The organism is Gottfriedia acidiceleris, assembly GCF_036421055.1.
Classification (GTDB): Bacteria; Bacillota; Bacilli; order Bacillales; family Bacillaceae_G; genus Gottfriedia; species Gottfriedia acidiceleris_C.
Genome location: NZ_JAZGQS010000001.1, coordinates 115,344 through 173,014 on the forward strand (window position 1 = coordinate 115,344; position 57,671 = coordinate 173,014).

Sequence of the window (57,671 nt, forward strand, 5' to 3'; positions counted from 1 at the left end):
TCATCATGGAGATGCTGCGCCGACTTCAATCATTGCGGTTCTTGTAGCTGCTGCAGATGCATTATCTGCTGCTAGACCAGGAGCACGTAGCGAAACATTAGAAAACTATATTCGTCGTTTAGAAAAGCTTGAAGAGATTTCTGAATCATACGAAGGTGTAGAAAAATCATTCGCTATTCAAGCAGGCCGTGAAGTACGTATCATGGTAAAACCTGATACAATTGATGATTTACAAGCTCATAGATTAGCGAGAGATATTAGAAAACGGATTGAAGATGAACTGGATTATCCAGGCCATATAAAAGTTACGGTTATTCGTGAAACTCGAGCTGTCGAGTATGCAAAATAAAGTGGTATATGCCACTTTATTTTCTTTTTTGTAACAAAATAAAGTAATTTTAAAAATAGAGCTCCAACTAATACATATCTGAAGTTAATCTTAGTTGAATGGCATAGATGAAAGATTCAGATTGTGCTAGTATGGGGCTTTTCGTATTTTTGGGTAATCTAAAAGTAAAATCAATGCTGTGAATTAACAGTGGCAAGTTGGAAGGATGTAACGAAATGAGAATAATGTTTATAGGCGATGTAGTGGGTTCAAATGGTAGGGCAATGGTAAAGGCTAATATCCAAGCTTTAAAAAGGAAATATAATCCTTCAGTAACGATTATAAATGGTGAAAATGCTGCACATGGTAAAGGAATAACGGAAAAAATTTACCGCGAATTTTTAGAATTAGGTGCTCAAGCAGTAACACTTGGTAACCATGCATGGGATAAAAAGGATATTTTTGAATTTATTGATCAAGCAAAGTACTTAGTTAGACCAGCTAATTTTCCAGAAGGTACACCTGGTAATGGATTAGTATTTTTAAATTTTAATGATGTTGAAATAGCCGTTATAAATCTACAAGGTAGAACATTTTTACCACCACTTGATTGTCCTTTTAAAAAAGCTGATGAACTAATAAAAATCGCTAAAAAACGAACGAACATCATTTTTGTTGATTTTCATGCTGAAGCAACAAGTGAAAAAATTGCAATGGGCTGGTATTTGGATGGAAGAGTAACAGCGGTTGTTGGTACACATACACATGTTCAAACGGCTGATGAGCGAGTTTTACCTGCGGGTACAGCGTTTATTACGGATGTTGGAATGACTGGTCCATATGATGGGATTCTAGGCGTTACGAAAGAAGCTGTTATTAAAAAATTCCTAACAAACTTACCAGTTAGATTCGAAGTAGACGAAGGTAGAGGTCAGTTAAGTGGTGTGATTATCGAATTAGACAAACAAACTGGGCTAGCAAAATCTATAAAAAGAATACAAATAAATGATGATCATCAGGAGCTTTAAGACTAATTAAAAGAATTGTGAAAATTTTTAAAAAACTTTTAAATATTTGCAGGAATAACTTCTTGTTACCGAGAATAGTTTTTATTGTACACAATAATAGCTTTGTAAGTACAAGGAGGATCAGGAATGGAAATATTAAAAGTTTCAGCAAAGTCAAACCCTAATTCTGTAGCAGGAGCACTTGCAGGTGTATTGAGAGAGCGTGGATCAGCAGAAATTCAAGCAATTGGTGCTGGCGCGTTAAACCAAGCTGTAAAAGCAGTTGCAATTGCAAGAGGATTCGTTGCACCAAGTGGAGTAGACCTTATTTGTATCCCTGCATTTACAGATATTCAAATCGATGGGGAAGAGCGTACAGCGATAAAATTAATCGTAGAGCCTCGTTAATAATAACAACCTGTTAGCCTAAAGCGACAGGTTGTTTTATTTTTAATTCAAAAAAAGCTTAAGTAGAAGCGAGTAAGATTACGAAATATGTAATTAAAAAGTGGAGCTAAAACTTTATCTCTGACTTAAAGCTCGTCAGTCGACGAGTTTTTTTGCGTATAATTATAACTTTTAATATTGGATTTATTAATATGTTACACTAGTTTCAATAGTCAAAAAAATGGGAGGGTATTAATTTATGAAAGTTTTTGATGCTCATTGTGATGTATTAATGAAATTACTAGAAAAGCCTTCGATCAATTTTGAAAATGATGATTCACTACAAGTTTCAGTTAATCGATTAAAACAGGGGAATAGTAAAATACAATGTTATGCGATTTATATTCCCGAAAATGTACATAAACTAATCAAATTCGATGCAGCTCTTCAATGTGTTACACTTTTTTATGAAAAAGTAGCAACAGAGAATAATAATATAAAAGTAATTCGAACAAAAGAAGATGAAGTTGGATTAAAAAGTCACGAAATGGGTGCTATTTTGACGCTAGAGGGCTGTGATGCACTTTTAGGTGATATTAATCGCCTAAAGATATTACATCGTCTAGGAGTACGTAGTGTCGGTTTAGTATGGAATTATGCAAATGAAGCAGCAGATGGAATTCTTGAAGAAAGAAATGGGGGATTAACCAATTTTGGAAGAAGTGTAGTTCATTACTTAAATGAGCATAATATGTGGTGTGATCTTTCTCATTGTACTGAAGCCGCGTTTTGGGATGCATTTGAACAAGCAAAATATCCAACTGCGACTCATTCAAATGCTAAGGCAATTTGTAAACATCCAAGAAATTTAAACGATGATCAGCTAAAGGCTATGTTTAAAAGAGGTGCAATTGTAGGAATTAATTTCTATCCTACTTTTTTAGTAGATGAAGGTATCGCAAATATTTCAGATATTCTTAAACATATCGATTATATGTGCTCTCTAGGTGGAGAAAAATTTATTGCGATGGGATCAGATTTTGATGGAATCGATACGCATCCAACCAATTTACATCACGTAGGACTTTATCAAAATTTAACAAATGAATTGCTTAAACACTATACAGAACAACAGGTTAAAGGCTTTATGTATGAGAATTATTCATCATATATACATTACAAATAACACGTTACTTGTTCAGAATAATAAAAATATAAAAATTAAAGGAATAATTTCTTTCAAAATCATTGATTTTTTTGGTTAATAGGTCTAGAATTGAAAGCGAATTAACTCATATCAAAAGATATGTTTTAAATCGCTTTCATTCTTTTATAATAAAATGAATGATATGCAAAAAAATTATCCATTTATAATTTAATTTATTACGAATGAGGGCATTCAAAGGGGTGTAGGAAATGATTGAACAACTTTCGTGGAAAGTTGGAGGACAACAGGGTGAAGGTATCGAAAGTACAGGTGAGATTTTTGCAATTGCGTTAAACCGTTTAGGTTACTATTTATACGGATATCGTCATTTCTCTTCTCGTATTAAAGGTGGTCACACTAATAACAAAATTCGTGTAAGTACAACTGAAGTTCGTGCAATTTCAGATGACTTAGATATTTTAGTAGCATTTGACCAAGAAACAATCGATGTAAACTTTTATGAATTACGCAAAGGCGGTATCGTAATTGCTGATGCTAAATTTAATCCGACAATTCCAGATTCAACTGACGTAACACTTTATTCAATTCCATTTACAGAACTAGCTACTGAACTAGGTACTTCATTAATGAAGAACATGGTTGCAGTTGGAGCTTCAAGTGCGATTTTAGGTCTATCAATTGAAGTTTTCAGAGAAGTTGTAGATGAAATTTTTGGTAAAAAAGGTCAACAAATTGTTGAGAAAAACATAGAAGCAATCGCACGTGGAGCAGAAGAAATGAGAGAAATGCTTGGCGTGAATGTAAATAAAATGCAATTATCAGAAGCTGATGGTAAAAAACGTATGTTCCTAATCGGTAACGATGCAATCGCAATGGGTGCATTAGCTGGTGGTTCTCGTTTTATGGCAGCGTATCCAATTACGCCAGCATCTGAAATTATGGAATACTTAATCAAAAAATTACCTCAGTATGGTGGAGCAGTTATTCAAACTGAAGACGAAATCGCTGCATGTACAATGGCAATCGGTGCTAACTATGCTGGTGTTCGTACATTAACATCATCTGCAGGTCCTGGTCTTTCATTAATGATGGAAGCAATCGGTCTTTCTGGTATGACTGAGGTTCCTTTAGTAATCGTTGATACTCAACGTGGTGGTCCAAGTACTGGTCTTCCAACTAAACAAGAGCAATCAGACTTAATGGCTATGATCTACGGAACTCACGGTGAAATTCCGAAAGTAGTAATCGCTCCAAGTACAGTAGAAGAAGGATTCTACGATATGGTGGAAGCGTTTAACGTAGCTGAAGAATTCCAAGTACCTGTAATCGTAATTACTGACTTACAACTTTCTTTAGGTAAACAAACTGTTGAGCCACTTCAATTTGAAAAAGTACAAATTCGCCGTGGTAAGTTTGATTACAAACAAGAATTACCTGTATCTGAAAACAAAGAGTACTTCAAACGTTATGAAGTGACTGAAGATGGCGTTTCTCCTCGTGTAGTACCAGGTATGAAAGGTGGAATTCACCACGTAACTGGTGTTGAGCATGATGAAATGGGTAAACCATCAGAATCACCAATTAACCGTAATCAACAAATGGATAAACGTATGCGCAAGTTAAATAACCTAAAATTCCCTAACCCAGTGTTAGTGAACTCTAAACACGACGATGCTGATGTATTACTAGTTGGTTTCAACTCAACTCGTGGTGCAATTGAAGAAGCAATGGTTCGTTTAGAGCAAGATGGTATCAAAGTTAACCATGCTCATATCCGTCTAATTCACCCATTCCCAACAAACGAATTAATGCCTGAGCTTAAAAAAGCTAAACGTGTAATCGTTGTTGAAAATAATGCTACTGGTCAATTAGCAAGCATTATTAAAATGAATTGTGGTCATGCAGAAAAGATTTCAAGCTTACTAAAATATGATGGAAATCCTTTCTTACCAAAAGAAATTTACAATACTTGCAAGGAAGGAGTTGTTCTAAATGGCAACATTTAAAGAATTTCGTAATAATATTAAACCAAACTGGTGCCCAGGATGTGGAGACTTCTCTGTACAAGCATCTATTCAACGTGCAGCAGCAAATGTTGGTTTAGAACCTGATAATCTTGCAGTAATTTCTGGTATTGGATGTTCTGGTCGTATTTCTGGATATATTAACTCTTACGGTTTACATGGTATCCATGGTCGTTCTCTTCCAATTGCACAAGGCGTAAAAATGGCTAACCGTGATCTAACTGTTATCGCTTCTGGTGGTGACGGTGATGGTTTCGCAATCGGTTTAGGTCATACAATCCATGCAATTCGTCGTAACATCGACATTACGTATATCGTAATGGATAACCAAATTTATGGTCTTACAAAAGGTCAAACATCACCTCGTAGTGATGTAGGATTCAAAACTAAGAGTACGCCACAAGGTTCTGTTGAATCTGCACTTTCAGTAATGGAAATGGCATTAACAGCTGGTGGAACATTCGTAGCTCAAAGTTTCTCAAGTGATTTAAAAGAATTAACTTCATTAATTGAGCAAGGTATTAACCACAAAGGTTTCTCTTTAATTAACGTATTCAGCCCATGTGTAACTTACAATAAAGTAAACACTTATGACTGGTTTAAAGAAAATCTTGTTAAACTTTCTGATATTGAAGGATATGATCCATCAAACAAAGAAATGGCTATGCAAACATTAATGCAAAATAAAGGTTTAGTAACTGGTCTTATCTACCAAAACAAAGAGCAAAAATCATACCAACAATTGATTTCTGGTTACAGCGAAGCACCATTAGTTGAATCAGAACTTCAATTAGAAAAAGCACAATTCGAAAAATTAGTTGCTGAATTCATGTAATAATTAGAAAAACTCCTCATTTTGAGGAGTTTTTTTATTTTATATCTTAAATATAGACGAGCAAAACAATATATATGAAGGATACTGCCATTTGACGTTGAAGTAATTTATAGTTAGGAGGGTTTAGAGGATGAATATTAAAATCAGGAGACCGAGAATAGAGGATATGAAAGAGTTAAATCATTTTTTTAAAATAGTGATTACTGACACTTTTACAAAAGAAGGTATTAGTAATCAGGTGGAAAGTTTGAATGAAGAAATCGAAACAAAAAGTAAATATTTAGAAAATGATTTTGAAAGTAAAGGAGAGGAACGATATTTTTTAATTGCTCTAGATAACAAAAAGATTATAGGTTCAATTGAATATGGTCCAGCTAGTAATCTTATTTTAAATTGTACAAATTATGCATTAAAAGGGCTGCCTGAGATCGGTACTGTATTTGTACATCCGGATTATCAAAAAAATGGAATCGGAAATTTATTATTAAAGAATATGTACGCCACTTTACAGAATAAAGGGATAGAAGAATTTTGTTTAGATAGTGGCTATCGTAATGCCCAAAAAATATGGAAAAAGAAATTTGGAGCACCCGATTATTTATTAAAGGACTATTGGGAAGAGGGATCTGATCATATGATTTGGAAAATTAAAGTAAGCGATCTATTAATATAGTAATATTAATAGATTTTTACATTTTATAAAGTACTTAACGATGGCATATACGGAGTGAACCCTTTATTTGCGATTCCAATAGTCTATTTGCAACCTAAAAAATTATTTATCACTTTTCAGATATTCTAAAGAATATTCCCCATGTCACAGAAGTTTTCTATTTTGGACACCCTCCTTTTTAATGACAAAGAACTACTTAAATTAATTCATAAATTAAAAAATAAGCAAATAAAGGAAATCGCTTCATCGTATCGAATTTCTTAATTAAAAATAATTGAAAGGAGAAAAAATTTGTTATCCTCACTCGTACCTGCTTTCATTACTTTTATTTTAGTAAGTATCCTTTCCCCTTTTTTAATTGCTACGTTAAGAAGATTGAAGTTGACTCAACCGATAAGAGCGGAATTACCAGCTGAACACCATAATAAAAAGGGCACTCCTTTAATGCTTGGAAGTATATTTTTAATTGGTACTTTAGTAGCTTTCCTTAATTATTCAAGTTCCCTCATGCTTTTTTTAGTTGGAACTTTTATTTTATTCAGTGTTGTTGGTTTTCTTGATGACTTTTGGAAAGCATCAAAACAGGATCCTGGAGGCATTTCAGCTAAAACAAAATTAGTTTTTCAATTTTCTTTTACTATTTTTTTACTTATTGTATTAATTAACTTTTTTGAAGTAGACACAACCTTTCGGATTTCAGATTCTATCAAAATCTTTTTACCATTATGGGTTTATTTGGCCCTAATCACTTTATTTATTGTAGGAACGGCTAATGCTATTAACTTTACTGATGGGATGGACGGTCTGCTTGGTATGGTATCAATCCCTACCTTTTTTTTCTTTTTTCTGATTTCAGATCATATTGAAGTGAAAATTTTTAGTCTCATAATGATTGCTAGTCTAGCTGGTTTTTTAATTTATAACTTATATCCAGCTAAGGCCTTTATGGGCGATACAGGTTCAATGGCAATTGGTGGTTCTTTATCTTTTTTAGCGATTATTGAAAAAGTAGAAATCTTGATACCAATGTTGTTTTTTATTTATTTAGCTGAACAGTTTTCCGTTATTTTTCAAGTTTTCTACTTTAAAAGAACAAGAAAAAGATTATTTCTTATGGCTCCTATCCATTTTCACTATGGAATGAAATATGGCTGGTCAGAAAATATAATCGTCATGAATTTTACGATTGTTTCCTGGACAGGTTGTTTCTTGAGCTACATCTATTTTTATTTTTTTATGTAACTTATAAACACAAGTTACCATACTGAGAATGATTTAAGAGGATCCTTTGATGGATTCTCTTTTTATGTTGAAAAGGGGGCTTTTAAGACTTGGAGGCATAGTCCACGGTTCCAAGAGTGAGTACAATTGATTTGAAATGAAAATACTTCTATTAATAATTTAAGCGCTTTATTATATTAAGAATTGTTTTTTTTATAATAAATAAAATTATTCAAATATACTACTATTATCGGCTTTCTTTTTTGCGTAACGCACATTGTATATTGTAGAATAACGTTATATACTTAAGTAATGTGTGGACGCTCGAGAAGAAAGGAGATTGTTTCATGAATGAACAACAACGCCTTCAAGGCACTAATATAAATAATTCAAAAGATAAAAACGATAAAGATTATAGTAAATATTTTGAAAAAGTTTACCAAGCTCCATCTTTAGCTGATGCAAAGCGTCGAGGTAAAGAAGAAGTTACGTATGATCGTGGTTTCGAAATTCCTGAAGAAATGAGAAATTCAGGTGCAGGTAAGAAATTCTTAATCCGTACTTATGGCTGCCAAATGAATGAACATGACACAGAAGTTATGGCAGGGATTTTAACGACGATGGGTTATGAAGTAGCTACATCAGTTGAAGATGCTGATATTATTCTATTAAACACATGTGCAATTCGAGAAAATGCTGAAAATAAAGTGTTTGGTGAAATTGGTCACTTAAAACCGTTAAAACTTCAAAGACCAGATTTATTAATTGGTATTTGTGGTTGTATGTCACAAGAAGAAGCAGTTGTTAATCGAATTTTACAAAAACATTCATTTATAGATATGGTATTTGGTACACATAATATTCATAGATTACCATTTATTATTCAAGAAGCGATGTTTAGTAAAGAAATGGTTATTGAAGTATGGTCAAAAGAAGGGGATGTAATCGAGAACCTTCCAAAAGTGCGTCGTGGAGAAATTAAAGCTTGGGTTAATATTATGTATGGCTGTGATAAATTCTGTACGTACTGTATTGTTCCTTACACACGTGGTAAAGAACGTAGTCGTCAACCAGAGGATATCATCAATGAAGTACGTGAATTAGCTAGACTGGGCTATAAAGAAGTTACCTTATTAGGTCAAAATGTCAATGCTTATGGTAAAGACTTAGGTGATGGTAAATATGGATTAGGTCATTTAATGGATGAAATCCGTAAAATTGGTATCCCACGTGTTCGCTTTACAACAAGTCATCCACGTGATTTTGATGATCATTTAATAGAAGTTTTAGCAAAAGGTGGCAATTTAATGCCACATATTCATTTACCAGTTCAATCTGGTAGCTCGGAAGTTCTAAAACTAATGTCACGTAAATATGATCGTGAACAATACCTAGAACTTGTAAGAAAATTAAAAACAGCAATGCCACATATTTCATTTACAACAGATATCATTGTTGGATTCCCAAATGAAACTGATGAGCAATTTGAAGAAACGATGACATTATATGAAGAAGTTGGTTTTGATTTAGCATTTACATTTATTTATTCACCACGTGAAGGTACACCGGCTGCAAAAATGGTAGATAATGTACCAGAGAGTGTGAAAAAGGAAAGATTACAACGTCTTAACAAACTTGTAAATGAAAAATCTAATGAATTTAATAAACGTTTTGAAGGTCAAATACTTGAAGTATTAGTAGAAGGAGAAAGTAAGAAAAACCCTGATGTACTTGCTGGGTATACTCCTTATAATAAACTTGTTAACTTTAGAGGTCCTAAATCAATCGTTGGTCAAATTGTAAAAGTAAAAGTTACAAAAGCAAAAACTTGGTCATTAGATGGAGAATTAGTAGAAGAAACAGTAGAGGTGCTATAATGGGAAAATATACAAAAACTGATATCGTTGAACGTGCAAAAGAATTAGCAGTAATGATTTCTGAAACAGAAGAAGTAGACTTTTTTAAACGTGCTGAAGCACAAATTAACGAGAGTGAAACTGTAAGAGCTTATATTGAAGAAATTAAGTCATTACAAAAACAAGCAGTTAATTTAGAGCACTGGGGTAAGAAAGAAGCACTTAAAAAGGTTGAACAAGAGCTTGATGAATTAAATGAAAAATTAGAAACAATTCCAGTTGTACAAGAATTTCAATCTTCTCAAGTAGAAGTTAACGATTTACTTCAATTAATCGCTCACACGATCTCTAATGGTGTGACAGACGAAATCATTAAATCAACAGGTGGCAACTTATTAAGTGGTGAGACAGGTTCAAAAGTAGCACATGGACCTGATGCTTGCAAAACAGATAGCTGTAGCCATTAATAAAAAAGACTCAAGGAAGCAATTAATTTTGCTGCTTGGGTCTTTTTTTTATGTAGAGCTAATAAAGTAATTACTAAATAGCCTAAATATCATACTTTTCATGTTTATTTTTTAATTTCTTCAATTTAGAGTCAACTTTATTAGGCTGTCGTCATACAATTTATCATCACATGTTTTTTTAACTTGTATAAAAGAATTTTCATGTCATTAACACATTCCGCATATGTCACGCATAGAATGAAATGAAAATGGAACGAGGAGGGTCACACCTATGTCTGAACGCGAACATAGAGAGATTATAACGAAGGCAGTCGTAGGAAGAGGCAAGAAATATAACAAAGTCACACATACAATTACACCAAATCATACTCCATCAAGTATTTTAGGCTGCTGGGTTATAAACCATGTATATGATGCAAAAAAATGTAAAGATGGAGTAGAAGTATCCGGTAAATATGATATTAATATTTGGTACTCCTACGGTGATAATACGAAAACAGAAGTAGTTCCAGAGGCTGTTAAGTATCATGAAGTAGTAAAATTAAGACACAGGGATGAAAATTTTACTGGCGAAGATTGTGAAGTTATTGCTAGATCATTAAAACATCCAAATTGTTTAGATGCAATTATTTCTCCAAATGGTAATCGATTTATTGTAACAGTAGAGAAAGAAGTATTAGTTGAAGTTGTAGGTGAAACGAAAGTAGTCGTACTTGTTGCACCACATGGTATACACGACGACGATGACGATTTCTTTGATGTAGATGATGAGTTTGAAGATTTAGATCCAGATTTTGTTTTAGAGGGCGAAGAAGAGTAAGTTAGGCTAGGGAGGTGATACTTCCTAGCTTTTTTATTTTGCCATTCATAAACCAATCGAAAGTTTTCTTTTTCTTAACTTTCGAACTTTCTAAGCCTTTTCGCAAAATGTGATATAATATGCGAAGAATGTTTTTTGATGGAGAGGATACAAATGGCAACTTATACGCCAATGATCGAGCAATATTTAAATATAAAGAAAAATTACCAAGATGCATTTTTGTTTTTTAGACTTGGTGATTTTTATGAAATGTTTTTTGAGGATGCAATTAAGGCATCTCAAGTTTTAGAAATAACTTTAACCGGACGAGCAGGAGGAACTGATGAACGTATTCCAATGTGTGGAGTACCATTCCATTCTGCTGCTGGATATATAGAACAATTAGTTGAAAAAGGATATAAAGTAGCTATCTGTGAACAAGTCGAAGATCCAACGGTTGCAAAAGGAGTAGTTCGAAGAGAGGTTGTTCAGTTGATTACTCCAGGGACTCAAATGGAGGGGAGATCGATTGATGAAAAGCAAAATCATTATATCTCAACGTTATCAGAAGTAACACCAAGTTCATATGCTTTAGCTTGGATTGATTTGACGACTGGTGAGGGCAATGCGTTACTACTTAGTGGTTCAATTGAAGAAGCAGTTTTAAAAATTGCAGCAACTGGTACAAAAGAAGTTGTTGTAAATGAAGATTTTTCATCTAAAGCGATTCAAACATTAGAAAAAAGTTTTTCAATTACCGTTTCATTCGAGGAGAACGATCGATTATCAGAGGAGTTTACTAGTGTTGTAAAATCAATTGATAAAACTAGTTTAAAAACCACTGCCGCAAGATTATTAAATTATTTATCGAGAACGCAAAAACGAACGCTTTCTCATCTTCAAGAAATTGTCGTTATTCATCAACATGATTTCTTAAACATGGACATGTATTCGATGAGAAATCTTGAATTAGTTGAAACACAACGTTCAAAAAACAAGCAAGGTTCTTTAAATTGGTTATTAGATGAAACGAAAACAGCGATGGGTGGAAGATTACTAAAAAAATGGATCCAACGTCCACTAGTAAGTACTAAACAAATCGAGCAACGTTTGACGATTGTGGAATTACTAATGGAAAACTATTTTATACGTGAAGACCTGAAGGAACTATTAAAAGATGTATATGACCTAGAGCGCTTAGCTGGTAAAGTCTCATTTGGTAATGTAAATGCAAGAGATTTATTACAATTAAAACGTTCACTTCAAACAGTACCTTCAATTATTCATGCTTTAAAATCAATTCATCATGAAACGATCGATGAACTAATTCATCAAATCGATCCATGTGAAGAGCTTCAAATGCTTTTAGAGAATGCAATTATTGAAGATGCGCCATTATCGATTAAAGAAGGAAACATTATTAAAGATGGCTTCCATAAAACATTAGATGAATATCGATTTGTTAGTAAGAACGGTAAAAATTGGCTGATGGAATTAGAACAAAGAGAAAGAGAAATTACGGGGATTAAGTCCTTAAAAATTGGATACAATCGAATCTTCGGCTACTTTATCGAAGTAACTAGATCAAATATTAGTCAAATACCAGATGGTCGTTACGAACGTAAACAAACGCTAGCAAATGCAGAACGCTTTATAACTGAAGAGCTAAAAGAAAAAGAAACAATGATTCTTGAAGCGGAAGAAAAAATGATTGGATTGGAATATGAGTTATTTATTTCAATTCGAGAACAAGTAAAACAATACTTATCTAGACTTCAAACTTTAGGACAAGTAATTAGCCAAATTGATGTTTTACAAAGTTTTTCTGTTGTTAGTGAAAAAAATGGATACGTAAGACCAGTATTCACCGAGAAAAGAGAATATGTCGTGAAGAACGGTAGACATCCGGTAGTTGAAAAGGTACTTCTAGGTTCAGAATATATTCCTAATGATACAAATTTAGATGTTGATACTCATCAATTTTTAATTACAGGACCTAATATGGCTGGTAAAAGTACGTATATGAAACAAGTTGCATTAATAAGTATATTGGCTCAGATTGGATGCTATGTACCTGCTGAATATGCGAAATTACCTATTTTTGACCAAATTTTTACTAGAATTGGTGCTGCAGATGATTTGATTTCTGGACAGAGTACATTTATGGTCGAAATGTTAGAAGCTAATTATGCAATTACGAATGCAACAGAAAAAAGTTTAATTTTATTTGATGAAATTGGTAGAGGTACATCAACATATGATGGAATGGCTTTAGCACAAGCGATGATCGAATATATACATGATCATATCGGAGCAAAAACGCTTTTTTCCACTCACTATCATGAATTGACGGTACTGGCTAATCAACTAAAGTTTTTAAAAAATATTCACGTAGCAGCAAAAGAGCAAGATGGAAAAGTATTATTCCTTCATAAAATCTTTGAAGGTGCAGCGGATCAAAGCTACGGTATCCACGTTGCTGAGCTAGCAAATCTTCCGAAAGATGTAATTACTCGAGCAAAGGAATTATTAAATGATTTAGAATCAACTAATCATTCCTATGTTAAAGAGGAAATTGAAAATATAGAAAATGAGATTGTAACCATTCAAGTACCGAAAAAAGAAATTGTTCTTAAAAACGATAAAGAGGATGCTGAATCTCAGTTAAGCTTATTTGACGATCATCAACCGGTGGTTAAAGAAGTTGTTAAAAACCATCCAGTCATTGATCAATTAAAAGGAATAAATATACTAGAATTAAATCCTATGGAAGCATTTAATTTATTATATGAACTTCAAAAGCAAGTTAAAAAATAAAAGAAGGCCAATTGGCCTTTCTTTTTAATTAATAGTTAAAATTATGATAATAGCTAAATGTACTATACCTTTTTTTAATGATTAGAGCATTTATTTAGAGAGGAGGATCACTAATGTCGAAAATACAGAAGTTAGATGAGATTTTAGCCAATCAAATAGCAGCAGGAGAAGTTGTAGAACGTCCTGCATCAGTCGTTAAGGAATTACTTGAGAATGCAATTGATGCAATTAGTACACGTATTACAGTTGAAATTAACGACGGTGGACTCTCACGAATTTTTGTAAGTGATAATGGTGAAGGGATGACAAAGGAAGATAGTATCCTTGCATTTGAGCGCCATGCAACTAGTAAAATAAAAGATGAAAACGACTTATTTCGAATACGTACATTAGGCTTTCGAGGTGAAGCATTACCGAGTATTGCATCTGTTAGTTATGTTACAGTAAAAACATCAACTGAAGACGGACCTGGAATCGAAACAATTTTAAAAGGTGGCGTATTGCAATCCCAAAAAGAAATTGCGAAATCTAAAGGGACAAGTATTGAAGTTTCAAATTTATTTTTTAATACACCAGCTAGATTAAAATACATGAGAACAGTCCAAACAGAATTAAGTAATGTGACAGACGTTGTCTATCGTTTAGCATTAGCAAATCCACAAATCGCTTTTGATTTAAAACATAATGATAAATTAATGTTCCGTAGTAATGGAATTGGCGATGCAAGACAAATTCTTGCATCATTATACGGGCTTCAAATTGCTAAAAATATGGTTCATTTTAAAGGCGAGTCATTAGACTTTCAAATTGAAGGCTATTTATCAATGCCTGAATATACCAGAGCAACTAGAAATTATATTTCACTATATGTAAATGGAAGATATGTAAAACACTATGGCGTAAACAAATCAATTAGCGAAGGCTATCATACTTTGCTACCAATTGGCCGTTTTCCAATCGTTTCGTTATTTATTAAAATGGACCCTCAATTAGTCGATGTAAATGTTCATCCAACTAAACAAGAAGTTCGTTTTAGTAAAGAGGATCAATTATTTACATTAATTACTGAAAGTATAAAAAAAGTTTTTAGAGGTCGTTCTCTTATTCCTGAAATAACCCGAACAGCTCCAAAGGAAAAAGTATTTAGTGAACAATCTACATTTTCGTTTGAACATTCTTCTATAAAAGAAGATGTAGAAAAGAAATTACCTTTCTCGCTTCAAGAACGTTATAATTCGAATTATTCAGAAGAAACTAATGAAACAATTAGTGTAGAAAGTTCTATTGAATTCAATGATTCTACTCAAAATAACACATCAATTCCAACCGATTATGAGAGTCTTTATTTTGAAAAACATGAATCTAATAAAGACGCAGGTTATTCAAATTTAGTAAATGAGGACGACCAATCAAATATAGAAGAAACAGTCATTGTGAACGAAGAAGTATATGATGAGCAAAATATAGACCAACTTCCTCCTTTATACCCAATCGGTCAAATGCATGGAACTTATATTATTGCTCAGAATGAAAAAGGATTGTACTTAATTGACCAACATGCCGCACAGGAACGTGTTTACTATGAATATTTTAAGGAAAAAATAGGTGAAGTTGCATCGGAACTACAGACGTTATTAATTCCAATTACTTTTGATGTTTCACCGGAGCAAGCTATTTTGCTAGACCAATACCAAGATGAACTCCAAGAAGTCGGGCTATTTATCGAGAAGTTCGGATCGAATAGTTATGTCATTCGTGAACATCCAAGTTGGTTTCCAGAAGGGCAAGAGGATACATTAATTGATGAAATGATTCAAGAACTATTAAAACGCGGAACAATTAATATAAAAAAACTGCGTGAAGAAAAAGCCATCATGATGAGCTGTAAAGCATCGATAAAAGCAAATCAATATATAACAAACGATGAAATTTTTAATCTATTAGAATCGTTGAGAAAATCAAGCAATCCATTTACATGTCCTCACGGTCGACCAATTGTTATTCATTTTAGTTCATATGAGTTAGAGAAAATGTTTAAGCGTGTTATGTAATATCTGAATTTTAAAGTGCTGTTACCCCATTAATCAGGTTAACTGAATTTAGGGAAACAGCACGTTTTTAATATGCTAAATTCAACTAATTGATGGGGGGCTGATCTATGCATTTTGAGTCGGTTCTTTTATAAATTTTAGTTGAGGTTTATCTGTTTTTAATATTTATTCATACTGCTTATGGGCAAAATAAATTTATTCTTTTTTGAAAACTTATAAAAACTTGTTCAGGAATTTTCCTTATCTTGATATCTTCACCTAAATACAGTAGCCAATTTGTAAACTCGGTTAATTCGTCAGAACTTTTAACATTTATATAAGTTCTTAGAATGGCTGTGGATTGGTAAGGATTTGTATAGGAAATTGAGACTTTTAATGGATGGTACTTTTTAAACTGTGCAATTGCCATTGGACCAAGTTCAACGATAAGATTCATTTCATCTTCTTGCTTACTTAGTTTTTCTAGAATTCTTTTTTTACTTAATCTTTTTTTTGTATGGTGTGGTATGACATCAATAAGATTATCAACAGGGAAAATTTTTTTCTTTTCATCCACCAAGTCAAAACCTTCAATTAGCCAATAACCTTTGTCATGATATAAGTGCAAAAGATAGATAGGATAAGAAATGGATTCACACTCTTCTTTGATGGTAATTAATAAACAAGTATCCATTAGAAGGACTTGGATGAGTTTTTCTAACATTGGATGAGGTAAGTCTGATAGATCAAGTAAGTCAGGATTTTTCGGATTTGTCCCTTCAAAGAGTAATATTTGATTTAAATGGACAAGTTCATCTTGTTGGTTTTCTGAGATTAGACCAAGTAATTTTTCAGTTAAAGATTGACGACTCTTTAGGTAAGGGAGTTGTTTATTTCTTGTTGCCATAAATGCAATAAATAGTGCCTTTATTTCATTATCTGTAAAGCGAACAGTTGGGAGGACAGAGTTGTTCAGAACAAAATAACCCCCATCTCTTCCAACTTCGGCGACAAGAGGCATCCCCATCGCTTCAATTTCTTTGATATCTCTTAAAGCAGTTGAACGAGAGATGTTAAATTCTTGCATGATTTCTGAAATTGTAAATTTAGCACGATTGTTTATATATCGCATGATGATATTAATGCGTTCAACTTTTTTCATCGGTATCTCCTAAACAGTATCATTTTTTGACATGATTTAAGTTTATTATAAACATATCAGCTGATGAAATAAATTGCTTGATAAATTTAGAAAAGGAAGGTTTTGAATATGACAAATTATAAATTAGAAGAAAAAGACAGTTTTAGAGTTTTAGGTATTGGAATTGAACTTAAAAGCGATTATACAGATTATGTAGGGATAAACAAAGAAAAGGAAAACTTCTGGGGGACTATTAAAGAAGATGGTAGATTGGATGCTTTAAAAGCCATAGCTAAAAATGACTATATTTTTTCTGTGAACGAAGCTGTGAATAACAAGATGATGCATTATGCTGGAGTCATGACTGAGGCAACAGTTGCTGAGGAATCCAGAGATATTCAATTCCCTAAAGGAGAATACTTAGTGGTAGAAGGAGAAGGGAATTCTGCAGATGAATTGTGTAATAATCTTACTGGCATCGCCTTTGGCCAAGTATTACCAGAAGTAAAAGATTTTGCCTATGTTGGTGGGCCAAACGCAGCGGTTATTATGGGAAATCGAAACGGCTTAGTATTTGGAGAAATGTGGATTCCTGTTGTGAAGAAATAATGAAAAAGGGGAAGTGAAAATCTCCTATATCGTTGATTTCAAACATGTTTCTACGGTTGTTTTAGAGACTTCCATAGTCGCTAGATGCGCTTGCAGGTTTACGAGCTAATGAAGTAGTTGATGAACTAATATATGACCTTAAGCTACAATTTTACGAATAAATAATAAAGAAGTATGGACGTTCTTAGTTTGTTCATACTTCTTTTTTGCTTATTTAGAACCTTATTCAATTTAGTTTAGAACGGACCAGGGCATGAAATATCATCCCAGTAGCTAAATAAGCCTAAAACAAAAAAGTTGATTTTTTGGATCACTTAACAATACCAATCACAAAACCATCATATCCTTTTAATCCAACAGTTTGAATAGCGGTAGTGTCAATTCGTGAGTCTGTAGTAATTAGATCCATTAATTGACGGACACCTTTGACACTTTCATCGTGACTCGTTTCATAAATTACTTCTCCGTTTCGAACGACATTATCCACAATAATTAATGCGCCAGAGTTTGCTAATTGTAATGCCCATTTTAAATAGTGAGGATTATTTGGTTTATCGGCATCAATAAATATGAAATCAAATAAAGGCTTTGAGTCTTTTAAAGTTGGCAATGTATCTAGCGCTTTACCTATAATAATTTCCACTTTATCTTGCAATTTTGCTTCTTTGATATTTTGTTTGGCAACTTTTGCATGCTCAGGGCTAATTTCTAAAGTTGTTAATTTTCCATCATCAGGAAGAGCACGAGCTAACCAAATACTACTATATCCACCTAGAGTACCGATTTCTAATATATTTTTAGCACCTTTAATTTTTGCCAATAGATAAAGTAATTTACCTTGAGTAGGAGACACGTCAATACTAGGTAGACCGGCTTGATAATTTGCAAGTAATACATTTTCTAAGATTGTATCGTTTGGAATTAGTTTTTCTACAAAATACTCATCAACATCGTTCCAAATTACATTATTAGGCAAGATTACTTCCCCCTTACTTTGTACTGCTTTCAAAAAAGTATATGGTATTGTTTGATAAAAATGCAGGAAAAAAGACAGATACATAAAGTGAAAATTCTTACTTAATCGGTTTGTTTTACAAATTTGGGTTTGCTAAAATAGATAGGTAGTAAAATTAACCAGTAGGAGAGAGTTTTATATGATTAATAAAATCGGTAAAGTTACTGTTTATGTAGAAGATCAAGAGCAAGCAAAAGATTTCTGGATTAATAAAATGGGGTTTGTTCTAAAAATAGAAATGCCAATGGGACCAGATGCTAAATGGATTGAAGTAGGTCCAAGTGAAAGTGAGTTTACTACTTTAGTTCTTTACTCTAAACCTTCAATGGAACAGTTTAAACCTGAAAAGATAGCTCATCCATCTGTACTTTTTAGTACAACGGATATTGAGGCTGCATATGAAAAAATGAAACAAAATGGCGTAAAAGTTGATGAACTGATGAAAATGCCATATGGTTCTATGTTTAATTTTTACGATCAAGATGGTAATGATTATTTATTAAGAGAAGACAAATAATACATATAATAAAAGGAGTTGTTTCCATATAGAGAAACAACTCTTTTTTACTTAAATAAGATGTTCGAATTTTACTCGTTTATTTAAATAGTACATAATCGGTATACCTACACACATTACTACAAATTCACCAATGGCTGTAGTTAAATAAGTCATTGGGAAAGGTAAATGAAATGCTAGTTTTAATTCGATAGCGATTAAGAACATAGTAATCGTAAAGACAACTGTATTAACAATCATTCTCGGTATAATACCTTTTATAAATTTTGATGTTCCAATTGTAATTAATAAGGAAATAATCGATTGGCCAACACCAAAGACTAAATCATATGCCATTATTGGAGAAAAGAAAAAATTAGCTAATATAACTCCTAAAACTACTCCATATATGTACTTTTTATTAAATACGACTAAGTGGTTAAATATTTCGGATACACGAAACTGTACATTCGTAAACCCGAATGGTTGAATAAAGTACGTTACTGCAATATAAAGTGCAGCAAAAACTCCATTAACAGTAATTGTTTTTAACTTCATTTTGTTTCTCCTTAGTTTTTTTTCGTGGGAGGTTTTCGAACCACGTAAAAAATATTTTTTAAACGTAAGAATAAATATTATACTTAAAAATAATTTTAGTCAATAATAATAAAGAAATTAATTATGAAAATAAGTTATAAAAAATACTTTATAAAAAATATATTATACTGGTATAATTAATGAATCAAAACAATTTATTTTTCTTTCAGTTTAAAGTGAAAGGACTGACAAAATGACAATTCCTTCTAATCCATATATATTAGTATTTGGTGTTTCTATATGTGATATTATCGGATTTACGAAAAAAAATTATCGTCCATATGATTCAAATCCAGGCAGTGTAAAAGTATCGTTTGGTGGTGTTTGCCGTAATATTGCAGAAAATATGGCAAAGATCAATTTAAATACAAAGTTTATTTCAGTCATTGGTGATGATATCAATGGAATCAATATGTTAAATCACGCAAAAAATTTGAACATAGATATGGAAGACACGTTAATTATTAAAGGAGAATCTACTCCAACCTATTTAGCCATTTTAAATGAAAGCGGGGAAATGGTCTCTGCGGTAGTAGATTTAGATATCACAAATAATTTTACAAAAGAATTTATAGACTCCAAAGCAGAAGTTATTCGAAATGCTGAATATATGGTGGTTGACGCAGATAATCCAAGTATTTTAGCTTATTTATTAACAAATTTTCATAATGAAACAAAATTTATTTTAGATCCTGTTTCTGCTTCAAAAGCTTCAAAAATAAAAGATTATATTCAATATTTTCATACGATTAAACCAAATCGACATGAAGCTGAAGTATTATGTGGATTTGAAATTACTTCTGTTGAAGATATACGAAAAGCCGGCAGATATTTTAGAGAATTAGGTGTTAAAAAAGTTTTTATTAGTTTAGATGCAGAAGGAATTTATTATAATGATGGAATAGAAGAAGGTATTATCCAAGCCGATGGCGTTTCTGTCGTTAATGTAACAGGAGCGGGAGATGCTTTAGTTGCTGGGATCGGATACGGCTATATGAATAATATGACCATTGTTGATACAGTTAAATATTCGGTTTCAATGTCTTCAATTACAATTTCACATGTCGACACGATTAATCCGAATATGTGTTGTAACGTTGTAGATCATCATATTAATGAACTTAATTGGGTAGAAATGCAATTTTAGATTAGAACCTTTAATAGGTTCTTTTTTTGTTTTAATTAGAAAATATGTTAGTAAATTTATGTAAGCAACAGATAGATTTTCTATGATAATATTAAGGATAGGTACAAAAAAAAGTCTGTGAAACCGCAATTAAAATCGATGAAACTAAAAAAAAAAATAAGCAAAACTACAAATAAAACCAATATAACTGCAAATAAGCCAACAATTAACCCACGAAAAATAAAAAACAGCAGATATTAATCAAAAAACTCATTATTTTGATACAAAAGGGTAATAGTTCAGAACTATTCACACTTACATAAAAAAGAACCTCGCTTAATGCAAGGTTCTTTCCATCATTAAAGAGAGCGTACTAAAATATCTCTCGCACTTTCCTTATCTAAAATTTTGTAACCACCAACTACTGGTTTTACGAAGGATTTTTCTACTAGTTCGTCTAAACGTGAGTCGTCAATTTGATAATCTGCTAAACGGTTTGGTGCGCCGATCGAATTCCAAAATTTTCTTAGTGCTTGGATCCCTTCTTCTGCAACTTGCTTTGTTGTTTTTCCTTCTTCAGAAATTCCAAAAACATTTGTTGCTAGCATTTTAATTCTGCTTGGATCATAGTCTAAACAGTGACTTAACCAGTTAGGGAATATTATTGCTAATCCACCGCCGTGTGGAATATCGTAAATGGCAGATACTGCATGTTCAATTTGATGTGATGCCCAGTCGCCGCCATCTGTACCGTTTAATAACGTATCATTAAAGGCTGTCGTTCCTGCGTACATAATTGTTTCACGTAATTCATAGTTTTCTAAATCCTTAACAAGCTTTCCACCAGCTTCGATTACAGTAATTAATAAACTTTCGATAAAGCGATCAATCATAGGTGTATTGCTAACACGGTGGAAATATTGTTCTAATGCATGTGACATAATGTCGACAATTCCATAGATTGTTTGGTCTAATGGTACCGAGAATGTATAGGAAGGGTCTAATATTGAAAATTTAGGGAAAACGAGTGGGTTACTCCATCCTCTTTTTTCATTCACGTCCATATTCGATATGACTGATGTGCAGTTCATTTCTGATCCGGTTGCAGCTAAAGTTAAAACAGTACCAAATGGAGTTGCATTTGTTGGTATAGATTTTCTAGTGATAAGATCCCACACATCTCCCTCGAATGGAACGCCAATCGCGATTGCTTTAACACAATCAATTACACTGCCGCCACCTACTGCTAAAATAAAATCAATTTTGTTATCTCTACAGATTTGAATTCCTTTTTGCACCGTTGTTAGTCTCGGGTTTGGTTCAACGCCAGAAAGTTCAAAAATCGTTTTTCCATTTAGTTGATTCATTACTTCATCATATACGCCATTTTTTTTAATACTGCCGCCACCATAAACGACAAGTATACGATTGTATTTGTTTACTTCACTTGCTAATTGTTCAATTTGATTTTTCCCAAACCATAATTTAGTTGGGTTATGTTGTAAAAATGGAATCAAGGTCTTGCTCCTTCTAGTTGTACTTATTTATTTTTTAGTGTCGTGTTTAGCAATTTCGCTTGTTGAATGGCTAATTGATCATCCAATATTGCTCCAGGTGAATTTCCTGTTCCAATAATATATCCTTCAAGTGTTGCTCCAACAAATTCGAAAATATGTTTAAATTGTAAAATTAATGGTAGTGCTTTAATTTTTGGCTGATCTCCACCAACAATTACGACATACATTTTTTTGTTTTTCATTTTTTCAGCGAATTGTAGATCTTTATTTCGAAGACTTTGAGACCAACGATCAATAAAGTTTTTCATGTATCCACTCATTCCATACCAATATAAAGGTGTTGAAAAAATAATCGTATCATGCTCGAGCATTTCTTTAATAATTTCTTCGTAATCATCATTAATTGGTTGGAAGCCATTTGGCTCGTGCCTTTGGTCGTTAATCGCCTTAATATTTTTATGACGTAATTGCACTTCCGTCTTAGCAACACCTTTTGTCATAATACTTGTTAGCTGCTCTGTATTTCCGTTCTCCCTAGAACTACCGTGAATGATAAACATATTGTTTCCACTCCCTTTTTGAATAAATTATGATTGTAATTATGAATGATAACGATCTTAAAATAAAGTACGTACTAAAAAGTGCCTATAAAACTTTTTGGGTAATATGAGTCTATAGAACTAAGTTTGGATATTTTATAACTAATAAATATTTGAACTATAAATTATTTGTATGCTATATTTTATGAACCTTTACTGTTGACTGCAAAATCATTAATAGGACAATAGTTATAATAACCAAAATAGTTGGTGATTTTGAAGTTTTCATTTGTACTAAAATAGTTGAGTAAAATAACGTTAATTTAATTTAATAGTAATTAGCAATGATGGAGGATCTATGAAAGAATATAATATGCCGATTGAAGCAGCAATTGAGGTAATAGGCGGTAAGTGGAAGTGTATCATACTTTGCCATTTAGAAACTGGTAAAAAAAGAACGAATGAGCTTAGAAAACTGATGCCTAAAATAACTCAAAAAATGTTGACACAGCAATTAAGAGAGTTAGAAGCGGATGGTCTAATTAATCGTATTGCTTATGATCAAATTCCACCTAAAGTGGAATACGAATTAAATGAATACGGTAAATCAATGAAACCTATTTTGGATCTCCTATGTACATGGGGTGCAAATCATATAAAGAAAAACAAAACGAGTTAATATTATTGTTATAAAATTAAGAAACGACAAAAAATTTATTTAATTGAAAATTTTTTGAAGGAATTTAAAATGAAGTGTAGAAATATTTATTTAGAGACTACTATATAAATGTAAAATCGATTCATAAAACGATCATTACATTAATATAGTAGTAAAGGTTGTGTGTTCGTTAGGGAGTTTCCAAAATATTACTAAATGGTATTCTTGGCGAATTGTCATCCTTGTTAAGAATTTTTTTTATGCGGTTTATTTGTTTTGTAAGCGTTTACTTAACGCTCTTACATAGTTTTTTTCTTTTCTTTACAAAAATCGTAATTTATAGGGGGAAATTAAAATGAAACAAGATGAATTAAAACAAACAAATACTAGCTATGATGTTTTTCCAGTACAAGATGTACATCATTTAGAACTATATGTGGGGAACGCGAAACAAACAGCTTATTTCTTTGCAAACACTTTTGGATTTACACCAGTAGCATACTCTGGTTTAGAAACAAAAGTACGTGATAAAGTTTCTTACGTATTAAAAAATGGTACAATTCGTCTAGTTATTACTGGAACTTTAAAAGAAGATTCTAAAATTGCTGATTTTATTAAAAAGCATGGCGATGGTGTTAAAGATATCGCTTTATTAGTTGATGATCTTGAGACAGCATATCAAGGTGCAGTAAGTCGTGGAGCAATTAAAATTTTACCTCCAACTGAAGTTAGCGATGAATATGGTACAGTTAAAAAAGCTGTAATCGGAACATATGGTGATACAATTCACACATTAATCGAAAAAGGCGATTATAATGGTCCTTTCTTACCAGGATATAAAGATCGTGCTTTCACAATTCCAGTAAATGAAACAGGATTAATTGCATTAGACCATGTAGTTGGTAACGTTGAAAGAATGGAAGAATGGGTTTCTTATTATGAAAATGTAATGGGATTCCAATCAATGATTCATTTTGATGATGACGATATTAGTACTGAGTATTCTGCATTAATGTCAAAAGTTATGACAAATGGAAGCAGAATTAAATTCCCAATCAATGAACCAGCTGAAGGTAAAAAGAAATCACAAATTCAAGAGTACTTAGACTATAACAATGGACCAGGTGTACAACATATTGCATTATTAACTGAAGATATTGTTGATACAGTTACTAAGCTTAGAGCATTAGGTGTAGAATTCTTAAAAACACCAGATACGTACTATGATATGTTAACAGAGCGCGTTGGAAAAATTGATGAAGATATTGAGAAATTAAGAGAATTAAAGATTTTAGTTGACCGTGATGATGAAGGGTATTTATTACAAATCTTCACTCGTCCAATCGTTGACCGTCCAACTTTATTTATTGAAATTATTCAACGTAAAGGTGCTAGAGGATTCGGTGATGGTAACTTTAAAGCACTATTCGAATCAATCGAGCGTGAGCAAGAACTTCGAGGAAATCTATAAGGAGTTGTAACAATGGAAATTAGACCGAATACTTTACCATGGCAAGATGCTTATAAGCTGTTAATTGGTTCAGTGTTGCCTCGTCCGATTGCTTTTGTTTCAACTGTAAACTCAGAAGGTGTAGCGAATGTTGCACCTTTTAGTTTCTTTACAGCGATTTGTGCTGACCCGATGTTAGTGTGCTTTGCACCAATGATTAGAGGTACAGACGGCGAGAAAAAAGACACATTAAAAAATATTGAACAGACGAAACGATTTATTATTAATATTGTAAGCGAAGAAATTTGCGAACAAGTTAATAATGCTGCTGCAGATTTTCCGTATGGAGTAGATGAGTTTGAACAAGTTGGTCTTACAAAAGTGGATGGGACAACTGTGCAAGTTCCTCGAGTAAAAGAAAGTTTAGTAGGACTAGAATGTGAGCTTCATGACCTACTACATTTTGGTGAGAACAAAGGTGCTGGAAGTTTAGTAATCGGTAAAGTCGTTAATGTTCATATAAATGATGATTTATATGCAGATGGCAAAATCAATACTGAAAAGCTTAATCCAGTTGGTCGCCTTGCTGGCCATTCTTACACTCGTGCTATTTCTGATACTTTTGCAATTGAAAGAAAAAGGTGAGGGTATGAAATTTATAACATTTCAATATGATGGTAATGAGCGTGCAGGATTATTAGTTGAAGATCAAGTAATCGATCTTAATAAAGCTAGTAATGGTCGAATTCCAGCGGATTTACTAACAATTCTAGAAAAATATGATTCATATAAAAATGAAATAGCAGAAATAACAGGAGAAAGAATTCCACTTTCTTCCGTTCAATTGCGAGCACCATTACCAAAACCACAAAGTATACGTGACTTTTATGCCTTTGAGGAGCATGTGAAAACTGCACGCGGCAGAAGAGGTCTAGAGATGATACCTGAGTGGTATGATGTACCAGTTTTTTATTTTACGAATCATCGAGCGGTTATTGGACCTGAAGATCATGTCAGCATTCCAACTAATTGTAAAAAGATGGATTTTGAATTAGAAATCGCATGTATTATCGGTAAAGAAGGTAAAGATCTCTCAGTTGAAGAAGCCGATGATTATATACTTGGCTATACAATTTTGAATGACTGGAGTGCTAGAGATATCCAAGCACATGAAGTTAAAGTTGGCTTAGGTCCATCTAAAGGTAAGGATTTTGCTACTTCTTTAGGACCTTGCATTGTAACAAAAGATGAAATTGAGAAATTTAGAACTGGTAAAAGCTATGATTTGAAGATGACAGCTGCAGTTAATGGAAAAGTCATTTCTAGTGGGAACTTTTCTTCGATTTATTATTCCGTTCCAGAATTAATTTCTCATGCTTCAAAAAATGTAACACTATATCCAGGAGATGTGATTGGCTCCGGTACTGTTGGAACAGGTTGTATTCTAGAACTTGGTGAAGAAAAACATCGTTGGTTAGAAGACGGAGACGTCGTTGAGTTAAGCATTACAGGTTTAGGTACATTACGAAATACTGTAAGAAAGTGAGGGGAAGCGTGTGTATTATCGTAGTCTAGGTAAGATTCCAAAGAAAAGACATATTCAATTTCGTAAAGAAGATGGATCATTATACAGAGAGCAGGTAATGGGTACAAAAGGATTTTCAGGTACTCAATCTATTTTATATCATACCCATATGCCTACATCAGTTAGTGAAACATCATTTTATAAATCACTTCAAATCGAATTTGAAGAACAGACATCCCTGCAACACCGCCATATTCGTACAAACAATTTAGAGCGTACAGGTGATGCTTTAGAAGGAAGAGTATACGTTTTAGGTAACTCTGATTTGTTAATTGCAGTTGCAAACGTAACGGAAGAAAGCAAGCATTTTTATCGAAATGGTGAAGGAGATGAAATGTTCTTCGTCCATTACGGTTCAGGTAAAATCCAAACAATGTTTGGAACAATTACTTACCGAAAAGGGGATTATATCATGATCCCGATTGGAACAATTTACAAAGTAGTTCCAAATGATGATACGAAGTTTTTAATTGTTGAATCAAATAGCCAATTAACAACGCCAAGACGTTATCGCAATGAATATGGCCAAATGCTTGAGCATAGTCCATTTTGCGAACGTGATTTTAGAGGACCAGAAACCTTAGAGACATATGATGAAAAAGGTGAATTTACTGTTCTAACTAGAGCAAGAGGAAACCTTTATAAACATGTCTTAACACATCATCCATTTGATGTCGTAGGATGGGATGGGTATTTATATCCATGGGCATTTAATATTGAAGATTTCGAACCGATTACAGGAAGAATTCATCAGCCACCACCAGTACATCAAACATTCGAAGGACATAATTTTGTAGTGTGCTCATTTGTTCCAAGGATGTATGATTATCATCCTGAAGCAATTCCTGCACCTTATGTACACAGTAATGTAAACAGTGATGAAGTCCTTTACTATGTTGAAGGAAACTTTATGAGTAGAAAAGGAATCGAACAAGAGTCTATTACATTACATCCATCAGGTATTCCGCATGGACCACATCCAGGTAAAACGGAAGGTAGTATTGGAAAGAAAGAAACATTAGAGCTAGCAGTTATGATTGATACATTTAGACCACTTTACGTAGTAAAAGAAGCACATCAATATGAAGATCCGGCTTATATGGGTAGCTGGATTGAAAAGTAGAGTCTTTTGATTCTACTTTTTGTTTGAATTTGAAACAAGCTATTTTCAACATACCGCATGCAATATGGAACTAGATAATTTGCAATATTCTTGAAAATAGTACTAGATTAACAGCTTAATAATATGATAAACTGACAACATTATACAAAACTTTGAATAAAAGGAGAAATAAGCATGTACGTGAAACCACAAATTTTGACTCTTCAAGCATATACACCAGGTAAACCAAGTGAAGTAGTCATGCGTGAATATGGTCTAGACAAAGTAGTAAAACTTGCATCAAATGAAAATCCATTCGGATGTTCTCCTAAAGTTTTTGAAGAACTACGTAATGTAGTAAGTAAGTTTGCAATTTATCCAGATGGAGCAACAGAAGAAATTAGTAAGAAACTAGCAAATTTCTTAAATATACAGCCAGATCAATTAATATTCGGTAGTGGTGCTGACGAAGTTATTCAAATGATTAGTCGAGCGCTTCTAACGAAAGAACATAATGTTATACAAGCATCTCAAACTTTTTCACAATATGCACATCACGCAGTTATTGAAGGAGCTGAAGTTAGAGCTGTTCCTTTAGTTAAAGGTGTACATGATTTAGATGCTATGCTAGAACAAGTAGATGCGAATACTAAAATTGTTTGGATTTGTAATCCAAATAACCCAACAGGTACATATATTGGTAGCCGCAAATTAGTTGAGTTTTTAGAAAAAGTACCAAGTTCTACTTTTGTAGTTGTTGACGAAGCTTACGTTGAATATGTATCTGCATCAGACTTCCCTGATACAATCTCATTATTAAATAAATTTGAAAATCTAATTGTATTAAGAACATTTTCTAAAGCTTACGGCCTAGCATCATTTAGAATTGGTTATGGTATCGCAAATAGCAAATTAATTCAAGAATTAAATATTGCTAGACTTCCATTCAATACTTCAATGCTATCTCAAGTAGCCGCAATTGCAGCACTTGAAGACCAAGTCTTTATTAAAAACTGTGTTGAAGAAAATAAAAAAGGCATGGAACAATATGAAGAGTTTTTCGATAGTTATGGAATTGAATACTATCCATCACAAGCTAACTTCATTTTTGTACCACTTGAAAATAGCCAAGAAATCTTTAAAGATCTAGAATCAAAAGGGTACATTATCCGTGCATTCCCTAATGGAATTCGAATTACAATTGGAACTGCTGCTGAAAATGAAGGACTAATCTTACATTTAAAGCCAGCATTAACGAAAAATACTTCTGCAATCTAATTAATTAAAAATCGTCATTTTTTCAAGATGGGACCTAAAGCCCTCTACGATAGCTAAACAAAAAATCCGCTACAATAAATTGTGCGGATTTTTTGTTTTTTAAAAGGTGATGTCACATTAATAAATGATGGAATTTCTTTTTATTAAAAATAAATGGTTCCTCTACTAGGCCTGTTTTTTCCCAATGATTTAATGGTCATACTGTCAAAATCATTAATTGCCAGTAACCTTATTAAAGCTTTTCCTTAGATTTTCAATCCATAATATCCTCCCTTATATACCGTTAAATGTATAAACATATAATAAAGTGGTTGGACAGATTTATTTAAAAAAGTAAGAAAAAGAAATCTAGTATGCGATGGTTGGATAAAAGTGGAATTGGTCCAGTTGGTTTTGCATCCCGTTTTGTCCTTCATTTCTAATTATAATTTTTGCATCGATGTCCAAAATCAAACCCAAAAAATATATTATTGGCTTTACTATGTTTAAAACTTGTTACATTACCCCTCATTAGTTTCATTGGCCAGGGTTTAATTGCTTATTACGAACAGGATAGTTTTTAACACATACAAAATCAATCATTTAACTGGAATATTCATTAAAAATCCTTGTTGTTACCAAAATATGGTAAAATTAATTTATTCATAAAGGAACCGGGTTAAATATGAATTAACTAAATTTTAATTTTCGAATACAAACAAAAAGAAAAGAAAAATGGTAATCAATTTGTCTCTGTAAGCGATAAAGGGGAGAATGCATTACTGGAAGTTGAGAAGAAAAGGAATCAAGTAGAATTTATCACTTCTGGAAGAATGAAAAAACAACCAAGTTCACTATTTCATTAGAACTTTTTGAAAAAATATTTAATGATATTCAATAATGCTAACTAATATATAAATAGAATAGATAAGGTGATTAGGGTGGAATATACGTTTCTTGGATTAGTGTTAGTAATAGTTTTTGTACTTTTTACAACGGTTATTGATAAACTTAACAAACTAGAGAATCGAATGAAAAATAGAAAGGTTACTTTAGATCAGATTGCAAAAGTAGTAGAAGTCCCAGAACATCCAATTAATAATGATTTATGTAAACTTTTACAAGAAGGAAAAGAAATTCAAGCAATTAGAGAGGTTAGAAGTGTTTTAGGCCTTTCATTATTAGAAGCTAAACAATATGTTGATGCTTTAAAAATGTGAGTTCTTTTCCTAGGCATGTACAACTAATAATCTTTTGTAAATTAAATCAATACGGAAGTTGAAAAAAGGAGTTAAATTTTATAAAAACAATGAAGTCAGATTCCTTACAAACTGGAATCTGACTTTTATATTTTAAGCATTATTGAAACTGGCTAAATAGAAACTAAACTTCCGAACGAAAAGTTTTGCCTAAATTATTTCCGAGACCGAAATAATGACGGAAATTGTATATTAGTGGACTCCATTTATTTGGATCAATATGATTTTCATCAATGATGATTTCATTATGAGCATGTACATGTATAACATGTGTCTCAACAATTGCAAAATCTGGTGAATGTTCAGGTATTCGGATGTTTTTTACGATTGCCTCAATTTGAATTGGGCATTCTGTAATTCGTGTAGGTTTTACGGTTTGTGATTCTGTAGCGGTTAATTTACTGATATTGTATTTTTCTTTTTCATATGTAAAACCTATATTTTTCTTAGAATTAGGAACGGGATTTTTTCCCGTGTAAGGAGCTAACAATTCAACATTTTCCCATAATAATGGGCTAGGTACATTGATTACACATTCAGGATGACGCTGTAAATTTTCAATAGCTTTCCCGCCAAGTCCAATGCCTAATATTATGCTATCTCCTAAAGCCCATGATGATGACATAGGGCTAATATTAACTGTCCCATCTTCGTTCAACGTATTTAGTAAAATGACAGGTGTTCCATAGTATAGAATTTTAGGTTTAATCAACTTTGTATTTGTAAAATGACTCATTTTATTCCTCCTAATTATTTTTAATTTCTAAATTTATTGTAGAATATAAATAGTTCAATTATCATCGAAATATGGATTACATAATGGGAGGAGAAAGAAAATGAATGCAAATTCTAATGTAGCGATGGTTGCTACTCTTGTAAGTGAAACTTCACGTGCAGCAATATTAACTGTCCTTTTAGATGGTAGATTTCATCCTGCTAGCGAACTAGCATTTATGGCTGGAATAAAGCCACAAACGGCTAGTTTCCATTTAGCAAAAATGGTCGATGCGAAATTAATTAGTGTAGAAAAACAAGGGAGACATCGTTACTACGGTATTCAAAATCAGGAAGTTGCTCAAATATTGGAGAATTTATTATCAATAGCTCCTCCAATCGAAATTAGGTCATTAAAACAAGCTTCAGAAAATACAGCAATACGACATGCTAGAACATGTTATGATCATCCTGCAGGTAAGTTTGGGGTACTATTAACTGATTCTTTAATGAACTTAGGCGTTATAAACGAAGAAAAGCAAGGATTTATCGTTACGGAAAAAGGTGAGAGATTCTTTACTGATTTTCAAATTGATCTTGAAAAAATTAAGAAGAAGCGTCGATCATTTTCACATAAATGTTTAGATTGGAGTGAAAGACGTTACCACCTTGGAGGGGCATTGGGAAATGCTCTATTAGAAAGATTTTTTGAATTAAATTGGATTCAACGTATGCCAAAAACAAGAGCAATAAAAATAACTTATGAGGGAAAAAAAGGATTTAAAGAAATATTTTCTTTTGATATCTAGATTTACTACTTAAGAAATAATCTTGAAATGGTTTTACTGAATCGAAATATAAAAGACTGTTCAATTTAAAATGTTTTTTATAGTAAATATCAACACTGTACTTTAATAGAGTCTTAAAATGAAAAGCACTTTTCAGTTTAAAAGATTCAAAAAATTAAAAAATCCTAATGAAAACCCTTCCAGAATTTTTATTTTTCAAAAGGGATTGACAACTTATAACAAATTCATTAAGATGAATAAAAATAAAACGAAAAAAAGGAGACATGAACATGATTTTCGCACGCACGAATAATGGGCTACAACATCATCATCCACCCAGGGTTTGAATCTATGGACAAAAATTGACCGTAGATGCAAGCCCTATTCGTGTATCGAAAAGGTGCTTGTGTCGTGCCAGAAGGCCATACAGGCATTTAACCTGTATGGTCTTTTTGTTTTTCTAGAAGGGGGAATGTTCAATTGGATGGGAAATTAAAGCAGTCATTAGTCAATTATCGATATAAAAGAAAAATGGAAGATTATGCACTAGAGCGAGGTTATATCCCATTTCATCCTCAGCTTTTTGAAGAGTATGATTCATTTTCTAGTCGAAACCCGAGGTTAGCAAGAGAAGATTTAGTTGTTGTATTAACACGGTTACAGCAAATTTTATTGCTAAGGCCTGATTTAACAAGTGCATTGATGAAAGAAATTTATCCGATCGCGCTTAAGGAAGAGAAATGTAAAGTATTCTATCAATCAACAATCTATCGAAATAATGGGGTAGAACTTGATGAGATTAATCAATTTGGTATTGAAAATTTAGGGGAAATTACTGAAGCGTCTGAAATAGAAGTAGTTATTATGGCAATTGATTTGCTAAACAATGTTCCATTTATTTTAGAAATCGGGCATACGGGATTTATAGAAGGATTATTTAAGGAATGTAACTTAACAGGGTCACAAAAAACAAATTTGAAAAAACTAATTTATTTAAAAAATATAGATGAATTAGAACGATGTATTCAGTCAATTAATTTACCATTTCAAGCTAGAAATGTTTTTGAACAGTTATTTAGTTTACAAGGTAAAGGAGAAAAGCTTCATTCATTACTAAGAAGCTTAGTATTAAATAATGAAATGGCAAATGCTGTTGAAAAAGTAATCAAATTTCAAGAAATTAGTCCAAATATACTTATCGATTTATCGATCGTAAATGAATTTGATTATTATGACGGAATCGTTTTTAAAGGGTACTATGATCAGCTAAATAAAGAGGTTTTAAGTGGAGGGCGCTATCTTCTGGTGTCTGAAGATTCGGAAAACAGTATTGATGCAATCGGATTTTCGATTGATACAAATGCTTGGATAACATGTCAAATGAGGGATGTAAAGTGAGTTGGCTAACAGTTGCAGTTGCAAAAGGAAGACTTGAAGATGAGGTTATTAAAATATTAAGTCAGGCTGGTTACCGAAAAGTAATTGATTCTAAAACTAGAAAACTAATTTTTGAAGATGAGTTAAATAAAATTAAATATTTAGTAGTGAAACCTGTGGATGTCGCTACTTATGTTGAACGAGGAGTTTGCGATCTTGGTTTTGTAGGAAAAGACATTTTGCTAGAGCAAGAAAAAGATGTATATGAGCTGATGGATTTAGAACTAGGAAAATGCATTTTTGCAGCAGCAGGTTTTCCAGGAACGGTAATTGATCGAGGTGATGAAACGTTAAGAGTTGCGACAAAATACCCAAATATTACTTCTAAGTATTTTCAATTTAGGCAAAATATCGAACTAATTTATTTAAACGGTTCTGTTGAATTGGCACCAATTGTAGGAATGTCAGATATTATTGTTGACTTAGTTGAAACGGGAAGTACTTTAAAGGCAAATGGTTTAGTCATATTAGAAGAAATGATTCCGATCAGTGCTAGAATCATTTCAAATCGTGTTAGTTATCGATTTAACTATAACCGTATTACTGAATTTATCGAAAATATTAAGAAGGGTAGGAACATATATGCTGGAAATATTATCGATTAATAATAAAAGCGAAAAACTTGAAAGTATTATAAACCGAACGAATTTACCTACTGTTGAGATCACAAAAAGCGTAGAAAAGATTTTATTAAATGTGAAAGAAAATGGTGATGAAGCTATTCGTCAGTATTCTTTAATTTATGATGAGGTGAAACTAAAAAGCTTTGAAGTAAGTGAAGATGAGTTTAATGTAGCATTAGAACACACTGATGAAAACTTAATAAATGCATTGATTGAAGCTAAGAAAAATATAGAGACATATCATGAAAAGCAATTACAAGATGGTTATAAAATTAATGAAAAAAATTCATATGTTCAACAATTAATTAATCCGATTGAAAGAGTTGGTGTGTATATCCCAGGTGGAAAAGCAGCATACCCATCAACTGTTTTAATGAATGTAATTCCTGCAAAAATAGCAGGAGTGAACGAAATTGTCATTGTCACACCACCAAACAAAGAAGGTAAAATTAAGCCTTCGATTCTAGTAGCTGCGAAATTAGCTGGCGTTACAAAAGTATTAAAAGTTGGTGGAGCGCAAGCAATCGGGGCACTGGCTTATGGAACCGAAACAATTGAAAAAGTAGATAAAATAGTAGGTCCTGGCAATATTTATGTAGCGCTTGCTAAGAAAAGTGTTTCAGGAATCGTTGGAATTGATATGGTTGCAGGTCCAACTGAGGTGGTCATTTTAGCAGATGAAACAGCTAATCCAAGATTTATTGCTGCTGATTTAATGGCCCAAGCAGAACATGATGAAATGGCATCTAGTATTGTCATTACGAATTCAGAAGAGTTTGCACTAAAAATACAGCAAGAAATACCAAACTTATTAGAGGAACAACCAAGAAAAGAAATAATTAAAAGCTCATTCGAAAATTATGGAGCAATTATCGTTGTTAAAACTATCAATGAAGGAATTGAGCTTGTTAATAAGCTAGCACCTGAACATCTTGAAGTAATGATAAAAAATCCAGAGTCGATCGTTCATGAAATTAAAAATGCTGGTGCTATCTTTTTAGGAGACTATACTCCAGAGCCTGTTGGCGATTACTTTGCCGGAACGAATCATACATTACCGACTAGTGGAACTGCAAGATTTACATCACCACTAAATGTAAATGATTTCAGGAAGAAAACATCGGTTGTTTATTACAATAAACTTGCCTTAAGTGAAGCAAGAAAACATATTGAAGTGATTGCAGAAGAAGAAGGACTATTCGGTCATGGTAAAGCAATTAGTATTCGATTTGAGGAGGATTCAGAGTGAGAACTGCTGTGATAACAAGACAAACAAATGAAACAAATATTCGTCTGAAATTAAATTTAGATGGTGATGGAGAAAGTACGATTCAAACTGGTATTGGTTTTTTAGACCATATGTTAACGTTATTTTCATTCCATAGCGGCATAAACTTAGAAGTATTTTGTGAAGGTGATCTTGAAGTTGATGATCATCATACAACAGAAGATGTTGGTATCGCATTAGGGAAAGCATTATTAATTGCATTAGACGAAAAGATTGGTATTAATCGTTACGGATCTTGCTATATTCCAATGGATGAAACGTTAGCTAGAGTTGTCGTTGATTTTAGTGGTAGACCGTATCTTGTTTATAATGATCGAACGGTAAGAGAACGAATTGGAATGATAGATACACAAAATTTTAAAGAATTTTTTAAAGCATTAAGCTCTGAAGCTAGAATGAATTGTCATATGGAAGTTTTATATGGAGAAAATGATCACCACAAAATTGAAGCTTTATTTAAAGCATTTGGCAGAGCGGTTAAACAAGCAGTTGAGGTTACTTCGAATAAGTTACCTTCCACGAAAGGAATGTTATAAGTGAATATAATTATTGATTATGGAGTAGGTAATTTAGATTCATTAAAAAGAGCATGTGAAGAAATTGATTTTCCGGTAGTCATTACGAATGATATTGAAGTGATCGAGCAAGCTTCTTCTATTATTCTACCAGGTGTTGGAGCATATGAAGCAGCGATGAAGGAATTAAACCGACTTAATTTAGTAGATTGTATTAAGTCTAAGGCAAAAAGCGGTACACCGATTTTAGGAATTTGCCTAGGAATGCAATTACTATATGAATTTAGTGAAGAAAACGTCGGGTCAGATGGGCTTGGCTTAATTAAAGGTCAAGTAAAGCGCATTCCCGACATTGTAAAAGTTCCACATATGGGCTGGAACAAGCTAATTTTTAATAAAAATGAATCATTATTAAAATATATAAATGAAGGTGAGTATGTTTATTTTGTACACTCATTTTATATTAGATCAACAAATGAAGAGCTTTTAGCTTATTCCGAATATGGAGTTAAAATTCCAGCAATTATTAAATCAGATAATATTTACGGTATGCAATTTCACCCTGAAAAAAGTGCAGAAACTGGACTAAATTTATTAAAAGCATTTAAGGAGATGTGTTTATATGATTCTATATCCAGCAATTGATTTAAAAGATGGTAATTGCGTTCGCCTTGAGCAAGGAGATTTTAATAAAAAAGTAATTTATAAGCGTTCACCACTTGAAGTTGCGTTAGGATTTGAAAAAGCAGGAGCAAATGTATTGCATATTGTTGACTTAGATGGAGCAAGAACAGGGGAACGGAAAAATGCATCAATTATAAAAGAGATTGTTCAAAATACAAATTTAAAAATTCAGTTAGGTGGAGGAATAAGGTCGCTTGATTCGATTTCGTTTTGGTTAGAATTAGGTGTTGAAAAAGTAATTTTAGGTACATCCGCAATGAATAATAGACAACTTTTAGAACAAGCTGTTTTAAAATATGGTGATCGAATCATTGTAGGAGTAGATGCAAAAAACAGTTATGTTGCTATAAATGGGTGGGAAGAGTCAACAAATCAAGATAGTTTTGAATTTTGTAAACAGCTAGAGCTACTCGGTGTGAAAACAGTCGTATACACCGATATTTCAAAGGATGGCATGTTAAGTGGACCTAATATTGAAGCATATAAAAGGTTAGTTGAAGAAACAAATTTAAACATTATCGCTTCAGGTGGGGTCAGCTCGATCGACGACCTGCTTTCACTTCAACAATTAAATATTTATGGCGCGATTTCCGGTAAAGCATTATATGAAGGAAAATTTACAGTTGAGGAGGCACTTAAATGCTTGCAAGAAGAATTATACCGTGCTTAGACGTTCGTAATGGACGAGTCGTAAAAGGAAAACAGTTTTCAAGTATTCAAGATGTTGACTCACCTACAAAACTAGGCAAATATTATAGTGATAATGGTGCTGACGAGTTAGTTTTTTATGATATTACGGCCTCAAATGAAGAAAGAGATATTTCATTGAAATTTGTATCAGAAGTAGCAAAAGAATTGCGGATTCCTTTTAGTGTTGGTGGTGGAGTGCGTTCGATTGATGATTTTACGAAACTATTAAGAAATGGAGCCGATAAAGTATCAATTAATTCTGCCGCAATTTTAAATCCGAATTTAATTAAAGAGGCATCTGATCGTTTTGGATCGCAATGTGTCGTGCTTTCAATTGATGCAAAGTTAAACAAAGATGGTAACTATAAAGTATTTATAAATGGTGGTCGGAAAGAGACGGAATGGGAAGCGATTGATTGGGCAAAGAAAGGTGTGGAGCTTGGAGCGGGTGAAATTGTCTTAAATAGTATTGATGAAGATGGTATGAAAAGAGGATTTGATATTCGATTGCTGCAAAAAATTACAAATGCAGTTAATGTTCCGGTTATCGCATCTGGTGGCGCTGGAAAAGTAGAACACTTTTATGATGCGATTGAATATGCAAATGTCGATGGAGTTTTAGCTGCTTCAGTATTCCATTTTGGAGAAATCAAAATTAGTGAATTAAAAGACTATTTAAACGAAAAAAATATTCCAGTTCGACTATAGGAGGAGAAAACATGTATTTTGATATCGAAAAAATTCGCTTTAATGAACAAGGGTTAGTTCCAGCAATTGTGCAAGATATTAATACAAAAGAAGTATTAATGCTGGCATATATGAATAATGAATCAATCAAACTCACAATCGATACTGGATATGCAACATTTTATAGTAGAAGTCGCAAATCAATTTGGAAAAAAGGTGAAACATCGGGAAATCTTCAATACGTCAAATCGATTTCTTATGATTGTGACCAAGATGCAATTTTACTACAGGTTGAACAAGTAGGAGTAGCTTGTCACACAGGAAGCTATAGTTGTTTTTCCGAAAAATTAACATTAATGCAAGAAAAAAATATTGTTCAAAATGAATCATTAAGTTATCTACAAAATCTCTATGAAACGATACAAGATCGAAAAAAGAACCCGATTGAAGGATCTTATACTACCTATTTATTTAATCAAGGCATTGATAAGATATTGAAAAAAGTAGGCGAAGAGACGAGCGAAGTAATTATTGGAGCTAAAAATGAAGGAACGGAAGAATTAATTTATGAGATTAGTGATCTAGTCTATCACACAATTGTTTTAATGGTGGAAAAAGGAATAAAACTTGAAGAGATAAACAATTGCTTAATAAATAGGAAGGAGAAAGTAAAATCTTGAAAATTGATGGGCACACACATACACAATATTGTCCGCACGGAAGTGGTGATGACGTACAACTAATGATCGAAAAAGCGATTGAACTTGGGTTCGATGAATACCATATCACTGAACATACACCAGTGCCAACATCCTTTCAAAACTTCTTAAAGCCTAATGAAGCAGTTGCTTCGCTTGCAATGTCTGAAAAAGAAGTAGACGAATATCTTAACGAAATGTATAGGATAAGAGACAAGTATAAGGACCAAATTCGTATAAAAATTGGTTTTGAATACGATTATTTACCAAATGAATCCGTATGGTTTAAAGATTTCCTAAAAGAATATGGCAAATATTGTGACACAGGACTTTTATCAGTTCATTACTTGGAAGGAAAAAATGGTTGGCATTGTTTAGATTATAAAGCTGAAGATACTCTTTCTGGTTTAGTAAATTACTATGGCAGTGCAGAAGCGTTTCAACTTACTTATTACGATCAAGTAAAACAGTCAATCATTGATGATTTAGGTCCATATAAACCAAAAAGAATCGGACATATGAGCTTATGTAATAAATTTAAACAATTTTTGAAGTGTGATGATACAAAAAAGATATTAAATAAACAAGTTGAACTATTAAAGTTAGTCAAAGAAAAAAATTATATTTTAGACTATAATACTGCAGGACTATTTAAAGAGTATTGTGGTGAAACGTATCCACCACATCATGTCGTTGAAATTGCGAAATCCTTAAATATAGAATTAATGTATGGTTCTGACTCCCATAGTGTAAAAGATGTTGGAAGAGGATATGAGGTTTATTTTTCAAATAGTAAAAAATCTTGCTGAAGATTGATATTAAAAAAGAGAAACTGAACTGTTAGGACATTTATGATTAAGTAATTTTCATATTTTAACTATTTTACTAACTCATGAGCCTTCTATGAGTGAAGCTCTCATGAGTAAAGGAGACATGAACCTAATATGTTTTATTTCAACACACACTGACGATAAATTGATAATTTATCGTTTTTTTTTGTGATAATTTTCATAAAATGGGGAAATTCCCCCATATTACAACTATCAAACGTTATTGTATAATTAAGAAAAATTAGAAATTTTTTCTAAATATAGTTTAGATAAAGGGAGAATTTGAATGTCAAATATTATTTGGGTCGTATTAGGGGCTTTATTAATGAGTACGATTGATTATTTGATGTTTCACTTTGGTCTTGTTAATACCGAGAATCAAAGATGGAACTGGTTTGAAAAACGAACAAAGTTTCAAAAAATTAGTGTACTTTCTAGTGTGTTTTTAGTTTTATTTGTACTTCACTTTGTAACTTCATAGTTAATGCTATTAAGAGAGTCATGGTTGTGACTCCTTTTTGTTTTTATAGAAGTATTTTTAGCTGAAAAAATAAAAGGTAAAAATAGCCATTTGTTGAATAAATAACAGTGGTGACCTCAAGTACGAATAATTCGTTATCATTTAGTTCAAAATTAGTCCTACTTTTTTTTATGACAGTTTATTAATTATGAGGAGACTTTATAGAAGTAATTTCTAAAATTATTAGAGTTTAAAAAGGAGGAAATTTTTTTGAATCGAAAAGAAATGTTTTTATACGTATTAGACAAAACATATGATAAGGAAAGTTGGTTTGCTCCACTAAAAAATTCAATTGAAGGAATTACAGCGAAACAAGCTAGTTGGAGACCGTCAGGGGAAGCGACTAAATCAATTTGGGAAAACGTTAATCATCTTCTTTATTACAAAGAGAGGATTGTAGCAAATCTAGAAGGTAGAGAATGGAAACAAAATCTAGACGGTGACCAAACCTTTTTTCTTACTGAACAATCAAATGAAGAAAACGAATGGAAAAAAGTTGTTGAACGTTTGGAGAATACTAGTTTAAGTTTAAGACAGTTATTAAGTAATATGACAGATGAGGAATTGATGAGAAATTCTTTTGAAGTAAAACTAATGGATTTATTACTACATGACGCTTACCATACAGGACAAATTATTCAAATAAGAAAAATGCAAGGATCATGGCCATCACATCGTTGATATAACATATTTAGGCAGCATAAAGCTGTCTTTTTTTTAAAAAATTGAAGAAAACTTGAAATTAAAGTTATTAACTTTACAAGATGCAGATGAGTTATACAAATTAACAATCAATTCTATGGATCATTTAAAAGAATGCTTACCAATAATAGCATTAATTTAAATGCTTGAGGATCCTGAGAATTTTATTAAATTACTAATGAAACAATTTGAAAAAAACAATGGATTCCAAGCTGGTATTTGGTCAAATTCAAGACTTGTTGGGGTTATCAGCTTCCATATAATTGATTAGTTAAATAAGTCGACAAGTATCGGTTATTGGCTTGGAAACGGATTTGAAGGTTCAGGCATAATGACAAAAGCATGTCATGCATTTGTTGACTATGCATTAACAGATTTAATGCTAAATCGAGTCGAAATTCGTGCGCTGTTGAAAATACAAAAAGTCGTGCTATTCCTTAGTGGTTAGGATTCTTTCAAGAAACTCGAATCAGGAAAGCAGAGTGGTTGTATGATCATTATGTAGATCATATCGATTATGGGATGTTAGCGGAAGAGTGGGTTGCATTAAGGAAATAATCTAATTTCATATCAATGAACTTTTTTTCTTGCATGAAAAGTATTAATACTTCAAATACTTCATTTGAAAGGACTTACTAATGATTTTTTCAATAGATATATACTAATCATTTAAATGAAGAGAAGTAAGAAAAGGAGAATATCAATGCATTGGTATGAAAAACTAAATCAGTATTTTCCAGTTGAAGAAATGAAATCAAGGGAACATATGGAAACTTTATTGAAAGAGCGGTCAGATATTTACCATAAAGATGAAGGCCAACATCATGTTTTAATGTATGCCGAACTAGATGATTTTGTATTTATCGATTACTTGTTCGTGTCAAAAGATGCCCGCGGACAAGGTCTTGGGTATAAATTGCTTGATAAGCTAAAGAAGAAGGGCAAACCAATTATTTTAGAGGTTGAACCAGTTAATTATGAAGATACAGATACAGAAAAAAGACTTCGATTTTATAAAAGAGAAGGTTTTGAGCATGCTCAGTCGATCGGATATAACAGACGCTCATTAGCAACTCAAGAAATAAACCCTATGGAGATTTTGTACTGGTCTCCAAATAACGAGGATGAAGAAATGATTTTTAAAGCAATGAAAAAAACATATAATATGATTCATACATATAGGGATAAACATTTTTACGGTGAATCATATCAGCCTGTAGAGGAAGTATTAACATTTGGTGAAAATAATAGCAATCAAAATCTTTTAGAAGACATTTAAAATTGTCAAATCAAAAAACGACTGATAACTGAACTGCACCCCAATTGTTAGACACAACTAACAATTGGAGGTGTAGTTCATAACCTCAGTCGTTTATTCTAATTAAACACCCATACGTTTACGTTGATTGTTTGGTTTTTTAGAAATTTGATTTTTTTTCGTCATATCTTTAACAGCATTTACTCCAGTGTTTTGATTAGAATTTTGCTGTTTTTTGCTAGCTAGCTTTTGTTTCATTAATTCCTGAAGACTAACCTTTTTTGGTTCATTGTTATTATCGCTCATAAATTTATTTTCCTCCAATTTAATCATACTTTTATAATGACTTGTTGAAGGAAAATTAGCAAGTACATTTAAAAGAATTAAAAGTTTTATTAGCTGTCTTTTTCTGTATTTTTCTTATGAAATTCTTCCATTTTTTTACTCTTCGAATAAGCAGATTCCTCTGAATGTCCAAATTGATCTACAGAACTTTTCTGAGGTCCTTTGTTTGTATGTCCTTTTGCCATGTTTAACCCTCCTTTTTTATTATTATGTGCTTAAATTCCTTGAATAATCTTTAATTTAAAATGGGAATCTATTTATGATAAATGGTATTAGGAGGAAGCAAAATGACAAGTAAAAATGGCAGCAAAGGAAGTAAAAATCAAAACGCACCAGAACTACATGGACAAGCACCAACTAGTGGTGACAACACAAAAGGCAATGACTATCGCTCTAAAAAAGGTAGTAAATCAAAAACTGAATTACACTAAAATCACCAATTTAAAAAGAGCTTGGAATTCCCCAAGCTCTAAATTTTTTTCTCGCTATTTTCAGTCTTGAACATTAAATCCTTCTTCATCTAAGTATTCACAAGCTTCACCATAGCTATTGAATGTACCATCAAGATTTTCTCCTGCGTAAACATTCCACATGTCCATTTCTGAAACAAGTTTAAGGATTTGTCCGTTCGCATTAACCCAGATTTCTTCTACTTCTTCATCTTCTTCAAAAATTGGTTCAAAAGAGAGACTTTCAATTGATTTAGTCAGTACTGTACGAAGTTCCTCTTCAGAAAATTCTCTAATATTTACCATACCTTTTTCATTTGTTTTGTACCCTTTAATACCTTCAGCATATACAAAGCCGTTTCCATTAGGATGTAAATGATACACCACATTCTTTTTCTCTTTTAAACTTTCTTCATATTGAAAATTTGTACGACCAAGTGAGACTGGCTTTTTAGTTAATTCTGGAAATGATTCAATGATTGCAAGTTTTTCTTCGTAAGTTAGCATAATGCCTCCAAAATAAATATTCTTTTACCTATGTTTTGTATGTAACGTAACAAATATAACAAAAATCTTTAGAAAATGACATAGAATTGTCACAATTACAGCTACACTAATTTGGTAGAATAATAATGCTGTATAAATTTAACATAATCCTTTTGACAATTTTTTGGACTTAATTTGATTTTATTATACATAGAAGGTGATAACATGACAGTGGAAGTTAAAGTGAAAGTGAAAGAACAATTTATTAAAAAACAATTTTATAAATCGTATTTAAATGAAAATGAAAATAATATCCATCCTATTGCTGTTTTAGCTGAACTTTACAGAGAACAAAATGATGATATGGATCTTTCATCAATCCGATTTGCACAAGGTGAAGTTTATTTTGAAAATAAAGATTTTGAATCTGCAGTTTTCAAATGGGAAAAAGTCGAAAACCAGTTAAGTGACTGGGCAAAGAAAAATATTGCTGATTCTTATTATGAAATTGGTGCATTTGAAACAGCAGAAAAGCTATATAAAGAAGTTAAAACAGATAGTAGTACTTTGACTTCTGAAATATTCTTAAATTTATTCTCTCTTTATATCGATGTTTCGAAATACGAGGAAGCAGATCGTATTATTAAAGAAGCAGTAAAATATAATCCTGATTATCCAAACGTAACGAGAATTGCACGTAATTTTTATGAAAAACATCATGATTGGACTAGTGCTGTAGCTTTAGCTTCAGATGAATCAATTCGTACAGAAGATTTAAAATGGTTTATTGTATTAAGAGAATACATTATGAATGGTGTAACAAAAGAAATGGCACCAAGTTACTTTGTGCAACCGCTACTATCATTGGCTAAAGTCGATCTTGAGCACTTTGAATTAATGGTAGAAGCACTTTGGAATAGTTACAGAGAACAATCAGTTTATGTAAATTGGTTACAAACATTCAATGATATGTTATTCCAAATCAACGTTGAGACAGGTGTGAAGTGGAATCGTTTGCCATCAATCTATTCAATGACATACGAAGAATTAGTTGAAGGTGATTATTTTGTAGCTCAACTTGAGGAAGTGATGCCAAGCTTCTTAACAAATTGGTTACGTATTACTGATATAAAAGGTGCAGTTTTAGCAACGACTGCAACACTTGCATGGGATCGATTATTCCCAGGGCGTATTGATTATCAAATTGTTGCTGACGCAGAAATGGCATTTGAACAGTTATTAAAAACGCCTGATTGCTTTGAAATTGGAAAAGAATTATTTGAAAACATCCTACAATGGTCTGCTTTAAATGAAATAGAAGTTGGAGACCGTTTTGAGTGGTGGACAAGTAAATTAACTCAATTTGAAAATACAACAATGCTTGTTGCAGGTACATCAGGTAACGGTAAATCTTCATTTGTTAACTCACTTTTAGGTGAGAAAATGATGGGTTCTTCTACAACAATGCCTGTATTATTTGAACAATCAAGTGATTCAAATATTATCGTATTTTCGAAGGAAGGAAATACACAGCTTGCTGAATTTGCAGATTTTTACGATTTAACAACTGTTGAAAATAATCTGTTAAAAGGTGATGAATTAGTATACTATAAATTACCAAATTCATTTTTAGAAAAACACCGTCTATCAATCATTGACACACCTGGAATAGATGGAAATCAGGTTAATACAAAAGCATTATTACAATCTGTAAAACTAGCAGATCGTCTTGTTTATGTTTTAAATGCTACTGCACCTTATACGGAAAACGAACGATCTTTACTAGTTAAAATTCATAAAGAATTACCAACTCTACCGATTCACTTTATTTTAAATAAGATGGATTCTATTTATAGTAAAGAGGAAATTGATCGAGTTCGCGCTGAAATCCAAACGAAAGTTAGACTAGATTTCCCTAGCGCTAAAGTTTTACCTTATTCTTCAATTTATAGTAATCAAGATCAATTTAAAGATTTAGAATTATTTATTGAGGATAACGTTCTTTCAACTGAAGCAAATTCTAAACAAACAGAAAAATTATTATTAGCTATTCGCAAATTAATTAATTTCCTATTAGAAAAACGAGTTGAGAAAGAAGACGAACTACGTGCTAACGTTGAATGGAATGAAGTTCTTGATGATAAATTAAATGGTCTATTACATTCTTTAAAAGATAAAGAAATGGAACATTTAAATACAATTAAAAGCTCGTATCGTGAATTAAAAGACGAATTAAAATATGACCTGAAGCTAAGTATTCCTGGTCTTCTAAAAGAGTGTAAGGAATTAATTAAAGAAGATAGTGATTTCGGTACAATTCTTGAAACGTTAAACGAAGAGATGAATCTTCGAATAGGTGAGTATGTAAGAGAGAATACTTTACCAAAACTAAATGAAGCTCTTCAAAGCTGGATTAAAGAATCAGGTATTTTATTAGAAGGTACTCAAGGCTACTTAGCTGAAATGAGTGATTCTTTAAATGAGTACATTGGAAATGAATATTTAAATCTTGAGTGTGATTTTAAAGTATTAGATGACTGGCGCCGTGATGCTGATCGAATGACTAGTATGACTCAGCTTGATGATATGAATATTTTATTAAATTCATCACCATCTCAATTTATCTTAAAGAGTTCAGGAATCTTATTAGGTTTACTGCCACAAAATAAATCAAAGCTTGTTGCTCAATATCAAAAGTATGTTGATAATGTCAACTATGATGATGTAACATCTGAATTATCAACGAAGTTTTTCTTACAATTTGAAATGTTTGAAAAAACATTACCAAGAGATTTATCAATGTTCCTACATGCTCCATTTGAGCAAATCCATCAATTAGTTGATGAAACAAGATTAGCAATTTCTAACTATAATCAAACTTTAGAAGATATGAAATCTAATCCAAGTATTTACTTCGATCCAATTACATTCTTCACAGTAAGATTAAGACAATTAGAGTTTTTAACATTACGTAAATAATAAAAAAAGAGTGTGCAATTTAGCACACTCTTTTTTCATACTGTTGAAATATTGTTTTATTTTAAACTACTCCTCTGTAATTTCTTCAAATGGAATATGTACAACGATTGTTTGGTAGCCCTCTTTAATTTTTACATAACCACCCCAAGGGATTTGGAGTATTAAAAAGGCTCCTTTTGTATCAATTGAAAAATGTGCAATTTTTTCATGTTCTTCATCGAGTAAAAGGACTTCCCGCTCATTCCCAACTGTTCTAATGCCAGGATGGCAATGTATTTGAATTTTCCAGTTGCCAAGCCTACTTAATAAGAAATGACTCATAAAATAGATCACCTTCTATCATTTAGTTTTTTTCAAATCAAACTATAGAACCTAAATAGGAAATCAGTTATGACACGAAAAATCAGGTGAGGGCATCTTTAAATTAATTCTATTCTAGAGAATGGGAACTTAAAACTATTTAGGGTATTCGAAATATATTTCTTACGAATAAAGGTTTCTCGGGTGAGAAAAAAAGTGGGGAAAATTTGAGAGTAATTTCAAAATGAATGTGAATTAGATTCCTTTAAGATTCTTAAAAATTCAATTAAAAAAAGTGTATGTTGAAGGAGATTTTAAATTTTACGTCAAACTCAAATCTTAAACATCTTTACATAAAGGTGTATTCTTGGAAGAAGGTGATACATAACCCAAAAACCGAGAGCCATAAACAATGACGGGGAAATTTAATAACATGGTAGTCGGGTAGCCTCAAATCGTCTTTTGTTTTCTAGATTTTTGGTAGGATCTTATTTAGGAACTAAGGAGAGGTGTAAAGGATGAAAAAAAGAAACCGAAAATTAATAGTACCGACTGTAGCTTCTTTGTTAACATTATCGATGTATTTTCCAGGAGGCTCCACTTTTGCGGCAGCTTCTAAACATGTACAACTTATTCAGGCAACTCCAACCGCTGCAAATCACGGCACTCCCATAGGTCACACAAACCGCAACTCTAAAGCTTCTCTAACTATTGCCCTTCAGCTAAGAAACAGCGATAAACTGGATAATTATATTGCCAGCTTAAAGGACCCTAATTCCATCAACTACAAGAAATACTTAACTCCCGACGAATTTAAAAATCAATATGGACCAACTGATACAACTGTTGCCAATGTTAAAAGCTATTTGACAAGTCAAGGCTTTCAAATCGAAAATGTTTCTTCCAATAACGCCTTTATTACCGTCAGTGGCACCATTGGTCAAATGGAGGATACTTTTGGTGTAAGCATAAATAACTATAAAGATTCAAGTGGCAATACCTATTATGCCAATGATCAAGCTCCTTCCATTCCCGCTAAATTTTCTGGAGTGATTACGAATGTTGAAGGTCTGAATAATGAACCACATTATACACATCCGAAAATTAGTAGTACATCGCTAGTCTCTCAACAGAATAAAGCGGTGACACCGAAAGTTGGCAGTGGTCAAGCAGGCGGTTACACACCAGCTGAATTAAAAGGTGCATACGATATCAACCCACTGGAAACTGTAGGGTATACTGGAACTGGCCAAACTGTAGCAGTCATGGAATTGGACGGATATAATGCAACTAATATAAGCACCTATAGCAACTACTATGGCCTAGGAAGCCCTGCTCCAACAAATGTATATGTTGATGGTTATAATGGCGCTGCAGGCCAAGGTGCAATTGAAGTTGAACTTGATATTGAGGTAATCAATGCAATTGCACCAAAAGCACAAGTGATTGTATACGAAGGGCCAAATAGTGCACAAGGCCTAATTGATACTTATCAAAAAATCGCCTCTGATAATAAGGCAAAATCAATTTCTGTTAGCTGGGGAATCGGTGAGCAGCATGAAGCAAGTGCGACGATGAATAGCTTACATACCATCTTCCAACAATTTGCTGCACAAGGACAAAGTATTTTTGCTGCGTCTGGTGACAATGGTGCCTACGATTCTGGAGGTAGAACTTTAGAGGTTGATAGTCCAGCAAATGACCCATATGTAACTGGTGTTGGTGGAACTCACCTGAACTTAAGCGGTACTTCTTACAGTTCAGAATCCGTTTGGAGTAACAAAACAACCAAATCAGGTGACGGTGGAGGATTATCCAAAGTATATGCTATGCCGTCATTCCAATCAGGTCCTGGTGTCCAAAACAGTTATTCGAATGGTAAAAGGGAGGTTCCAGATGTATCGGCAGCTGCCGACCCTAACACTGGATATTCTATCTATACTGGAGGTGCATGGCATGTAGTAGGTGGAACATCAGCTGCCGCACCATTATGGGCTGGAATCGCTGCACTCAATAATCAATTTGCAACAGCAAATGGCAAGGGCAACCTTGGACAAGCAAATCCAACTCTTTATCAAGTCTTTAATACAACTCAAAAATATGCAGCATATCATGATATTACTTCTGGAACAAACCTGTACTATCCAGCTACATCTGGCTATGATATGGCTTCAGGTATTGGGACACCAGATGCGTATAATTTAATTCGCGATATAAATGGGTTTTAAAGTAGTAATTGGCAGTCTCCAAATGAGGCTGTCGTTTTTGTTAAAGAGAGAAATTTAAAGCTAATCTAAAATTCACGTTTAAATGCAAATGAAGAAAATTCTTTAAAGAGTGGAGTAAACCTGTTAAAAAGTTTTTCAAGAATACCTCAATTCATGTAGAAATTTGTGGGAAATTAGGCAGCTAAATTATTTAGAAAAAAAGAACATGATGATTTTATTCTCCATGTTCTTTTTTTAATGCTTAAAGCACTACAAAGTCATTTCTATTGCTCTAATCTATTGATGTTATAGGAATCCTAAACTTGAATAGCTTACAAATTATTAATAGGAATTCTTAATTGGCGGGAGCGTCCTATTAAACAAACTAGTTGTAATAATCTGCACACGATATTCAAAATCTATAACATGATGGAGGATATTAAATAAAAGCGCTTGCATTTTTAAAAGTATGTTCTTATAATACTTGTATACAAGTATACTCGTATGGAAATGAGGGTGGACAAAATGTTAGAATCAAAGCAATATCTTTATCCGGAAAAATGGCTATCAAAAGCGTCAGCTGGTGATCGTGTAACTTATGAATTAAGGATGCAGATAATTTCTGGTCTAATTGAAAGCGGTACCAAGTTATCGGAAAATAAATTGGCTGCCGATTTTAATGTGAGTCGTTCTCCTATTCGAGAAGCATTAAAAACTCTAGCATCAGAAAATCTGATTCGTTTAGAGAGAATGGGTGCAGTTGTTATTGGATTAACTGAAAAAGAAATAGAAGAAATATATGATGTGCGTTTACTGATTGAAACGTTTGTATTCGAACGGTTGGTAAAATTAGATACGAAAGAATTGGTTATGGAACTAAGTAAAATTCTTGAAATGATGAAAATCGCAATAAAATATCAAGATGCCGATGAGTTTTCATTTCAGGATGTTTTATTCCATGAAACGATTATTCGAGCGATTGATCATTCATACATTTTGATGATCTGGAATAATGCAAAACCAGTTATGGAAGCGTTTATACTTTTATCAATGCGAGTAAGGTTCAAGGAAAAATATGAAGACTTTCAAAGAATAGTCGAAAATCATCAATTATATATTGATGCAATTAGCACGAAGAATAGAGACCTTATGATCCAATCTTTACATCAAAACTTTGATGATGTTCAAGGAAAAGTAGAGGATCTTTGGAGATCTCAACAAATGTTTTCAAAAGGAGTAGAACAAGAAAAATGACAAACTATATGTTAGGGTTAGACATTGGTACCACAAGCACAAAAGCCGTTTTATTTACTGAAAAAGGCGAAGTCATCCAACAAGAGAATATCGGTTACCCACTCTATACACCTGATATTTCAACGGCTGAACAAGACCCAGAAGAGATCTTTACAGCTTTAGTACAAGCAATTTCTAAAATAATGAAACAACATGCCCAAAAAGAGATATTATTTATTTCTTTTAGTAGTGCAATGCATAGCCTAATTGTTATGGATGAAAATGATCAACCATTAACGCCTTGTATTACATGGGCAGATAATCGAAGTGAGTCTTGGACTCATAAAATTAAAGATGAATTAAATGGACACGAAATATACAAACGAACAGGAACGCCTATTCATCCAATGTCCCCTTTAAGCAAGATTACATGGATTGTAAATGAACGACCAGAAATCGCACAAAAGGCGAAAAAATACATTGGAATTAAAGAATATATATTTAAAAAATTCTTTGATCAATATGTTGTAGATCATTCGCTTGCTTCAGCTATGGGTATGATGAATCTTAAAACATTAGATTGGGACGAGGGAGCTTTAAAAGTAGCAGGGGTTACTACTGATCAACTATCTAGATTAGTACCTACTACGGAGATTTTTACAAATTGTAATCCTGAGTTAGCTAGACAAATGGGAATTGATCCACAAACACCTTTTGTAATTGGTGCAAGTGATGGCGTACTTTCCAATCTTGGTGTGAATGCGATTCGAAAAGGAGAAATTGCAGTCACAATTGGGACAAGTGGGGCAATTCGAACCATTATTGACCAACCACAAACTGATGAAAAAGGACGAATATTTTGTTACGCATTAACAGAAAAACATTGGGTCATCGGTGGGCCAGTGAACAATGGAGGTATGGTATTTCGTTGGATTCGTGATGAATTTGCAGCTTCGGAAGTTGAAACCGCAAAAAGACTAGGTATTGATCCATATGAGGTTTTAACAAAGATTGCTGAAGGTGTTAAACCTGGAGCAGATGGTTTGATATTCCATCCTTACTTAGCGGGTGAACGTGCACCATTGTGGAACCCTGACGTTCGAGGCTCCTTTTTCGGCTTAACGATGGCACATAAGAAAGAGCATATGATTCGCTCTGCACTTGAGGGGGTTATATACAATCTTTACACTGTATTTTTAGCTTTACTTGAATGTATGGATGGCCCAGTATCTAAAATCCAAGCAACTGGTGGGTTCGCAAGATCAAATGTATGGCGTCAGATGATGTCCGATATTTTTGATTTAGATGTAGTTGTACCAGAAAGTTATGAAAGTTCTTGTCTTGGTGCTTGTATTCTTGGTCTTTATGCAACAGGAAAAATAGAAACTTTTGAAGTAGTATCTGATATGGTCGGTCATACTCACAAACATACTCCAAATGAAGATGCAGTAAGAGAATATCGAGAGTTATTGCCAATCTTTATTAGCTTATCGAGAGTATTAGAAAAAGATTATAATCGGATAGCTAATTATCAAAGAGGATTAATTAATAAATAATAAATAGATATACGGGGGGATTTATATGCCACTAGTTATAGTAGCAATAGGGATTTTAGTATTACTTTTTTTAATCATGAAATTTAAATTAAACACTTTTATTTCGTTAATCATTGTTTCATTTGGAGTTGCTTTAGCACTTGGAATTAAACCAGATAATATCGGAACAACTATTGAAGCTGGATTAGGCGGAACACTTGGACATTTAGCATTAATTTTTGGACTTGGTGCAATGCTTGGTAAGTTGATTGCAGACTCTGGTGGCGCACAGCGAATTGCGATGACACTTGTTAACAAATTCGGTGAAAAAAACATTCAATGGGCAGTTGTTGTTGCTTCGTTCATTATCGGAGTCGCTTTATTTTTCGAAGTAGGATTAGTGTTATTAATTCCAATTGTATTTGCAATATCAAGACAATTAAAAGTTTCTATTTTATATTTAGGTATTCCAATGGCGGCTGCTCTATCTGTTACACACGGTTTCTTACCGCCACACCCAGGTCCGACTGCAATCGCTGGTGAATATGGTGCAAATCTTGGCGAAGTATTACTTTACGGTTTTATTATTGCAATACCAACTGTTATTATCGCTGGTCCATTATTTACAAAGCTTGCTAAAAAGCTAGTACCGGCATCCTTCACAAAAACGGGTAATATTGAATCTTTAGGTGAACAGAAATCATTTAAACTTGAAGAAACTCCTGGTTTTGGAATCAGTGTTTTTACAGCTTTACTTCCAGTTATTTTAATGGCAATTGCAACAATCATTAATTTACTGCAAAAAACAATAGGATTTGCAGATAATAGTTTCCTTGTTGCGATCCGCTTTATTGGTAATGCAGGTACTGCCATGGTGATTTCATTATTAGTTGCAATCTATACAATGGGATTAGCTAGAAAAATACCAATTAAAGAAGTTATGAATTCTTGTACAACTGCAATTACTCATATTGGTATGATGCTATTAATCATTGGAGGTGGCGGTGCCTTCAAACAAGTTTTAATTGATGGCGGTGTTGGTGACTATGTAGCAGAGTTATTCAAAGGAACTTCAATCTCACCGATTTTACTTGCTTGGATTATTGCAGCAATCTTACGAATTTCCTTAGGTTCTGCTACTGTAGCAGCTTTAACTACTTCTGGTTTAGTTATTCCAATGTTAGGTCATACAGACGTTAACTTAGCTTTAGTTGTTCTAGCAACCGGAGCTGGTAGTTTAATAGCTTCACACGTTAATGACGCAGGCTTCTGGATGTTTAAAGAATATTTTGGGTTAAGTATGAAAGAAACTTTCTTAACTTGGACATTACTAGAAACAATTATTTCCGTTTGCGGATTGGTCTTTATTCTTTTACTAAGTTTATTCGTATAATCTGAAAAAACAGCAGGATGTTTTACTTTTTCCTACCGTTGGTTAATTAATCATTAAGGGCAGTATCCTTATTATAATACTTAGATTCTTTTACGTATTATAGTGGTGGTTTACTGCTCTTTATTTTATTATCGTTCAGTTTTTGAGAACCAATCGAAATTCTAGGAAGAAGTCGACAATTTCAACATGGTAATCTATTGGGTAATGATACCCTTTACTAATTCAAATATGTAGTTCTACAAGGATTATCAATTTGAGACTTAGTTCATAATATTGTTTTAGTCAAAGAGACCTATATGTAAAGATATTAATAGTAGCTGTCCTTTCTTTTGTTAATAATTTTGGACTGGTAAAAACACAGTACAAATGATACGAATATTCTTTTAGTGAGTTTAAAAAACATTTAATTTGAAGTAACACAATTTCCTAAAATATGAAATCTAATTGTTAAAATTCTATTAGATTAAAAGACATAGAACGCCTATCTTACCTGTGCTAAGTATTGGAGCATTTATATTTCAGTAATCATCATCTTGCATTTTTATAAATTAAATGGCATCATTTGGTCTTTTACACTTACTGAGGGGATAACGTTCTTTATGGGTGCTATTCTAATGCATATTAAATTCAAACCTTAACATGTTGATAGACAATAGACAAAGCATAAGTACCTTAAGATCCTTATGCTTTAGTTTATTTGATTCTTTGAATTTGCTTATTATGATTCCGAGAAAAAAGCGCTTCGCTCAGAAGTAATCCATTGCTCTAAATCGTCTTTGCTACGTCGAACAAGTCTATTCACTAGCACATCGTGCCATATATAATCCTCTAATAAGTAAATATGAACTGGATCATTTGTATAAAAAGCAATACTACGATCTGCGATGGATGGTCCATAAATCATCTCTTTAGAATCAATGGACAAAATAAACCAATGGTCTGTAGACTTGGTCTCAGTAAATGGTGTTATTCGATGACTTTCTAATTTTCCAATTGGATTTTCGACGTGTAGAGTTATTCCTTGTATGGTTGCTTTTTCAGTCGCATGAACCAGTTCTTTTTTCAAAATCTCATACATTTCGTCCCACATTGAAATCACAATCCGTTTTTCTGCTTTTTTTATTAGCGTCTCACAATAGTTAATAATCGTTTTATAGTCTTTTAAAGTAATTACACGGTTGTCCAATTTTTCACCAAATGATTCTAGATCTTTTAAAGAGTCACTTATAACAGAATAAGTTGATTGCCACTCTGATTGGGCCTTCTGTAAAAAGATATCAACGGGCAGAGGCGAATATCGTGTCGTGTCATTTATTTCCTCCTTCAAGACGATTCCTTTTTCAACAAGATTACCTAATACATCATAAATACGTGCTCTTGGTATACCTGAGTCCTTGCTAACTTGGTAGGCTGTTACAGGACCTTGCTTAACGAGTGATACATAAGATTTAGCTTCATATTCGTTAAAACCTAATTTTTTGAACTGTTGCACTAGATCTTCCATTTCTTTCGCACTCCTATTTTTTGATTATGTAATAAATTTACAATAACTATTTACAGATAGCAATTTGTTAGTTACTATTTCAGTAGTGACTATTTTGAGAGGTTGATAGAAATGCATTTGGACTCATCTTTATTAATTATTTTAATTTGTTTTGGATTTTTAGCATCATTCATTGATTCTGTGGTTGGGGGTGGTGGATTGATTACGTTACCTGCATTATTATTCACTGGGCTTAATCCTGCCGCGGCAGTAGCTACCAATAAATTAGCAGCGACAATTGGCTCTCTAACAAGTACATTTATGTTTTATCGTTCTGGTAAACTCGAATTAAAATCAGTACTTAGATTTTTTCCACTCTCATTTATTGGCTCATTATTGGGTGCATACACTGTACATTTGCTAAACCCGGAACTTCTTAAGCCATTAATGTTAATTATGCTCGGAGCTGTAGCAATTTTTACTATTTTCAAGAAAGATTGGGGAAGTATTTCAACACAAAAAAAATTAACCAATTACCAAGTCATTATTTTTTTAGTTACGATATTTGCCATTGGCTTCTATGATGGGTTTATTGGACCTGGAACAGGATCATTTTTAATTTTTTCTTTTTTGTTAATTGGTTTTGATTTTTTAAAGTCTGCAGGAAATGCAAAATTTTTAAACTTTAGTAGTAATATTGCTGGATTGTTAATGTTTATGTTTTTAGGTCAAGTAAACTACACTTATGGGATCATAATGGGGATTGCACAAATAGCTGGTGCAATTTGTGGTTCAAAATTTGCAATAAAAAAAGGAAGTGGTTATGTACGTGCTTTGTTTATTGCAGTAACCTGTTTATTATTAGTGAAGAATATTTATGATTACATTCAATAACTAGTAAAATACAGTTTTTCTTTCAAAATCACAAAATGAAAGTGGAACTTTTAAATAACCATTGATGGCTAAGAAGGTAGGAAAATAGGACTGGATTCAAAAAAGGCACTCTAGTTTATCGAATGGGGTTAGATTGTTGAAACTTAAAATAGTCAATAGGAAAATGGATTTTAAGGGACATTTAATGATGATAAATAGCATTTTTGAATGAACTTTTAATGTTTTTAAAAGTTAATCTGTGAGAGCAATATCATTAATTAAATAACACTAGAAATGAATTTTTTAGATGTTAAAAATTTTTTGAGCTCTTTTAGAAAACATTTTCGATTTTTTAGTTAAAATATATGTTTGATCTTAATTGATCTACAATCTGATGAATATAAAACAGTTAGATTACTCTAAGTAAAGGCTATTTGATTAGGGGTTAAAGCATACTTTTTTTGATGAATAAGTTGATTGGAATGGAGGGGTGCTCGACTCCTATGGGATTAGCGAGAAGGCTAAAGACCCCGCAGGAGCGCCGAGGAGGCTCAGGTCTCGCCATGGAAAGCGAGCATCCTATAATGGAAATCAACATCACTCTACCCCTTTTACGATAATTTGATAATTAATTGACAAGGTAGTTTTTCTACAGCATGACCCCAGTTTATCAACTGGGGTGTTTTTTTTGACTTAAATATCATTAAAATCAAACTTTATTGCTCTACAACCAACAAAATAAAAGAGAATCGATTGAATTGGGTTTTATAGATTTGAATAATTTGTGACAAAATATAATTATGCTAATAAACAATATCTTATAATAATATTTTTTATTGAATTTGATGAAAATGTGAGGTAAGATTGTTTGGTCTGAAAATTAGTCCAATTGAGAAACTTTATACAAATTATTAATCGGAGTTGTTGTTTATGTTACCAAGAATACCAAATACTTTTATAATCATTCTAGGTTTTATGTTATTTGCACTGTTTTTTGGAGCAGGAAATCTAATTTTTCCACCCATACTTGGACAGTTAGCCGGAAAAAACTTATGGATTGCCAATGCAGGATTTTTAGTAACTGGAGTTGGATTACCATTGTTAGGTGTTACAGCCTTTGTTTTTTCAGGTGAAAAAAATTTGCAATCTTTAGCTAGACGTGTACATCCGTTGTTTGGTATTGTATTTACTACGGTTCTTTATCTAGCAATTGGTCCATTTTTTGCTATCCCTAGATCTGGGAATGTATCATTTGAAATAGGCGTTAAACCTTTTTTAACAAATGATGCAAATCCTGGTGCATTAATCATATTTACCATCTTATTTTTCACAGTTACTTGCTTGCTATCGCTTAATCCTTCAAAGATTATTGATGTAGTAGGAAAATTTCTAACTCCTATTAAGTTAACGTTTATCGGATTGCTTGTGGTTATTGCTATAGTTCATCCAATTGGGAAATTTCAAGAGCCATTCAAAGGATACACAACAAATGTGTTTTTTAAAGGTTTCCAAGAAGGTTATTTAACAATGGATGCGCTTGTAGCTTTTGTTTTTGGAATTATTATTGTAAACGCAATTAAAGGAAAAGGAGTTACTACTAAAAAACAGCTTATGATCGTTTGTGGAAAGTCAACAGCAATAGCTGCTTCACTTTTAGCAATAATCTATTCTGCTCTTTCTTATATGGGCGCATCAAGTGTGGAGAAACTTGGTCGATTAGATAATGGGGCTGAAGTTTTAGCGAAAGTTTCAGACTATTATTTTGGTTCTTATGGAGCAATATTATTAGGTTTAATGATTACAGTGGCATGTTTGACTACGAGTGTAGGTCTAATCACTGCTTGTTCTACCTTTTTTCATGAATTGTTTCCAACCATTTCTTATAAAAAAATTGCGATCATTATGACTGTATTTAGTACACTTATAGCAAATATAGGGTTAACACAGCTAATTAAAGTTTCAATTCCTGTATTAATGACACTATATCCTATCGCTATATCCTTAATTTTCTTAACATTCTTACACTATATATTCCAAGGTAGGTCAGAGGTGTATCAAGGTAGTTTGATTTTAACTTCTATTGTGAGTCTATTTGATGGGTTAAATTCAGCTGGGATTCAAATTGAAGTGATTCATAATTTTTTCACAAAGTACCTCCCGTTGTATAGTTTAGGTTTAGGTTGGATATTACCATCTATAATTGGTGGTTTTATTGGTTATTTTATTAGTATGTTACGTAAAAAAAATAAGAAAAATATTCCTACTTCAATTCGAAAGATAAGTTAATTATAGGAAATTAAAAAAGCTTTTTAACTGTAAATATTCTTAATAAGTTAGTAATGGTTTTGGGGGAGAATTTTTTTAAATTGATTCAAAAAGTGACACTTGTTTCATCAGAAAGGGGAGGGAATAGAATGGCAGAAAAAGAATTGAAAAAAGGATTAAAAGCACGCCATATTCAGATGATTGCTTTAGGCGGTACAATCGGTGTAGGGTTATTTATGGGTTCAACGAGCACAATTCATTGGACAGGCCCATCCGTAATGCTTGCTTATGCAATTTCGGGGATTTTTATCTTCTTCATTATGCGTGCGATGGGGGAAATGCTATACGTAGAGCCAAGTACAGGTTCATTTGCGACATTTGGCCATAAATATATACACCCTTTAGCAGGGTACATGACTGCTTGGAGTAACTGGTTCCAGTGGGTTATTGTTGGAATGTCAGAAATTATTGCAGTTGGGGCATATATGAAATACTGGTTTCCAGATTTACCTGCTTGGATACCAGGAATTATTGCAATTGCAATTCTTGGTGCAGCAAATTTAATTTCTGTTAAATCATTTGGTGAGTTTGAATTTTGGTTTGCAATGATTAAAGTCGTTACAATTTTATTGATGATTGTTGCAGGCTTTGGTCTTATTTTCTTCGGATTAGGAAACGGAGGAAATGCGATTGGAATATCAAACCTTTGGAAAAATGGCGGCTTCT

General features: G+C 32.7%; 57 protein-coding genes and 1 riboswitch (2 of these 58 cut by a window edge). Of the genes, 46 read left to right on the plus strand and 11 right to left on the minus strand.

Annotation, left to right across the window (positions count from 1 at the left end; genetic code table 11):
• The 13 genes from rny to mutL form a co-directional block, all read left to right on the plus strand.
• Nucleotides 1-349, plus strand: the 3' end of a protein-coding gene (gene rny, locus RAH41_RS00505) for a ribonuclease Y (RefSeq protein ID WP_069034493.1). It extends 1,223 nt beyond the left edge of the window; the window shows 349 of its 1,572 coding nt (coding positions 1,224-1,572); its start codon lies beyond the left edge, outside the window; it ends in the stop codon at nucleotides 347-349.
• A gap of 215 nt (nucleotides 350-564) precedes the next feature.
• Complete coding sequence (locus tag RAH41_RS00510) at nucleotides 565-1,356, plus strand: TIGR00282 family metallophosphoesterase (RefSeq protein WP_069034492.1); 792 nt, start codon at nucleotides 565-567, stop codon at nucleotides 1,354-1,356.
• A gap of 126 nt (nucleotides 1,357-1,482) precedes the next feature.
• Nucleotides 1,483-1,743, plus strand: coding sequence for a stage V sporulation protein SpoVS (gene spoVS, locus RAH41_RS00515; protein ID WP_044893696.1), 261 nt, complete (start codon nucleotides 1,483-1,485; stop codon nucleotides 1,741-1,743).
• Between the two features lie 238 nt (nucleotides 1,744-1,981).
• A complete protein-coding gene (locus RAH41_RS00520) occupies nucleotides 1,982-2,908 on the plus strand; it encodes a dipeptidase (RefSeq protein WP_331219815.1) in 927 nt (308 codons plus the stop codon).
• Nucleotides 2,909-3,138: 230 nt separating this feature from the next.
• The gene (locus RAH41_RS00525; protein ID WP_129689078.1) at nucleotides 3,139-4,896 is read left to right on the plus strand and encodes a 2-oxoacid:acceptor oxidoreductase subunit alpha; all 1,758 of its coding nucleotides are present in this window, start codon (nucleotides 3,139-3,141) and stop codon (nucleotides 4,894-4,896) included.
• On the plus strand, nucleotides 4,883-5,749 hold the full coding sequence (locus RAH41_RS00530; RefSeq protein WP_331219820.1) for a 2-oxoacid:ferredoxin oxidoreductase subunit beta: 867 nt from the start codon (nucleotides 4,883-4,885) through the stop codon (nucleotides 5,747-5,749). Before RAH41_RS00525 ends, RAH41_RS00530 begins: the two co-directional genes overlap by 14 nt.
• Before the next feature lie 130 nt (nucleotides 5,750-5,879).
• Nucleotides 5,880-6,422 (plus strand): GNAT family N-acetyltransferase, encoded by a 543-nt coding sequence (locus RAH41_RS00535; RefSeq protein ID WP_331219821.1) that lies wholly within the window; start codon nucleotides 5,880-5,882, stop codon nucleotides 6,420-6,422.
• A 291-nt stretch (nucleotides 6,423-6,713) separates the two neighbouring features.
• Nucleotides 6,714-7,664, plus strand: a complete 951-nt coding sequence (gene mraY, locus RAH41_RS00540) for a phospho-N-acetylmuramoyl-pentapeptide-transferase (protein WP_331219823.1) — start codon at nucleotides 6,714-6,716, stop codon at nucleotides 7,662-7,664.
• Between the two features lie 326 nt (nucleotides 7,665-7,990).
• On the plus strand, nucleotides 7,991-9,520 hold the full coding sequence (gene miaB, locus RAH41_RS00545) for a tRNA (N6-isopentenyl adenosine(37)-C2)-methylthiotransferase MiaB (protein WP_331219824.1): 1,530 nt from the start codon (nucleotides 7,991-7,993) through the stop codon (nucleotides 9,518-9,520).
• Entirely contained in the window at nucleotides 9,520-9,966 is a 447-nt protein-coding gene (locus RAH41_RS00550) for a RicAFT regulatory complex protein RicA family protein (RefSeq protein ID WP_088012874.1), read from the plus strand. Before miaB ends, RAH41_RS00550 begins: the two co-directional genes overlap by 1 nt.
• Nucleotides 9,967-10,237: 271 nt before the next feature.
• Nucleotides 10,238-10,786, plus strand: a complete 549-nt coding sequence (gene cotE, locus RAH41_RS00555) for an outer spore coat protein CotE (protein WP_331219825.1) — start codon at nucleotides 10,238-10,240, stop codon at nucleotides 10,784-10,786.
• A 153-nt stretch (nucleotides 10,787-10,939) separates the two neighbouring features.
• Nucleotides 10,940-13,582 carry a DNA mismatch repair protein MutS gene (mutS, locus tag RAH41_RS00560; protein ID WP_331219826.1) on the plus strand — a complete coding sequence of 881 codons (2,643 nt, stop codon included), beginning with the start codon at nucleotides 10,940-10,942 and terminating at the stop codon, nucleotides 13,580-13,582.
• Nucleotides 13,583-13,695: 113 nt separating this feature from the next.
• Nucleotides 13,696-15,633, plus strand: a complete 1,938-nt coding sequence (mutL, locus tag RAH41_RS00565; RefSeq protein ID WP_331219829.1) for a DNA mismatch repair endonuclease MutL — start codon at nucleotides 13,696-13,698, stop codon at nucleotides 15,631-15,633.
• A gap of 178 nt (nucleotides 15,634-15,811) precedes the next feature.
• Here the strand turns inward: mutL and RAH41_RS00570 are convergent, their stop codons facing one another.
• Entirely contained in the window at nucleotides 15,812-16,774 is a 963-nt protein-coding gene (locus RAH41_RS00570; protein WP_331219830.1) for a helix-turn-helix transcriptional regulator, read from the minus strand.
• A 108-nt stretch (nucleotides 16,775-16,882) separates the two neighbouring features.
• On the opposite strand from RAH41_RS00570, the gene RAH41_RS00575 reads away from it, so the two are divergent.
• Entirely contained in the window at nucleotides 16,883-17,362 is a 480-nt protein-coding gene (locus RAH41_RS00575) for a GyrI-like domain-containing protein (RefSeq protein WP_331219833.1), read from the plus strand.
• Nucleotides 17,363-17,672: 310 nt separating this feature from the next.
• On the opposite strand, the gene RAH41_RS00580 is transcribed toward RAH41_RS00575, so the two are convergent.
• Nucleotides 17,673-18,338 carry an O-methyltransferase gene (locus tag RAH41_RS00580; protein ID WP_331219834.1) on the minus strand — a complete coding sequence of 222 codons (666 nt, stop codon included), beginning with the start codon at nucleotides 18,336-18,338 and terminating at the stop codon, nucleotides 17,673-17,675.
• Between the two features lie 178 nt (nucleotides 18,339-18,516).
• On the opposite strand from RAH41_RS00580, the gene RAH41_RS00585 reads away from it, so the two are divergent.
• Nucleotides 18,517-18,894, plus strand: a complete 378-nt coding sequence (locus tag RAH41_RS00585) for a VOC family protein (RefSeq protein ID WP_331219835.1) — start codon at nucleotides 18,517-18,519, stop codon at nucleotides 18,892-18,894.
• A gap of 51 nt (nucleotides 18,895-18,945) precedes the next feature.
• On the opposite strand, the gene RAH41_RS00590 is transcribed toward RAH41_RS00585, so the two are convergent.
• Nucleotides 18,946-19,431 carry a QueT transporter family protein gene (locus tag RAH41_RS00590; protein WP_331219836.1) on the minus strand — a complete coding sequence of 162 codons (486 nt, stop codon included), beginning with the start codon at nucleotides 19,429-19,431 and terminating at the stop codon, nucleotides 18,946-18,948.
• Nucleotides 19,432-19,436: 5 nt separating this feature from the next.
• Nucleotides 19,437-19,481, minus strand: a riboswitch (PreQ1 riboswitch).
• 182 nt (nucleotides 19,482-19,663) lie between these two features.
• Here RAH41_RS00590 and RAH41_RS00595 point away from each other — a divergent pair.
• Nucleotides 19,664-20,617, plus strand: a complete 954-nt coding sequence (locus tag RAH41_RS00595) for a carbohydrate kinase family protein (protein ID WP_331219837.1) — start codon at nucleotides 19,664-19,666, stop codon at nucleotides 20,615-20,617.
• 338 nt (nucleotides 20,618-20,955) lie between these two features.
• On the opposite strand, the gene RAH41_RS00600 is transcribed toward RAH41_RS00595, so the two are convergent.
• Both RAH41_RS00600 and RAH41_RS00605 read right to left on the minus strand, forming a co-directional pair.
• On the minus strand, nucleotides 20,956-22,113 hold the full coding sequence (locus RAH41_RS00600; RefSeq protein WP_331219838.1) for an iron-containing alcohol dehydrogenase: 1,158 nt from the start codon (nucleotides 22,111-22,113) through the stop codon (nucleotides 20,956-20,958).
• Nucleotides 22,114-22,136: 23 nt separating this feature from the next.
• On the minus strand, nucleotides 22,137-22,673 hold the full coding sequence (locus RAH41_RS00605; protein WP_331219839.1) for a flavodoxin family protein: 537 nt from the start codon (nucleotides 22,671-22,673) through the stop codon (nucleotides 22,137-22,139).
• Nucleotides 22,674-23,010: 337 nt separating this feature from the next.
• On the opposite strand from RAH41_RS00605, the gene RAH41_RS00610 reads away from it, so the two are divergent.
• From RAH41_RS00610 to RAH41_RS00640, 7 genes are all read left to right on the plus strand, one after another.
• Complete coding sequence (locus RAH41_RS00610) at nucleotides 23,011-23,331, plus strand: winged helix-turn-helix transcriptional regulator (RefSeq protein ID WP_331219840.1); 321 nt, start codon at nucleotides 23,011-23,013, stop codon at nucleotides 23,329-23,331.
• 334 nt (nucleotides 23,332-23,665) lie between these two features.
• A complete protein-coding gene (gene hppD / locus RAH41_RS00615) occupies nucleotides 23,666-24,781 on the plus strand; it encodes a 4-hydroxyphenylpyruvate dioxygenase (RefSeq protein ID WP_331219842.1) in 1,116 nt (371 codons plus the stop codon).
• 12 nt (nucleotides 24,782-24,793) lie between these two features.
• Nucleotides 24,794-25,405, plus strand: a complete 612-nt coding sequence (locus RAH41_RS00620) for a flavin reductase family protein (RefSeq protein ID WP_331219844.1) — start codon at nucleotides 24,794-24,796, stop codon at nucleotides 25,403-25,405.
• Between the two features lie 4 nt (nucleotides 25,406-25,409).
• Entirely contained in the window at nucleotides 25,410-26,306 is an 897-nt protein-coding gene (locus RAH41_RS00625) for a fumarylacetoacetate hydrolase family protein (RefSeq protein WP_331219846.1), read from the plus strand.
• A gap of 10 nt (nucleotides 26,307-26,316) precedes the next feature.
• Nucleotides 26,317-27,468, plus strand: a complete 1,152-nt coding sequence (locus RAH41_RS00630) for a homogentisate 1,2-dioxygenase (RefSeq protein ID WP_331219847.1) — start codon at nucleotides 26,317-26,319, stop codon at nucleotides 27,466-27,468.
• Nucleotides 27,469-27,642: 174 nt separating this feature from the next.
• Entirely contained in the window at nucleotides 27,643-28,725 is a 1,083-nt protein-coding gene (gene hisC, locus RAH41_RS00635; protein ID WP_331219849.1) for a histidinol-phosphate transaminase, read from the plus strand.
• 920 nt (nucleotides 28,726-29,645) lie between these two features.
• Entirely contained in the window at nucleotides 29,646-29,924 is a 279-nt protein-coding gene (locus RAH41_RS00640) for a hypothetical protein (protein WP_331219850.1), read from the plus strand.
• 163 nt (nucleotides 29,925-30,087) lie between these two features.
• On the opposite strand, the gene RAH41_RS00645 is transcribed toward RAH41_RS00640, so the two are convergent.
• Nucleotides 30,088-30,699: a flavin reductase family protein gene (locus RAH41_RS00645; protein WP_331219851.1), complete on the minus strand. Its 612-nt coding sequence runs from the start codon at nucleotides 30,697-30,699 to the stop codon at nucleotides 30,088-30,090.
• Nucleotides 30,700-30,799: 100 nt separating this feature from the next.
• Here RAH41_RS00645 and RAH41_RS00650 point away from each other — a divergent pair, with 100 nt between their 5' ends.
• From RAH41_RS00650 to RAH41_RS00715, 14 genes are all read left to right on the plus strand, one after another.
• Nucleotides 30,800-31,486, plus strand: coding sequence for a winged helix-turn-helix domain-containing protein (locus RAH41_RS00650; protein ID WP_331219852.1), 687 nt, complete (start codon nucleotides 30,800-30,802; stop codon nucleotides 31,484-31,486).
• Nucleotides 31,487-31,945: 459 nt separating this feature from the next.
• Nucleotides 31,946-32,863 (plus strand): ATP phosphoribosyltransferase regulatory subunit, encoded by a 918-nt coding sequence (locus RAH41_RS00655; RefSeq protein WP_331219853.1) that lies wholly within the window; start codon nucleotides 31,946-31,948, stop codon nucleotides 32,861-32,863.
• Nucleotides 32,860-33,507, plus strand: coding sequence for an ATP phosphoribosyltransferase (gene hisG, locus RAH41_RS00660; RefSeq protein WP_331219854.1), 648 nt, complete (start codon nucleotides 32,860-32,862; stop codon nucleotides 33,505-33,507). The genes RAH41_RS00655 and hisG overlap by 4 nt, the downstream gene beginning before the upstream one ends.
• Nucleotides 33,488-34,774, plus strand: a complete 1,287-nt coding sequence (gene hisD / locus RAH41_RS00665) for a histidinol dehydrogenase (RefSeq protein WP_419471550.1) — start codon at nucleotides 33,488-33,490, stop codon at nucleotides 34,772-34,774. The genes hisG and hisD overlap by 20 nt, the downstream gene beginning before the upstream one ends.
• Complete coding sequence (hisB, locus tag RAH41_RS00670) at nucleotides 34,771-35,349, plus strand: imidazoleglycerol-phosphate dehydratase HisB (RefSeq protein WP_331219857.1); 579 nt, start codon at nucleotides 34,771-34,773, stop codon at nucleotides 35,347-35,349. The genes hisD and hisB overlap by 4 nt, the downstream gene beginning before the upstream one ends.
• A complete protein-coding gene (gene hisH / locus RAH41_RS00675; protein WP_331219859.1) occupies nucleotides 35,350-35,973 on the plus strand; it encodes an imidazole glycerol phosphate synthase subunit HisH in 624 nt (207 codons plus the stop codon). It abuts the gene before it with no gap.
• Entirely contained in the window at nucleotides 35,951-36,682 is a 732-nt protein-coding gene (gene hisA / locus RAH41_RS00680; protein ID WP_331219860.1) for a 1-(5-phosphoribosyl)-5-[(5-phosphoribosylamino)methylideneamino]imidazole-4-carboxamide isomerase, read from the plus strand. The genes hisH and hisA overlap by 23 nt, the downstream gene beginning before the upstream one ends.
• Nucleotides 36,652-37,410, plus strand: a complete 759-nt coding sequence (gene hisF, locus RAH41_RS00685) for an imidazole glycerol phosphate synthase subunit HisF (RefSeq protein ID WP_331219861.1) — start codon at nucleotides 36,652-36,654, stop codon at nucleotides 37,408-37,410. Before hisA ends, hisF begins: the two co-directional genes overlap by 31 nt.
• A gap of 11 nt (nucleotides 37,411-37,421) precedes the next feature.
• Nucleotides 37,422-38,069 carry a bifunctional phosphoribosyl-AMP cyclohydrolase/phosphoribosyl-ATP diphosphatase HisIE gene (hisIE, locus tag RAH41_RS00690; protein ID WP_331219863.1) on the plus strand — a complete coding sequence of 216 codons (648 nt, stop codon included), beginning with the start codon at nucleotides 37,422-37,424 and terminating at the stop codon, nucleotides 38,067-38,069.
• Nucleotides 38,066-38,896 carry a histidinol-phosphatase HisJ gene (gene hisJ, locus RAH41_RS00695; protein WP_331219865.1) on the plus strand — a complete coding sequence of 277 codons (831 nt, stop codon included), beginning with the start codon at nucleotides 38,066-38,068 and terminating at the stop codon, nucleotides 38,894-38,896. Before hisIE ends, hisJ begins: the two co-directional genes overlap by 4 nt.
• A gap of 307 nt (nucleotides 38,897-39,203) precedes the next feature.
• Nucleotides 39,204-39,398: a hypothetical protein gene (locus RAH41_RS00700; RefSeq protein ID WP_331219866.1), complete on the plus strand. Its 195-nt coding sequence runs from the start codon at nucleotides 39,204-39,206 to the stop codon at nucleotides 39,396-39,398.
• A 249-nt stretch (nucleotides 39,399-39,647) separates the two neighbouring features.
• Entirely contained in the window at nucleotides 39,648-40,118 is a 471-nt protein-coding gene (locus RAH41_RS00705; RefSeq protein WP_331219868.1) for a DinB family protein, read from the plus strand.
• A gap of 352 nt (nucleotides 40,119-40,470) precedes the next feature.
• Nucleotides 40,471-40,587 carry a hypothetical protein gene (locus tag RAH41_RS00710; RefSeq protein WP_331219869.1) on the plus strand — a complete coding sequence of 39 codons (117 nt, stop codon included), beginning with the start codon at nucleotides 40,471-40,473 and terminating at the stop codon, nucleotides 40,585-40,587.
• Nucleotides 40,588-40,842: 255 nt separating this feature from the next.
• Nucleotides 40,843-41,418, plus strand: a complete 576-nt coding sequence (locus tag RAH41_RS00715; RefSeq protein WP_331219871.1) for a GNAT family N-acetyltransferase — start codon at nucleotides 40,843-40,845, stop codon at nucleotides 41,416-41,418.
• Between the two features lie 102 nt (nucleotides 41,419-41,520).
• Here the strand turns inward: RAH41_RS00715 and RAH41_RS00720 are convergent, their stop codons facing one another.
• Together RAH41_RS00720 and RAH41_RS00725 are read right to left on the minus strand one after the other, a co-directional pair.
• Nucleotides 41,521-41,703, minus strand: coding sequence for a hypothetical protein (locus RAH41_RS00720; protein ID WP_331219873.1), 183 nt, complete (start codon nucleotides 41,701-41,703; stop codon nucleotides 41,521-41,523).
• Nucleotides 41,704-41,792: 89 nt separating this feature from the next.
• Nucleotides 41,793-41,927 carry a hypothetical protein gene (locus RAH41_RS00725; RefSeq protein ID WP_286131686.1) on the minus strand — a complete coding sequence of 45 codons (135 nt, stop codon included), beginning with the start codon at nucleotides 41,925-41,927 and terminating at the stop codon, nucleotides 41,793-41,795.
• A 102-nt stretch (nucleotides 41,928-42,029) separates the two neighbouring features.
• On the opposite strand from RAH41_RS00725, the gene RAH41_RS00730 reads away from it, so the two are divergent.
• Nucleotides 42,030-42,173, plus strand: a complete 144-nt coding sequence (locus RAH41_RS00730; protein WP_331219875.1) for an imidazoleglycerol-phosphate dehydratase — start codon at nucleotides 42,030-42,032, stop codon at nucleotides 42,171-42,173.
• 60 nt (nucleotides 42,174-42,233) lie between these two features.
• Here RAH41_RS00730 and RAH41_RS00735 read toward each other — a convergent pair whose 3' ends face one another.
• Nucleotides 42,234-42,698: a hypothetical protein gene (locus tag RAH41_RS00735; RefSeq protein WP_331219877.1), complete on the minus strand. Its 465-nt coding sequence runs from the start codon at nucleotides 42,696-42,698 to the stop codon at nucleotides 42,234-42,236.
• A 204-nt stretch (nucleotides 42,699-42,902) separates the two neighbouring features.
• Between RAH41_RS00735 and RAH41_RS00740 the strand changes: the two genes are divergently transcribed.
• Nucleotides 42,903-45,656, plus strand: coding sequence for a dynamin family protein (locus RAH41_RS00740; protein ID WP_331219879.1), 2,754 nt, complete (start codon nucleotides 42,903-42,905; stop codon nucleotides 45,654-45,656).
• Nucleotides 45,657-45,722: 66 nt separating this feature from the next.
• Here the strand turns inward: RAH41_RS00740 and RAH41_RS00745 are convergent, their stop codons facing one another.
• On the minus strand, nucleotides 45,723-45,977 hold the full coding sequence (locus RAH41_RS00745; RefSeq protein WP_331219880.1) for a hypothetical protein: 255 nt from the start codon (nucleotides 45,975-45,977) through the stop codon (nucleotides 45,723-45,725).
• Between the two features lie 497 nt (nucleotides 45,978-46,474).
• Here RAH41_RS00745 and RAH41_RS00750 point away from each other — a divergent pair, with 497 nt between their 5' ends.
• The 4 genes from RAH41_RS00750 to RAH41_RS00765 all read left to right on the plus strand — a co-directional run bounded on the left by RAH41_RS00750 (nucleotide 46,475) and on the right by RAH41_RS00765 (nucleotide 52,324).
• Nucleotides 46,475-48,184: a S53 family peptidase gene (locus RAH41_RS00750; protein WP_331219882.1), complete on the plus strand. Its 1,710-nt coding sequence runs from the start codon at nucleotides 46,475-46,477 to the stop codon at nucleotides 48,182-48,184.
• A 504-nt stretch (nucleotides 48,185-48,688) separates the two neighbouring features.
• Entirely contained in the window at nucleotides 48,689-49,417 is a 729-nt protein-coding gene (locus RAH41_RS00755) for a GntR family transcriptional regulator (protein ID WP_331219884.1), read from the plus strand.
• A complete protein-coding gene (gene gntK, locus RAH41_RS00760; protein WP_331219886.1) occupies nucleotides 49,414-50,952 on the plus strand; it encodes a gluconokinase in 1,539 nt (512 codons plus the stop codon). The genes RAH41_RS00755 and gntK overlap by 4 nt, the downstream gene beginning before the upstream one ends.
• A gap of 25 nt (nucleotides 50,953-50,977) precedes the next feature.
• On the plus strand, nucleotides 50,978-52,324 hold the full coding sequence (locus RAH41_RS00765) for a GntP family permease (RefSeq protein ID WP_331219888.1): 1,347 nt from the start codon (nucleotides 50,978-50,980) through the stop codon (nucleotides 52,322-52,324).
• 718 nt (nucleotides 52,325-53,042) lie between these two features.
• Here RAH41_RS00765 and RAH41_RS00770 read toward each other — a convergent pair.
• The gene (locus RAH41_RS00770) at nucleotides 53,043-53,828 is read right to left on the minus strand and encodes a TrmB family transcriptional regulator (protein WP_331219890.1); all 786 of its coding nucleotides are present in this window, start codon (nucleotides 53,826-53,828) and stop codon (nucleotides 53,043-53,045) included.
• A gap of 111 nt (nucleotides 53,829-53,939) precedes the next feature.
• On the opposite strand from RAH41_RS00770, the gene RAH41_RS00775 reads away from it, so the two are divergent.
• The 3 genes from RAH41_RS00775 to RAH41_RS00785 form a co-directional block, all read left to right on the plus strand.
• Nucleotides 53,940-54,701 (plus strand): TSUP family transporter, encoded by a 762-nt coding sequence (locus tag RAH41_RS00775; protein ID WP_419471541.1) that lies wholly within the window; start codon nucleotides 53,940-53,942, stop codon nucleotides 54,699-54,701.
• Nucleotides 54,702-55,610: 909 nt separating this feature from the next.
• Entirely contained in the window at nucleotides 55,611-56,966 is a 1,356-nt protein-coding gene (gene brnQ / locus RAH41_RS00780; protein ID WP_331219892.1) for a branched-chain amino acid transport system II carrier protein, read from the plus strand.
• A gap of 128 nt (nucleotides 56,967-57,094) precedes the next feature.
• Nucleotides 57,095-57,671: the start of an amino acid permease gene (locus tag RAH41_RS00785; protein ID WP_331219893.1), read on the plus strand. Its footprint extends 812 nt past the window's final position; only the first 577 of its 1,389 coding nucleotides appear in the window; the start codon lies at nucleotides 57,095-57,097; its stop codon lies off the right edge, out of view.

Bases quoted from the DNA above. Each gene is read 5' to 3' on its own strand.
- RAH41_RS00520 (WP_331219815.1), top strand. From the start codon at position 1,982: ATGAAAGTTTTTGATGCTCATTGTGATGTATTAATGAAATTACTAGAA.
- RAH41_RS00735 (WP_331219877.1), bottom strand. From the start codon at position 42,698: ATGCTAACTTACGAAGAAAAACTTGCAATCATTGAATCATTTCCAGAA.
- mutS (WP_331219826.1), top strand. From the start codon at position 10,940: ATGGCAACTTATACGCCAATGATCGAGCAATATTTAAATATAAAGAAA.
- hisIE (WP_331219863.1), top strand. From the start codon at position 37,422: ATGTATTTTGATATCGAAAAAATTCGCTTTAATGAACAAGGGTTAGTT.
- RAH41_RS00715 (WP_331219871.1), top strand. From the start codon at position 40,843: ATGCATTGGTATGAAAAACTAAATCAGTATTTTCCAGTTGAAGAAATG.
- RAH41_RS00575 (WP_331219833.1), top strand. From the start codon at position 16,883: ATGACAAATTATAAATTAGAAGAAAAAGACAGTTTTAGAGTTTTAGGT.
- RAH41_RS00610 (WP_331219840.1), top strand. From the start codon at position 23,011: ATGAAAGAATATAATATGCCGATTGAAGCAGCAATTGAGGTAATAGGC.
- RAH41_RS00645 (WP_331219851.1), bottom strand. From the start codon at position 30,699: ATGAGTCATTTTACAAATACAAAGTTGATTAAACCTAAAATTCTATAC.
- RAH41_RS00620 (WP_331219844.1), top strand. From the start codon at position 24,794: ATGGAAATTAGACCGAATACTTTACCATGGCAAGATGCTTATAAGCTG.
- RAH41_RS00700 (WP_331219866.1), top strand. From the start codon at position 39,204: ATGTCAAATATTATTTGGGTCGTATTAGGGGCTTTATTAATGAGTACG.
- gntK (WP_331219886.1), top strand. From the start codon at position 49,414: ATGACAAACTATATGTTAGGGTTAGACATTGGTACCACAAGCACAAAA.
- RAH41_RS00770 (WP_331219890.1), bottom strand. From the start codon at position 53,828: ATGGAAGATCTAGTGCAACAGTTCAAAAAATTAGGTTTTAACGAATAT.
- RAH41_RS00650 (WP_331219852.1), top strand. From the start codon at position 30,800: ATGAATGCAAATTCTAATGTAGCGATGGTTGCTACTCTTGTAAGTGAA.
- RAH41_RS00605 (WP_331219839.1), bottom strand. From the start codon at position 22,673: ATGTTTATCATTCACGGTAGTTCTAGGGAGAACGGAAATACAGAGCAG.
- RAH41_RS00510 (WP_069034492.1), top strand. From the start codon at position 565: ATGAGAATAATGTTTATAGGCGATGTAGTGGGTTCAAATGGTAGGGCA.
- RAH41_RS00535 (WP_331219821.1), top strand. From the start codon at position 5,880: ATGAATATTAAAATCAGGAGACCGAGAATAGAGGATATGAAAGAGTTA.
- hisF (WP_331219861.1), top strand. From the start codon at position 36,652: ATGCTTGCAAGAAGAATTATACCGTGCTTAGACGTTCGTAATGGACGA.
- RAH41_RS00570 (WP_331219830.1), bottom strand. From the start codon at position 16,774: ATGAAAAAAGTTGAACGCATTAATATCATCATGCGATATATAAACAAT.
- mutL (WP_331219829.1), top strand. From the start codon at position 13,696: ATGTCGAAAATACAGAAGTTAGATGAGATTTTAGCCAATCAAATAGCA.
- miaB (WP_331219824.1), top strand. From the start codon at position 7,991: ATGAATGAACAACAACGCCTTCAAGGCACTAATATAAATAATTCAAAA.
- RAH41_RS00765 (WP_331219888.1), top strand. From the start codon at position 50,978: ATGCCACTAGTTATAGTAGCAATAGGGATTTTAGTATTACTTTTTTTA.
- RAH41_RS00595 (WP_331219837.1), top strand. From the start codon at position 19,664: ATGACAATTCCTTCTAATCCATATATATTAGTATTTGGTGTTTCTATA.
- RAH41_RS00720 (WP_331219873.1), bottom strand. From the start codon at position 41,703: ATGAGCGATAATAACAATGAACCAAAAAAGGTTAGTCTTCAGGAATTA.
- RAH41_RS00730 (WP_331219875.1), top strand. From the start codon at position 42,030: ATGACAAGTAAAAATGGCAGCAAAGGAAGTAAAAATCAAAACGCACCA.
- brnQ (WP_331219892.1), top strand. From the start codon at position 55,611: ATGTTACCAAGAATACCAAATACTTTTATAATCATTCTAGGTTTTATG.
- RAH41_RS00775 (WP_419471541.1), top strand. From the start codon at position 53,940: ATGCATTTGGACTCATCTTTATTAATTATTTTAATTTGTTTTGGATTT.
- hisC (WP_331219849.1), top strand. From the start codon at position 27,643: ATGTACGTGAAACCACAAATTTTGACTCTTCAAGCATATACACCAGGT.
- RAH41_RS00585 (WP_331219835.1), top strand. From the start codon at position 18,517: ATGATTAATAAAATCGGTAAAGTTACTGTTTATGTAGAAGATCAAGAG.
- RAH41_RS00745 (WP_331219880.1), bottom strand. From the start codon at position 45,977: ATGAGTCATTTCTTATTAAGTAGGCTTGGCAACTGGAAAATTCAAATA.
- RAH41_RS00525 (WP_129689078.1), top strand. From the start codon at position 3,139: ATGATTGAACAACTTTCGTGGAAAGTTGGAGGACAACAGGGTGAAGGT.
- RAH41_RS00550 (WP_088012874.1), top strand. From the start codon at position 9,520: ATGGGAAAATATACAAAAACTGATATCGTTGAACGTGCAAAAGAATTA.
- spoVS (WP_044893696.1), top strand. From the start codon at position 1,483: ATGGAAATATTAAAAGTTTCAGCAAAGTCAAACCCTAATTCTGTAGCA.
- RAH41_RS00750 (WP_331219882.1), top strand. From the start codon at position 46,475: ATGAAAAAAAGAAACCGAAAATTAATAGTACCGACTGTAGCTTCTTTG.
- RAH41_RS00625 (WP_331219846.1), top strand. From the start codon at position 25,410: ATGAAATTTATAACATTTCAATATGATGGTAATGAGCGTGCAGGATTA.
- cotE (WP_331219825.1), top strand. From the start codon at position 10,238: ATGTCTGAACGCGAACATAGAGAGATTATAACGAAGGCAGTCGTAGGA.
- RAH41_RS00755 (WP_331219884.1), top strand. From the start codon at position 48,689: ATGTTAGAATCAAAGCAATATCTTTATCCGGAAAAATGGCTATCAAAA.
- RAH41_RS00530 (WP_331219820.1), top strand. From the start codon at position 4,883: ATGGCAACATTTAAAGAATTTCGTAATAATATTAAACCAAACTGGTGC.
- RAH41_RS00710 (WP_331219869.1), top strand. From the start codon at position 40,471: ATGACAAAAGCATGTCATGCATTTGTTGACTATGCATTAACAGATTTA.
- hisA (WP_331219860.1), top strand. From the start codon at position 35,951: ATGATTCTATATCCAGCAATTGATTTAAAAGATGGTAATTGCGTTCGC.
- RAH41_RS00725 (WP_286131686.1), bottom strand. From the start codon at position 41,927: ATGGCAAAAGGACATACAAACAAAGGACCTCAGAAAAGTTCTGTAGAT.
- hppD (WP_331219842.1), top strand. From the start codon at position 23,666: ATGAAACAAGATGAATTAAAACAAACAAATACTAGCTATGATGTTTTT.
- RAH41_RS00590 (WP_331219836.1), bottom strand. From the start codon at position 19,431: ATGAAGTTAAAAACAATTACTGTTAATGGAGTTTTTGCTGCACTTTAT.
- RAH41_RS00740 (WP_331219879.1), top strand. From the start codon at position 42,903: ATGACAGTGGAAGTTAAAGTGAAAGTGAAAGAACAATTTATTAAAAAA.